This is a genomic window from Microcoleus sp. (assembly GCF_041354475.1).
In the GTDB taxonomy this organism is placed as follows: Bacteria; Cyanobacteriota; Cyanobacteriia; order Cyanobacteriales; family Microcoleaceae; genus Microcoleus.
The window spans coordinates 1-55,166 of record NZ_JBGJZU010000014.1; the positions used below are offsets into that span (position 1 = coordinate 1).

63 protein-coding genes (1 of these 63 running past the window's edge) are annotated in these 55,166 nt (G+C 43.4%); 25 read left to right on the forward strand and 38 right to left on the reverse strand.

The window, feature by feature from the left end:
- Window positions 1-151 precede the first annotated feature (151 nt).
- Window positions 152-736, forward strand: coding sequence for a PAP/fibrillin family protein (locus ACBR23_RS07620; protein ID WP_371114360.1), 585 nt, complete (start codon window positions 152-154; stop codon window positions 734-736).
- Between the two features lie 338 nt (window positions 737-1,074).
- On the opposite strand, the gene ACBR23_RS07625 is transcribed toward ACBR23_RS07620, so the two are convergent.
- Entirely contained in the window at window positions 1,075-1,314 is a 240-nt protein-coding gene (locus tag ACBR23_RS07625) for a helix-turn-helix domain-containing protein (protein ID WP_371114359.1), read from the reverse strand.
- Between the two features lie 163 nt (window positions 1,315-1,477).
- On the opposite strand from ACBR23_RS07625, the gene ACBR23_RS07630 reads away from it, so the two are divergent.
- From ACBR23_RS07630 to ACBR23_RS07675, 10 genes are all read left to right on the forward strand, one after another.
- Window positions 1,478-1,738: a hypothetical protein gene (locus ACBR23_RS07630; RefSeq protein ID WP_371114358.1), complete on the forward strand. Its 261-nt coding sequence runs from the start codon at window positions 1,478-1,480 to the stop codon at window positions 1,736-1,738.
- 147 nt (window positions 1,739-1,885) lie between these two features.
- Complete coding sequence (locus ACBR23_RS07635) at window positions 1,886-2,554, forward strand: Uma2 family endonuclease (RefSeq protein ID WP_371114357.1); 669 nt, start codon at window positions 1,886-1,888, stop codon at window positions 2,552-2,554.
- Window positions 2,555-2,684: 130 nt separating this feature from the next.
- Window positions 2,685-2,867, forward strand: a complete 183-nt coding sequence (locus ACBR23_RS07640) for a type II toxin-antitoxin system RelE/ParE family toxin (protein ID WP_341736589.1) — start codon at window positions 2,685-2,687, stop codon at window positions 2,865-2,867.
- Window positions 2,868-2,971: 104 nt separating this feature from the next.
- Window positions 2,972-3,787 carry a PD-(D/E)XK nuclease family protein gene (locus ACBR23_RS07645; RefSeq protein ID WP_371114356.1) on the forward strand — a complete coding sequence of 272 codons (816 nt, stop codon included), beginning with the start codon at window positions 2,972-2,974 and terminating at the stop codon, window positions 3,785-3,787.
- A gap of 104 nt (window positions 3,788-3,891) precedes the next feature.
- Complete coding sequence (locus ACBR23_RS07650; RefSeq protein ID WP_371114355.1) at window positions 3,892-5,553, forward strand: family 10 glycosylhydrolase; 1,662 nt, start codon at window positions 3,892-3,894, stop codon at window positions 5,551-5,553.
- A 128-nt stretch (window positions 5,554-5,681) separates the two neighbouring features.
- Complete coding sequence (locus ACBR23_RS07655) at window positions 5,682-5,828, forward strand: hypothetical protein (RefSeq protein WP_371114354.1); 147 nt, start codon at window positions 5,682-5,684, stop codon at window positions 5,826-5,828.
- 126 nt (window positions 5,829-5,954) lie between these two features.
- Window positions 5,955-7,109, forward strand: a complete 1,155-nt coding sequence (locus ACBR23_RS07660; RefSeq protein WP_371114353.1) for a DUF262 domain-containing protein — start codon at window positions 5,955-5,957, stop codon at window positions 7,107-7,109.
- On the forward strand, window positions 7,106-8,257 hold the full coding sequence (locus ACBR23_RS07665; protein WP_371114352.1) for a DUF3696 domain-containing protein: 1,152 nt from the start codon (window positions 7,106-7,108) through the stop codon (window positions 8,255-8,257). Before ACBR23_RS07660 ends, ACBR23_RS07665 begins: the two co-directional genes overlap by 4 nt.
- Window positions 8,258-8,260: 3 nt before the next feature.
- On the forward strand, window positions 8,261-9,202 hold the full coding sequence (locus ACBR23_RS07670) for a hypothetical protein (RefSeq protein ID WP_371119103.1): 942 nt from the start codon (window positions 8,261-8,263) through the stop codon (window positions 9,200-9,202).
- Window positions 9,203-9,394: 192 nt separating this feature from the next.
- Window positions 9,395-10,672, forward strand: a complete 1,278-nt coding sequence (locus ACBR23_RS07675) for a bifunctional sterol desaturase/short chain dehydrogenase (protein ID WP_371114350.1) — start codon at window positions 9,395-9,397, stop codon at window positions 10,670-10,672.
- A gap of 53 nt (window positions 10,673-10,725) precedes the next feature.
- On the opposite strand, the gene ACBR23_RS07680 is transcribed toward ACBR23_RS07675, so the two are convergent.
- Entirely contained in the window at window positions 10,726-11,325 is a 600-nt protein-coding gene (locus tag ACBR23_RS07680) for a glyoxalase-like domain protein (protein ID WP_371114349.1), read from the reverse strand.
- Between the two features lie 279 nt (window positions 11,326-11,604).
- Here ACBR23_RS07680 and ACBR23_RS07685 point away from each other — a divergent pair, with 279 nt between their 5' ends.
- The gene (locus ACBR23_RS07685; RefSeq protein ID WP_340526030.1) at window positions 11,605-12,006 is read left to right on the forward strand and encodes a gamma-glutamylcyclotransferase; all 402 of its coding nucleotides are present in this window, start codon (window positions 11,605-11,607) and stop codon (window positions 12,004-12,006) included.
- A gap of 272 nt (window positions 12,007-12,278) precedes the next feature.
- Here ACBR23_RS07685 and ACBR23_RS07690 read toward each other — a convergent pair whose 3' ends face one another.
- The gene (locus tag ACBR23_RS07690) at window positions 12,279-12,563 is read right to left on the reverse strand and encodes a hypothetical protein (RefSeq protein ID WP_371114348.1); all 285 of its coding nucleotides are present in this window, start codon (window positions 12,561-12,563) and stop codon (window positions 12,279-12,281) included.
- Window positions 12,564-12,680: 117 nt separating this feature from the next.
- On the opposite strand from ACBR23_RS07690, the gene ACBR23_RS07695 reads away from it, so the two are divergent.
- Complete coding sequence (locus ACBR23_RS07695; protein ID WP_371114347.1) at window positions 12,681-12,809, forward strand: hypothetical protein; 129 nt, start codon at window positions 12,681-12,683, stop codon at window positions 12,807-12,809.
- Window positions 12,810-12,856: 47 nt separating this feature from the next.
- On the opposite strand, the gene ACBR23_RS07700 is transcribed toward ACBR23_RS07695, so the two are convergent.
- Window positions 12,857-13,489 carry a type II toxin-antitoxin system antitoxin SocA domain-containing protein gene (locus tag ACBR23_RS07700; RefSeq protein WP_341736527.1) on the reverse strand — a complete coding sequence of 211 codons (633 nt, stop codon included), beginning with the start codon at window positions 13,487-13,489 and terminating at the stop codon, window positions 12,857-12,859.
- Window positions 13,461-13,910 carry a hypothetical protein gene (locus tag ACBR23_RS07705; protein WP_371114346.1) on the reverse strand — a complete coding sequence of 150 codons (450 nt, stop codon included), beginning with the start codon at window positions 13,908-13,910 and terminating at the stop codon, window positions 13,461-13,463. The genes ACBR23_RS07700 and ACBR23_RS07705 overlap by 29 nt, the downstream gene beginning before the upstream one ends.
- Window positions 13,911-14,220: 310 nt before the next feature.
- Here ACBR23_RS07705 and ACBR23_RS07710 point away from each other — a divergent pair, with 310 nt between their 5' ends.
- On the forward strand, window positions 14,221-14,526 hold the full coding sequence (locus ACBR23_RS07710; protein ID WP_371114345.1) for a hypothetical protein: 306 nt from the start codon (window positions 14,221-14,223) through the stop codon (window positions 14,524-14,526).
- 9 nt (window positions 14,527-14,535) lie between these two features.
- Here the strand turns inward: ACBR23_RS07710 and ACBR23_RS07715 are convergent, their stop codons facing one another.
- The 7 genes from ACBR23_RS07715 to cysC all read right to left on the reverse strand — a co-directional run bounded on the left by ACBR23_RS07715 (window position 14,536) and on the right by cysC (window position 24,261).
- Window positions 14,536-14,853, reverse strand: coding sequence for a DNA-binding protein (locus ACBR23_RS07715; RefSeq protein WP_371114344.1), 318 nt, complete (start codon window positions 14,851-14,853; stop codon window positions 14,536-14,538).
- Window positions 14,825-15,169 carry a type II toxin-antitoxin system RelE/ParE family toxin gene (locus ACBR23_RS07720; RefSeq protein WP_371114343.1) on the reverse strand — a complete coding sequence of 115 codons (345 nt, stop codon included), beginning with the start codon at window positions 15,167-15,169 and terminating at the stop codon, window positions 14,825-14,827. The genes ACBR23_RS07715 and ACBR23_RS07720 overlap by 29 nt, the downstream gene beginning before the upstream one ends.
- A 908-nt stretch (window positions 15,170-16,077) precedes the next feature.
- Complete coding sequence (locus ACBR23_RS07725; protein WP_371119112.1) at window positions 16,078-17,715, reverse strand: acetolactate synthase large subunit; 1,638 nt, start codon at window positions 17,713-17,715, stop codon at window positions 16,078-16,080.
- Window positions 17,716-17,895: 180 nt separating this feature from the next.
- Window positions 17,896-19,263 carry an NAD-dependent succinate-semialdehyde dehydrogenase gene (locus ACBR23_RS07730; protein WP_371119102.1) on the reverse strand — a complete coding sequence of 456 codons (1,368 nt, stop codon included), beginning with the start codon at window positions 19,261-19,263 and terminating at the stop codon, window positions 17,896-17,898.
- Between the two features lie 466 nt (window positions 19,264-19,729).
- Entirely contained in the window at window positions 19,730-22,060 is a 2,331-nt protein-coding gene (locus ACBR23_RS07735; protein ID WP_371119101.1) for a GumC family protein, read from the reverse strand.
- Between the two features lie 38 nt (window positions 22,061-22,098).
- Window positions 22,099-23,700 (reverse strand): polysaccharide biosynthesis/export family protein, encoded by a 1,602-nt coding sequence (locus ACBR23_RS07740; RefSeq protein WP_371119100.1) that lies wholly within the window; start codon window positions 23,698-23,700, stop codon window positions 22,099-22,101.
- 36 nt (window positions 23,701-23,736) lie between these two features.
- A complete protein-coding gene (cysC, locus tag ACBR23_RS07745; RefSeq protein WP_371119099.1) occupies window positions 23,737-24,261 on the reverse strand; it encodes an adenylyl-sulfate kinase in 525 nt (174 codons plus the stop codon).
- 135 nt (window positions 24,262-24,396) lie between these two features.
- On the opposite strand from cysC, the gene ACBR23_RS07750 reads away from it, so the two are divergent.
- The 3 genes from ACBR23_RS07750 to ACBR23_RS07760 all read left to right on the forward strand — a co-directional run bounded on the left by ACBR23_RS07750 (window position 24,397) and on the right by ACBR23_RS07760 (window position 27,341).
- Window positions 24,397-26,499 carry an FAD-dependent oxidoreductase gene (locus ACBR23_RS07750; protein ID WP_371119098.1) on the forward strand — a complete coding sequence of 701 codons (2,103 nt, stop codon included), beginning with the start codon at window positions 24,397-24,399 and terminating at the stop codon, window positions 26,497-26,499.
- 77 nt (window positions 26,500-26,576) lie between these two features.
- Entirely contained in the window at window positions 26,577-26,771 is a 195-nt protein-coding gene (locus ACBR23_RS07755; RefSeq protein ID WP_371114337.1) for a hypothetical protein, read from the forward strand.
- Window positions 26,772-27,119: 348 nt separating this feature from the next.
- Window positions 27,120-27,341: a hypothetical protein gene (locus tag ACBR23_RS07760; protein ID WP_371114336.1), complete on the forward strand. Its 222-nt coding sequence runs from the start codon at window positions 27,120-27,122 to the stop codon at window positions 27,339-27,341.
- Window positions 27,342-27,648: 307 nt separating this feature from the next.
- On the opposite strand, the gene ACBR23_RS07765 is transcribed toward ACBR23_RS07760, so the two are convergent.
- Window positions 27,649-28,299 carry an IS607 family transposase gene (locus ACBR23_RS07765; protein ID WP_341736540.1) on the reverse strand — a complete coding sequence of 217 codons (651 nt, stop codon included), beginning with the start codon at window positions 28,297-28,299 and terminating at the stop codon, window positions 27,649-27,651.
- 446 nt (window positions 28,300-28,745) lie between these two features.
- Here ACBR23_RS07765 and hetR point away from each other — a divergent pair, with 446 nt between their 5' ends.
- The gene (gene hetR, locus ACBR23_RS07770; RefSeq protein ID WP_371114335.1) at window positions 28,746-29,648 is read left to right on the forward strand and encodes a heterocyst differentiation master regulator HetR; all 903 of its coding nucleotides are present in this window, start codon (window positions 28,746-28,748) and stop codon (window positions 29,646-29,648) included.
- Window positions 29,649-29,843: 195 nt separating this feature from the next.
- On the opposite strand, the gene ACBR23_RS07775 is transcribed toward hetR, so the two are convergent.
- On the reverse strand, window positions 29,844-30,656 hold the full coding sequence (locus tag ACBR23_RS07775) for a TIGR00297 family protein (protein ID WP_371119111.1): 813 nt from the start codon (window positions 30,654-30,656) through the stop codon (window positions 29,844-29,846).
- A gap of 18 nt (window positions 30,657-30,674) precedes the next feature.
- On the opposite strand from ACBR23_RS07775, the gene ACBR23_RS07780 reads away from it, so the two are divergent.
- Window positions 30,675-31,106, forward strand: a complete 432-nt coding sequence (locus ACBR23_RS07780) for a VOC family protein (protein WP_371119097.1) — start codon at window positions 30,675-30,677, stop codon at window positions 31,104-31,106.
- Between the two features lie 63 nt (window positions 31,107-31,169).
- On the opposite strand, the gene ACBR23_RS07785 is transcribed toward ACBR23_RS07780, so the two are convergent.
- Complete coding sequence (locus tag ACBR23_RS07785) at window positions 31,170-31,781, reverse strand: esterase/lipase family protein (RefSeq protein ID WP_371119096.1); 612 nt, start codon at window positions 31,779-31,781, stop codon at window positions 31,170-31,172.
- Window positions 31,782-31,783: 2 nt separating this feature from the next.
- On the reverse strand, window positions 31,784-32,401 hold the full coding sequence (locus ACBR23_RS07790; RefSeq protein ID WP_371119095.1) for an esterase/lipase family protein: 618 nt from the start codon (window positions 32,399-32,401) through the stop codon (window positions 31,784-31,786).
- A 306-nt stretch (window positions 32,402-32,707) separates the two neighbouring features.
- On the opposite strand from ACBR23_RS07790, the gene ACBR23_RS07795 reads away from it, so the two are divergent.
- The gene (locus ACBR23_RS07795) at window positions 32,708-33,139 is read left to right on the forward strand and encodes a hypothetical protein (protein ID WP_371114331.1); all 432 of its coding nucleotides are present in this window, start codon (window positions 32,708-32,710) and stop codon (window positions 33,137-33,139) included.
- Window positions 33,140-33,356: 217 nt separating this feature from the next.
- Here the strand turns inward: ACBR23_RS07795 and ACBR23_RS07800 are convergent, their stop codons facing one another.
- Window positions 33,357-34,508: a tetratricopeptide repeat protein gene (locus ACBR23_RS07800; protein ID WP_371119094.1), complete on the reverse strand. Its 1,152-nt coding sequence runs from the start codon at window positions 34,506-34,508 to the stop codon at window positions 33,357-33,359.
- Window positions 34,509-34,821: 313 nt separating this feature from the next.
- Between ACBR23_RS07800 and ACBR23_RS07805 the strand changes: the two genes are divergently transcribed.
- Together ACBR23_RS07805 and ACBR23_RS07810 are read left to right on the forward strand one after the other, a co-directional pair.
- Window positions 34,822-35,046 carry a YgiT-type zinc finger protein gene (locus tag ACBR23_RS07805; protein WP_371114329.1) on the forward strand — a complete coding sequence of 75 codons (225 nt, stop codon included), beginning with the start codon at window positions 34,822-34,824 and terminating at the stop codon, window positions 35,044-35,046.
- Window positions 35,047-35,110: 64 nt separating this feature from the next.
- Window positions 35,111-35,728 carry a Uma2 family endonuclease gene (locus ACBR23_RS07810; RefSeq protein ID WP_371119093.1) on the forward strand — a complete coding sequence of 206 codons (618 nt, stop codon included), beginning with the start codon at window positions 35,111-35,113 and terminating at the stop codon, window positions 35,726-35,728.
- 44 nt (window positions 35,729-35,772) lie between these two features.
- Here ACBR23_RS07810 and ACBR23_RS07815 read toward each other — a convergent pair whose 3' ends face one another.
- From ACBR23_RS07815 to ACBR23_RS07885, 15 genes are all read right to left on the reverse strand, one after another.
- The gene (locus ACBR23_RS07815; protein ID WP_371119092.1) at window positions 35,773-36,426 is read right to left on the reverse strand and encodes a hypothetical protein; all 654 of its coding nucleotides are present in this window, start codon (window positions 36,424-36,426) and stop codon (window positions 35,773-35,775) included.
- Complete coding sequence (locus ACBR23_RS07820; protein WP_371119091.1) at window positions 36,371-36,928, reverse strand: hypothetical protein; 558 nt, start codon at window positions 36,926-36,928, stop codon at window positions 36,371-36,373. The genes ACBR23_RS07815 and ACBR23_RS07820 overlap by 56 nt, the downstream gene beginning before the upstream one ends.
- An 18-nt stretch (window positions 36,929-36,946) precedes the next feature.
- Window positions 36,947-37,648 carry a hypothetical protein gene (locus tag ACBR23_RS07825; protein ID WP_371119090.1) on the reverse strand — a complete coding sequence of 234 codons (702 nt, stop codon included), beginning with the start codon at window positions 37,646-37,648 and terminating at the stop codon, window positions 36,947-36,949.
- 76 nt (window positions 37,649-37,724) lie between these two features.
- A complete protein-coding gene (locus ACBR23_RS07830) occupies window positions 37,725-39,956 on the reverse strand; it encodes a hypothetical protein (protein WP_371119089.1) in 2,232 nt (743 codons plus the stop codon).
- A gap of 46 nt (window positions 39,957-40,002) precedes the next feature.
- Entirely contained in the window at window positions 40,003-40,641 is a 639-nt protein-coding gene (locus ACBR23_RS07835; protein WP_371119088.1) for a hypothetical protein, read from the reverse strand.
- Window positions 40,642-40,668: 27 nt separating this feature from the next.
- Window positions 40,669-41,502: a hypothetical protein gene (locus ACBR23_RS07840; protein WP_371119087.1), complete on the reverse strand. Its 834-nt coding sequence runs from the start codon at window positions 41,500-41,502 to the stop codon at window positions 40,669-40,671.
- A gap of 24 nt (window positions 41,503-41,526) precedes the next feature.
- On the reverse strand, window positions 41,527-42,219 hold the full coding sequence (locus ACBR23_RS07845; RefSeq protein WP_371119086.1) for a hypothetical protein: 693 nt from the start codon (window positions 42,217-42,219) through the stop codon (window positions 41,527-41,529).
- A 51-nt stretch (window positions 42,220-42,270) separates the two neighbouring features.
- On the reverse strand, window positions 42,271-42,843 hold the full coding sequence (locus ACBR23_RS07850; protein WP_371119085.1) for a hypothetical protein: 573 nt from the start codon (window positions 42,841-42,843) through the stop codon (window positions 42,271-42,273).
- Between the two features lie 66 nt (window positions 42,844-42,909).
- On the reverse strand, window positions 42,910-43,485 hold the full coding sequence (locus ACBR23_RS07855) for a hypothetical protein (protein ID WP_371119084.1): 576 nt from the start codon (window positions 43,483-43,485) through the stop codon (window positions 42,910-42,912).
- A 17-nt stretch (window positions 43,486-43,502) separates the two neighbouring features.
- The gene (locus ACBR23_RS07860; RefSeq protein ID WP_371119083.1) at window positions 43,503-44,219 is read right to left on the reverse strand and encodes a hypothetical protein; all 717 of its coding nucleotides are present in this window, start codon (window positions 44,217-44,219) and stop codon (window positions 43,503-43,505) included.
- Window positions 44,220-44,230: 11 nt separating this feature from the next.
- On the reverse strand, window positions 44,231-45,025 hold the full coding sequence (locus ACBR23_RS07865; RefSeq protein WP_371119082.1) for a hypothetical protein: 795 nt from the start codon (window positions 45,023-45,025) through the stop codon (window positions 44,231-44,233).
- A gap of 7 nt (window positions 45,026-45,032) precedes the next feature.
- A complete protein-coding gene (locus ACBR23_RS07870; RefSeq protein ID WP_371119081.1) occupies window positions 45,033-45,599 on the reverse strand; it encodes a hypothetical protein in 567 nt (188 codons plus the stop codon).
- A 189-nt stretch (window positions 45,600-45,788) separates the two neighbouring features.
- Window positions 45,789-46,304 (reverse strand): hypothetical protein, encoded by a 516-nt coding sequence (locus ACBR23_RS07875; RefSeq protein WP_371119080.1) that lies wholly within the window; start codon window positions 46,302-46,304, stop codon window positions 45,789-45,791.
- 113 nt (window positions 46,305-46,417) lie between these two features.
- The gene (locus ACBR23_RS07880; RefSeq protein WP_371121453.1) at window positions 46,418-47,053 is read right to left on the reverse strand and encodes a hypothetical protein; all 636 of its coding nucleotides are present in this window, start codon (window positions 47,051-47,053) and stop codon (window positions 46,418-46,420) included.
- 331 nt (window positions 47,054-47,384) lie between these two features.
- Window positions 47,385-47,699, reverse strand: a complete 315-nt coding sequence (locus ACBR23_RS07885; RefSeq protein WP_371119078.1) for a lysozyme inhibitor LprI family protein — start codon at window positions 47,697-47,699, stop codon at window positions 47,385-47,387.
- Here ACBR23_RS07885 and ACBR23_RS07890 point away from each other — a divergent pair.
- Window positions 47,698-47,895 carry a hypothetical protein gene (locus ACBR23_RS07890; RefSeq protein WP_371119077.1) on the forward strand — a complete coding sequence of 66 codons (198 nt, stop codon included), beginning with the start codon at window positions 47,698-47,700 and terminating at the stop codon, window positions 47,893-47,895. The genes ACBR23_RS07885 and ACBR23_RS07890 overlap by 2 nt on opposite strands.
- A 198-nt stretch (window positions 47,896-48,093) precedes the next feature.
- On the opposite strand, the gene ACBR23_RS07895 is transcribed toward ACBR23_RS07890, so the two are convergent.
- From ACBR23_RS07895 to sir, 4 genes are all read right to left on the reverse strand, one after another.
- Entirely contained in the window at window positions 48,094-48,444 is a 351-nt protein-coding gene (locus ACBR23_RS07895; protein ID WP_371114325.1) for a type II toxin-antitoxin system PemK/MazF family toxin, read from the reverse strand.
- The gene (locus ACBR23_RS07900; RefSeq protein ID WP_371121452.1) at window positions 48,422-48,661 is read right to left on the reverse strand and encodes a hypothetical protein; all 240 of its coding nucleotides are present in this window, start codon (window positions 48,659-48,661) and stop codon (window positions 48,422-48,424) included. Before ACBR23_RS07900 ends, ACBR23_RS07895 begins: the two co-directional genes overlap by 23 nt.
- A gap of 80 nt (window positions 48,662-48,741) precedes the next feature.
- Window positions 48,742-49,848, reverse strand: coding sequence for an RsmE family RNA methyltransferase (locus ACBR23_RS07905; RefSeq protein ID WP_371119076.1), 1,107 nt, complete (start codon window positions 49,846-49,848; stop codon window positions 48,742-48,744).
- Window positions 49,849-50,048: 200 nt separating this feature from the next.
- Window positions 50,049-52,037: a sulfite reductase, ferredoxin dependent gene (gene sir / locus ACBR23_RS07910; protein ID WP_371119075.1), complete on the reverse strand. Its 1,989-nt coding sequence runs from the start codon at window positions 52,035-52,037 to the stop codon at window positions 50,049-50,051.
- Window positions 52,038-52,312: 275 nt separating this feature from the next.
- Here sir and ACBR23_RS07915 point away from each other — a divergent pair, with 275 nt between their 5' ends.
- Window positions 52,313-52,561, forward strand: a complete 249-nt coding sequence (locus ACBR23_RS07915; RefSeq protein WP_371119074.1) for a chlororespiratory reduction protein 7 — start codon at window positions 52,313-52,315, stop codon at window positions 52,559-52,561.
- A 15-nt stretch (window positions 52,562-52,576) separates the two neighbouring features.
- On the opposite strand, the gene ACBR23_RS07920 is transcribed toward ACBR23_RS07915, so the two are convergent.
- Together ACBR23_RS07920 and ACBR23_RS07925 are read right to left on the reverse strand one after the other, a co-directional pair.
- Entirely contained in the window at window positions 52,577-52,957 is a 381-nt protein-coding gene (locus tag ACBR23_RS07920; RefSeq protein WP_340525762.1) for a DUF2614 family zinc ribbon-containing protein, read from the reverse strand.
- Window positions 52,958-53,126: 169 nt separating this feature from the next.
- Entirely contained in the window at window positions 53,127-54,266 is a 1,140-nt protein-coding gene (locus ACBR23_RS07925; protein WP_371119073.1) for a glycosyltransferase, read from the reverse strand.
- A gap of 405 nt (window positions 54,267-54,671) precedes the next feature.
- On the opposite strand from ACBR23_RS07925, the gene serS reads away from it, so the two are divergent.
- Window positions 54,672-55,166, forward strand: the 5' portion of a protein-coding gene (serS, locus tag ACBR23_RS07930) for a serine--tRNA ligase (RefSeq protein WP_341736559.1). Its footprint extends 786 nt past the window's final position; 495 of the gene's 1,281 nt are visible here — the first part of the coding sequence; it begins with the start codon at window positions 54,672-54,674; its stop codon lies beyond the right edge, outside the window.

Consider the following 55,166-nt stretch of genomic DNA (forward strand, 5'->3'; position numbering starts at 1 on the left):
GGGGGTGACTTCTTCCTTCTTCCTGAATTTCCCCCCTTGGGGGGGGCAGGGGGGGGTTCTTCTTCCTTCTTCCTGAATTTCCCCCCTTGGGGGGGGCAGGGGGGGGTGACTTCTTCCTTCTTCCTTCTTCCTTCTTCCTTCTTAAAAAATCATGATTGGAAAATCTGGACTATTAGAAATAATTGCGGGTAAGAATCGCGGCTTGCTGGCGACGGCTAGCGACAAACAGGCGATTTTAAGTGCGATCGCCTCTTTGGAAGATTTCAACCCCACACCTCGCCCCGTGGAAGCCACAGAGCTCTTAAATGGGGATTGGCGGTTATTATACACCACCAGCCGCGCACTGCTGAATCTCGACGGTTTTCCCTTGTTAAAACTCGGTCAAATTTATCAATGTATCCGAGTTAAAGAATCTAAAATCTATAACATTGCTGAACTTTACGGATTGCCTTATTTAGAGGGAATAGTCAGCGTAGCGGCAAAATTTGAAGCAACTTCAGAATGTCGAGTACAAGTAAAATTTGAGCGGTCAATTTTAGGTTTACGCAGCTTGATTGGCTATGAATCTCCGGTTAAGTTTATCAATGAGATTGAGTCGGGTAAAAAGTTCACTGCTGTAGATTTCGGGCTGGATGCACGGGAACAACAGGGATGGCTGGATATTACTTATTTGGATAGCGATTTGCGGATTGGGCGCGGCAATGAAGGAAGTGTTTTTGTATTGACAAAAGAGTGATTTATTATTGGCTGTAGGGGCGGGTTTTACCAACCATCATCGCCTCAAACTAACAATCTCAAAAACCCGCCCCGGCCCCATTGCTGTAGGGGCGGGTTTTACCAACCATCATCGCCTCAAAATAACAATCTCAAAAACCCGCCCCGGCCCAATTGGTTCATAAACAGACTCCTACAGGTAGATGAGGATTTGCCCTTGGGTGGGGGCGGGTTTAAAAGATGATCGATTTTAGACAATTATTGTCGGTAAAACCCGCCCCTACTTATATAATAAATTTGAGCCGTTGGGTGGGGGCGGGTTTAAAAGACGATCGATCTGCGCGGACTAAGAGATTATTGTTACTCCGTCGGTTTTGTCTGTTCTTTCTGTTCCGTCGGCATTGACTTTCTGACAGCTAGCACTAACTCCGCTTCGGTACATCGATACAAGTCCCGCATTCGGAATACTTGCCAAACTTCCATCTTTGGCAATGTTCGGCCCTTTTCCCAGTTGCGAATTGAAGATTCAGCACATTCTAGTATATGTGCTACGTCTATAATTTTCAGCCCCGCACGTTCTCTTAAGGCTCTCAGATCCATAGCTGACCGAACCTTTTGACAGAATAAGCGTTAATATTTAGCGCTAAATATTGACATAGAAAGTGAGTTTGGTGTTTAATCATAGTAGTAGAGGCGTTAGTCGATTTCCGGCAAGAGACTTGCTAACGCCCTTTCCTGTACTCCTTACGAATACCAGACGATTATGACACAAAACGGTTATCAACAGGGATTCACCGGGAATCCTGGTGCGATCGCGTACCAAAAATGGCTTTACCCTTGGGCGATCGCGAAACTCATGCCAAATATGCAGCGCGCGATTGTGGGGCGATTTCGGAGGCGATCGGATGCTGACGGCCATTTGCTGTGTCTGCGTCAACTAATGCCTCAAGTAAGGTTTGTCGTAGTCTTTGACTTGCAACCAGACTTAGAAGTAGCAATTCCCGCGCCGACAGTAATTCGATAAACACCGCATCAAAATCAAACAAACCGGGTTTTTTGCGGTTTTTGCGGGCTGTAACGAGTATTTTCGCAAAAACCCGGTTTCTGGGCCCCCAGCAGATAAATATCAACTTCAGTTAGGATTAAATTATCCTTAATTCACTTTTGAATCATGACTTATACAACTCCAAAATTCATCGTGTCTCAAGTAGGTGAAATTCCCCAATGGCAAGTCGCGACGTGGGAAGATTATGTAGCAGCCTGCGAAGATCCGTCTTTGGAGGAAGCCAGAATATTTTTTTATGAAGGATATCTTTGGATAGACATGGGTAATGAAGGAATTAATCACGCCAGATTTAACAACCTCTTGACTCTGGTGTTTGGATTTTGGTTTGTCAACAAAGGAGGACAAGCTTTCGATGACTTGGGTGGATGTGTAATTGAGAAGCCAAAGGTGGGAGGAGGTGCGCCCGATCGCATTTTATACGTCGGTGGAGATTTCATCCAGTGGAAAAAAGGGGAACCGCGCCGAGTCAATCTGAATAAATCGCGAATCCCCGATTTAGTGATAGAAACTTCCGATACTACTTTAACGAGCGATTTGGATCAAAAGAAGCGATTGTATGCTGCTTTGGGAATTCCTGAATATTGGGTGGTAGATATTCAAGGCGAGAGAGTTTTGGCATTTCGATTGAACGAGAATGGCAACTATCAGGAGTGTGAAATTTCTGGTGCGCTTCAGGGTTTACCAATTGCGTTGCTATCGGAGACTTTGAAACTTTTGACTCAGGGAAATGGGACGGCGGCGATGTGGTTTGCTCAACAAATTGGGAATTTGTAAATGGGGGTGGGGAAAAGTGCGATCGATCATGGCTCACGACATTGAGCAAATTGCAGACTACATCGCTAGTCAATCGGGACTCGATAAAGCCGATCGCTTTTTAAGCAAACTCGACGCAAAATAGGCCAAAATTGCTCAGTTTCCCAACATTGGACGACAACGAGACGAGATTTTGCCATGTCTACGCAGTATCCCGATGGATAACTATCTTATACTCTATATGGCGATCGGACAGGATGTAGAAATATTTCGAGTTGTCAGTGGTTATCGAGATTTGTCAGACCTGTTCACGGATGTTGATGATTCAATTTAATTCATCTCAGAATAACAGATAGTTTGGGCGCATAAACTGTCACATAAATTTCATAATGGGCATAAAAAAGCTTACCAAAAACAAAAAAAATAACAGACACAAAAATGTTCCGACTCTCCCAAAGCCAACTCAAAATTATCCAAGAATGCCCGCGCAAATTCCAACATAGCTACCTAGAACTCCTCGCCACTCACACATCCCCAGAACAACAAGAAAAACTCGCATGGGGTAGCCGATTTCACCTCTTGATGCAGCAGCGCGAACTAGGATTGCCCCTGGCATTTATCACCGAAAAAGAAACTGAAATGGAACGCTGTATTACAGCATTTATCCATAGCGCCCCCGAACTTTTTACCCAGTATCAAAAGGATGAAAAAACCTTCCGCCAAGCCGAACATCCCCGTACCTTAATTTTTCAAGATTACCTATTTACCGTCATCTACGATTTGCTAATAGCAGAACCCAACCAAGCTCAAATTCTCGACTGGAAAACCTATCCCCGTCCTCAAGAATTCCACTGGATTTCCCAAACTTGGCAAACTCGCCTCTATTTATATGTATTAGTAGAAACCAGCGATTATTCGCCGGAACAAGTTTCTATGACATATTGGTTTGTCCAATTGCAAGGAGAGGAACCGCCACAAAGCCTCACATTTTCTTACAGTCAAATAGAACACGATCGCACAAAACAAGATTTAACCAACCAGTTGCACCAGCTTAGCCAGTGGCGAGAGGAATATGCCCGATCCGGTGAATTTTTACCCCAAGTACACATTAATTCCCATGTCTGTAATTCCTGTCAATTCGCCCCTCGTTGCAACCGGACCAAAGACACCAAAGCTTCCTTAGCCAATTTTGTTGTAGAACCTCCGACGGATTGGCTACCAAATATTGCTATAATCGATGAAATAAGTATTTAACAGGACTGACGCATTTCCACGTAATTTTGTAGTGGTGCATCAACGCGATCGCACTTAGGCGATCGCACCGAAAATTAGACGCTTAAACCCAATTTAATGTTCCCATGAAATTTGCACCAAATCCCATCGCCATTCCGCAACGCCAGCGACGCTTTTTAAGTGCAGTAACTGCCGTTTTAACCTGTAGCTTCATCTGCCCAATCCTGGGAGAAATCATTGAAAATAAACCAGCAGTTGCCCAATTCTCAGCCTATTGCCAATTTTCCAAAGAACAAGTAAATGAAAAAGAAGATTTGCGTCGGGCGGCCCTCTCAGGAAAACCGGAATCTCAGCAGGCATATTTTAGTGCATTAAACAAACACGCGCGGGAAATAGCCGAATGTCGCCAAAAAAATTGGCCCCAAACTCAAGCAGTTTGGCTGCGCTTGTATCCCTGCGATGTCCGGGCGGGAGAACTCGATCGCGTATTAGACAAAGTTGTGAATAAAGGCTACAATCAAGTCTATATCGAAGTATTTTACGATGGTCAAGTGCTACTTCCAGTCGCGGATAATCCTACGACTTGGCCTTCTGTTTTGAGAAATCGTGGCTACGAGAAATCCGATTTATTAGAAAATGCGATCGCCAAGGGAAAACAGCGAGGTTTAAAAGTGTATGCTTGGCTATTTACCATGAACTTTGGCTATACCTACGCCCAGCGTGAAGACAGACAGCAAGCACTGGCAAAAAACGGTCAAAATCAGACAACTTTAACCGTAGTTCAAGACGGAGGAATTAACGATGACTTCGCAGAAGTTCCGGGAAATCAAGCCTTTGTCGATCCCTACAGCCCCCAAGCACGGCAAGACTATTCCTTGTTAGTAAATCAAGTGCTCAAACGTCGCCCCCAAGGAATGTTATTTGACTACATTCGTTATTTACGAGGCGTTGGCCCAGCTTCCGTTGTCACTAAAGTCAAAGATTTGTGGATTTATGGCCCAGCATCCCAGCAAGTTTTATTGCAGCGTGCTAACAATCAACAAGGGCGAGATTTAATCCAGCGATACTTGACAAAAGGATTTATTAATGTTAGTGATGTTCAAGCAGTAGTCAAACAATATCCAACCGAAAAAGAACCTCTTTGGCAGGGGCGAATTCCGCAACCGATAGCAACACCAACTCCCACACCAACTCCCCCTCCTAAAAAAGCCAACTCTAGGGGACTGACTGCTGCAAAAGTTCCCGATAATGGTAAACCAAACGTTCCGAATCCCACACCAAAACCAACCCCAACACCAAAACTGCCTGACACTGGTACTCTGCAAAAAGACCTCTGGAAACTGAGTGTTGCTCACGCAGTCCAAGGAGTTTTAGAATTTTTGGGGATGGCAATTCAACCAGCCCAAAGGATGGGAATACCTGTAGGAGCAGTATTTTTTCCGAATGGGAATCAAACTATAAATCTAGGAGGATTTGATTCGAGATTGCAGCCTTGGGACAGGTTTGCGGCTTCTGTGGAATTTCACGCGATGTCCTATGGCAATTGTGGGGATGTAAGCTGTATTGTACCCCAGGTGCAGCGAACTGTGAGTTTAGCACCTCCGGGAGCAAAAATTATTCCGGCGATCGCCGGTGATTGGGGAAAATCCCTGAAAAATCGGCCTTCTTTGGAAGTTCAAATGCAGGCAATTCGCTCTGCTACACCGCAAATTAATGCAGTGAGTCATTTCTCTTTTGGGTGGCAAGAACCGGAAGATGAAAGAGCACGACAAACTTGTCGGTTGTAGGGGGATGATATCAAATGCGGTAGAAAATTCGGTAGCATTGTCTATAGTTCTCGGCGGTTGAAACCGCTACTAAACTAACGAAGTCTGCCTCCGCAGACTAACAGATTGAGGGGATATTTAAGCGGGATTTGGAAAGCTGGCTAACTGTTGGACAAACTCTTGATGTGCGTCACTGTTTAATCCGGCTTGAAGAGTTGCGATCGCCCTTGGCATATCCCCCTCTAAGAGTGCTGCAACCGCCAACCACAACCCCGGAAAAACTCGGCTGCGAATAATTCCTGCTGCATCGGGAAGCTAATTTTAGACAAAGCTGTAAGCCACGAAATTTGTGAGATAATATTTGAGAAGACTATTATTTGCTAAAATACTCACATCAAGGTTAACACAGAGGAGTATTTCCTATGGTAGGTCAGCCAGAACTAGAACAGCAAGTATCCAACCAAGATTCAATGATTGATGACTTAAATTTGAATCAAGAAGAAGATAACGGTGATGAACTTTATGAAACAGACAAATTGATATACGATCCTGATGAAATTAATATTTTTACCAGAGAACCAACCATCGAGCAACTCCTAAGAAGAATCAATGAGGAAGCTCTTGACTTAGCACCAGATTTTCAGCGTCATGCAAACATTTGGAAAGATGACGCTAAAAGCAGACTGATCGAGTCGATCCTGATTCGGATTCCATTACCAGCTTTTTATATAGATGCAACTGATGAAGATAAATGGTTAGTTGTGGATGGATTGCAGCGGCTATCTGCTCTCAAGCAATTTATGAGCGATAAAAAACTGAAGTTATGCGGACTAGAATACTTGCTCAATTTAGAAGGCAAAAATTATGATGAAATCGGGCGGAGATACCAGCGTCGAATAGAGGAGACTCAGGTGACAGTTTATTTGATTGAAAAAGGTACGCCTCCTGAAGTTAAATATAATATTTTCAAACGGATTAATACAGGTGGACTGCCGATGTCTCCTCAAGAACTGCGCCATGCTCTCAACCCCGGTAAGGCAACAAAATTCTTAGCTAAACTTGCTCTTTTACAAGAATTTAAGCAAGTTACTAAGCTAAGTAAGTTGCGTAAAATGCGGATGGACGATCGGGAATTTATACTGGGTTTTTTAGCATTTACACTTACATCTTATAAAAATTATCAATCTGAAAAAAGAAATTTATTTTTAAGTAAAGCATTATCTAAAATTAACCATATGTCGGAACCGGAATTAAAAGTAATTGAAGATAATTTCAAAAAAGCTATGGTTGCTGCATGGAACATCTTTGGGAAAAATGCCTTTCGTAAAATCTCCCAGCACCAAACAAAAATGTTTCCGATTAATAAAGCATTGTTTGAAGTTTGGTCTGTTAATCTCAGTTTGCTTAGCGACGCACAACTTGATGTATTGAAGCAGAAAAAGGAGCAGTTGAGTGAAAAATTTAGAAATTATGTAGACAGCGATCGAGATTTTTTGACTTCTATCTCTCAGGCAGCGGAAAAAATCGAGTATAGATTTATGATAATTGAACAAATAATTCAGGAGGTTTTGATATGATTACTTCGGTGCACTTGCTCAACTTCAAACCTTTTGCAAATCAGTTATTGGAATTTAAAAACCTTACTTTATTTTCAGGTTTGAACAGCACGGGTAAATCTTCTGTTATGCAATCGCTCCTACTGCTAAGACAATCTTACCAACAGGGTTTATTGCCAGAAAAAGGGTTGGCGCTTAATGGCTATTTTGTGAATATCGGTACTGCTAGAGACGCACTTTTTGAGGGAGCAAAAGAGGACTTAATTGGTTTTGGCATTGTTTGGGAAAATAATAAAAAAGCGACATGGAGTTTCAAATATGACAGAGAAGTAGATGTGTTAAACATTGACTCGGAAACAGTTAGTTCTGAAGTCTATAAATCGAATATTTTTGGCAATAATTTTCACTATCTTCAGGCAGAAAGGCTTGGACCACGCCCATTTAATGAAATGTCTGATTACCAAGTACGACAGCTCGGTCAACTGGGGATAAAAGGCGAGTATGCTGCACATTTTCTTGCTATTAATGGGCGTGCGGCTATCCCTAATAGTAATCTCAGCCATCCCGATGTAAAGTTAAAAAGGCAAAATTTGACACAGACTCCTAATAAATCAATGGATTTAATCGACCAAGTTGAGGCGTGGATGGGAGAAATTAGTCCTGGTACGCGCCTTAAAATTGATGCCAAATCCGATGTCGATTTGATGAGTTTTCAATATTCCTATGGAGATAGCAATCCTTACCGTGCAACCAATGTGGGATTTGGAATTAGCTACACTTTACCGATTATTGTAGCGGCACTTGCATCAACACCGGGTACAATCATTTTAATTGAAAATCCTGAAGCACATCTTCATCCCAAAGGACAAGTTAAAATGGGTCAATTATTAGCTTGGGCCGCTAGCGGTGGCGTTCAAGTGGTGATAGAAACTCACAGCGATCATGTTTTAAATGGCATTCGCCTTGCGGTTCACGGGGGCAAACTTGACCCGAAAGATGTTCAGTTGCATTACTTCCAGCGTCAAAATAAAGAAGGACAAGCTGTGACTGAGGTAATATCGCCAAAAATCGATCGCAACGGACGAATAGATCGGTGGCCGGATGGTTTTTTTGATGAGTGGGACAACAGCTTGGAAATTTTGTTAGAACCTGCGGTAAAAGGAGAATAAGGGATGGATTTGGAGATGGTGTTTAATGAACTATCCGCGCGAACTCTTGCTCCTGATATTTCTATAGCACGACAATGGATGTCAGAATTGATTAGGACGATGGTTGCAGCTAAAGGCTGTGGATTGAAAGGTATCCGCACTCAAGCAGATTTTCATACTATGGTACTTGCAGAAAACTATCCTCTTTCTCGTTGGCGTAATGATAATGAAGTTAATAGAGAAGAGCGGACTTTTCTGAGAACTCTCGCAACTAAAGCTCCTTTATCCGTTGATATTCCCAATCTAGAAATTAAAATAAAAGTTGAAAATCCCGATTGTGAGTTTAGTTTAGAGGGTAGCCAAGCAGAAGGCTTCAAAGTTGCTTATTACCTTGAAACATTGGCAATTAGTCTAAATTCAGAATCGCTGTGGAATCGCAGTCGCCTCAATTTAGAACTAATACAAATAGACGACAATGAGGATCTGATAGAAGAAAGTGTAGAGGTTCTTCATGCTAGTCATAAAAACCACGTTCTCGAACACGCTGATTGGATTAAAAAGCGTCAGCAAACAGGAGTTGCTGATGGTTTGGAGCTTTGGAACCGTCGATCTGAGTTATTCTCCAGCCTGGAATTTTGCGATCGCACTAGCGACCAAATACAAAGCCTTATCGATCCAAAAATGTTACGACAAGTTGTCAGAAAGTTATTGGAGCTTGATGCCTTATCCAAAAATTGGACAGACGGAGCGGTGGATTTGGAGAAGCTTCCTAGCAAGGTATCTCCAGAGAGCGAGTCAAGGCTTAAGCAGTTTAGAGAGCAACTAAATATTAAATGTCTTGACGGAAAAAAGCGTATTTTCAGTTTGCACATCCGTATGACACCGGGAGCTTGGCGACTCCATTTCTGCACGGAATTAGGGCCGGGAAAGATAATCATTGGGTATATCGGTCCCAAAATAGAATGATTTACAAAAAATTTCCCATCGTAAATCCTAATCAACCGACATCTCAACAAAATTAACTTGTTCTGTATTTCATCCGCGTTTGGCAGATTTTAAAACACCTGAGTAAACTTCCAGACTAGCTAAAAAAACCATTTTAAGTTATCTTTCAAAACAGACAATATCTAATATCTCAAATTTCCAACTGGTGCGAGTATGATCAATTACTGGATAGTCGGCGCTTTGGCAATAGCTTCTGTCTGTTGGGCAGAAATCATCCGAGACTTTTATCATGTCGCATCCCACTATTGGCCGCCACTGTACAAGCTACACGCTTGGCACCACCGCGTTTTTCGCCCGAATTTGACTCCCGTCAGCGAGACAATCTACAAGCAAGCCCACTGGCGCCACGATGTGCCGGAAGCTGCGTCTATGATGGTTTTGGGCTTGTTGCTGTGGGTGGCGGCTTTTTTCTGGATGCCGGAATATCACTGGGGCGCAGCAGCGGGTTGTGTTTATACTTTAGGCTTTTTGTTGAGTGCGATCGCCCGTGGTTGCGGCATCAAGGGTGCTGATGAATTAACCGACATCACCCATCAACCCGGAGACTTCCTCACTCCACCGGGAAATTGGTTGGTGAATAAACCTTACCATTGGCGGCATCATTTCGATAATCAAAATGCTTACTATTGTGGTACTTTCACGTTAATCGATAAACTTATGGGGACTGCACTTTCTCTTAAAGGTAAAACTGTAGCCGTCACCGGGGCATCGGGAACTTTAGGAAATTTGCTGTTAAAATATCTCCACCAAACTGGTGCAAAAGTTATCGCCCTCACATCGGGAAATCAAACAATTACTGTGAATATTGATGGCAAAGATTTGCCTGTAAAAACCATAAGTTGGCAAATAGGTCAAGAGGCAGACTTAGCAGAATTGTTGGAAAAAGTCGATATTCTGGTGATTAATCACGGCATTAATGTGCAGGGTTCGAGAAGCCCAGAGGCGATCGCCAATTCCTACGAAATCAACACTTTTTCCGCGTGGCGGCTGATGGAACTTTTTCTGCTAACGGTGCGCACTAACGAAAATATAGCCAACAAAGAAGTTTGGGTCAACACCTCGGAAGCCGAAGTCATTCCGGCTGTCAGTCCCCTCTACGAGCTCAGCAAGCGGGCTTTGGGAGACTTGGTAACTCTGCGGCGACTGGATGCGCCTTGTATTGTTCGCAAACTAATTTTAGGGCCGTTTAAAAGTAAGTTAAATCCGATCGGCATTATGTCGCCAGATTGGGTAGCCCAGCAAATTGTCAAACAAGCTAAAGCCGATGCCCGCAATATCATCGTGACAATTAATCCTTTGACATTGATACTCTTTCCGGTTAAAGAGTTTTTGGTTTCTTTGTATTTCCAAATTTTCAGCCGTCAGGTAATTTCCGAGAGCAAAGAAGCGATGACACCGGAAAAATCTACTGTGGGTACAAAGATTAATTGACCAATAAAAAACCCGGATTTTTAGCAAAACCGGGTTTTTCAAGCTGAATCAAACTAATTACTTACTTCAGACATTTCAATGACGCGGCCATCATAATCTTTTACCAAAAAGTTTAGTGGTTTTTCCCGGCGAATTTTATATTTAATGCCACGAGTTTGGACTCTCATTAATAGCTGATCCAAACATTCGCGATCGAAACAAACGTGACGCTGGCGATTTTTTTCCCCCGCCAGAGCACCGCTAATTACGTGCAATTGGGTGTTTTTCATTAACTGATACCACAAACCCTCGGAAGTCGCCATGGTTTGACTGTTAGTCCCCCTGCCGACATTGGGCGACAAATATAGTGGATCGATACCCGTTGTGCCCAAGGTTTGCTCGTAATTGTAGTAGTAGTGCAGTGGCACCTCTGCTACTGGCAGATCTAACATTCCCTCGTAGAATTGTCGAGCTTGCCCCATATCTGATACCATCACGGTGTGTACCTTGGGTGCACTGGTGAGAAACATCCACATCGCCCCTGCATAGGCTGCTAGCAGCATCACCATAATGCCTTGAGTCGAAAACAGGCTGTCTAGGGGCAGCGATGGCAAGAAAGAACTTAAGTGCAAAGGGTGAAGTGCCGGGGTAATAATACTAACTGCTAGAGTCATGAATTATAAGAAAGGGTAAACAACGAAATTTATCAGAAAATTGGGTTTAAAACCCCGTCCTGATAGCAGGACGGCTTTTTCCCCGAAAGTGCATAGTCCCAAATCCTATTGTTGGTAACAACACTCGCAGTCGCCCGCGAGGATTAAACTATTTAGAGAGATCCCAAACAGCCTGTTAAGAACAGGTCTGATGACCTGACGGGTTCGACAATAATTATGGGAGAAGTTTATTAGGTTAGCCATATATGTTAGCAAAAACTAGCCGTTAGGGTCTGCGTGATGAAAGTCTTTGTCTACGGTACTCTCAAACCCGGTGAATGCAACTACCTCCGCTATTGCGAAGGAAAGGTTGTGTCTGCTTGTCCGGCGATCGCCCGCGGTCAGCTTTTTGCCTTGCCCGCAGGCTATCCGGCCATGATTTCTGGGGAAGGAAGAGTGTACGGTTTCCTCCTGTGTTTCGGCGACTCCGCTATTTTGCCAGATTTAGACGGACTTGAAGAATACGATCCTGAACGCCAACCCGCACAAAACGAATATCAGCGACAGGAAATCGAAATATTCGATCTCAATTGCCAATCTTTAGGTACTGCTTGGGCTTACTTGATGTTACCCGATCGCCTTCGTTCTCTCAGAGGCATCTTCCTGCCTGATGGGACGTGGAAAAATAGGCTGTATCTCTGATTTGGTATTTTGAGGCTCTGGGGGCGTTGAAAGCCTTATTTTTGGTTTTTTGAGTGTTGACTGTTATGGCTAGGGCTTACGCAAAAAACCCGGTTTCTTCCAAAAATAGTCGATTTTTTCGACAGATATTCACGCAGAAACCGGGTTTTTGACCTTTAGCTGTATTTTATAATTCTGATGGTAGCAGATTTGATCTAATATCAATTCCGGTTGCACCGTCAGGTGATGTTGACAGTTGACAGTTGAGAATGAACCGGTTTCTGCCGATTTGACTAATCTGGATAAGTCGATCGCTTTTTGATGCTGGTTTTGTTGATTATATATTCTCTGATTACTGGCCAGATTGTGAAGTGCGATCGCCCGTTTTGCTTTACTGTTTCAATTAATGACCTGCGCCCTAAAGATTGCATGACTTTCAAGAGTTCTGGCGGTGATAGTTGCAGATTTTCTGGTATTTTTGATATGACTGAAGTCGCTAGAAAATCAACATTTTCTAGTAAAGAAAAAGGATTTGTCGCGCACCACGTTATACCAATTAACGTATGGGAACATAGCAATTTGACACTTCGTGCAAACGACCACCATGCAATGTTGATGAAAACAATCCAATTAACCGTTTGCTAGTGCCTGTTTACTTTCATAAAGGTAATCATCCAACATACTCAGATGATGTAATGTATATTCTTGAAAAAGAATGGTCTTACCTTGTTATAGATGGCGAAGAAAATGATTGTGAAGCTATAATGCAGGTTTTGAATCAAGTAATTGACTATCTTAAAGATACAATGTTTGCAGGTACTTGAAGGAAAATCCCAAGCCTTCGGGCGATTTCGGTTGAGAAGGGACAATTTTAGACAGAGGTTTCTTCTTTGACACGGCCCGAATAATATTTTTTCATCGATTCTTGAGAAATAATGGCATGACAAGATTCGTCTTTCGGCAAATCCCCTCTCGCTTCCCGCCAAGGCATTTCACTGCAAATCATTCGTTCCAAAGTTTCATCATCATACTCAAAATATGCCTCGGCAACTTCTTCGATAAATTCCCCGATTTTTTGGGGAAGTTTCGGTTGTTCGATTTTCTCTGCAATCGGTTCCCAGCTAAATTGGCATTGATACTTCTCCAATAAATCAGGAATCACCGGCCCGTGAATCCATGCTTGAAAATCTGCATCAAATAGTGACGTGCCGTAAACTCCTAAATACCAAGCTTGAGCGTAATACAGGAGTTTTTGTAGCTTGTAGACATTGATTGCTACATCAGTTTGCGCGGCTAACCAAAGGAAAGCATTTGCAATATCTCGATCGCTCAATTTGTCCGAATTACTTGGAACCGCAACAACTTTCAGTTGACCTTCGCCTATCTGTTCCAATAGTTCAGAAACTGACAAGTTAAATTCTCCGGCTATTTGCTCAACTTTTTGCCAGACAGGAGAACTTATAGTTATTTGATATTCAGTTGTTATTGAGGAAGCTTGGGTCATGGCAGTTCTGAGAGCTGATTTGAATAATTGTAGCAAGCTGAGACACTACATTCAGGACTTCAGATAATGATACCTCGTTTTTCTCATCAAATTTTCTCTCGCTTCCTTCTCCCTTAATTAGTAGATAGCTGAAACTCATATCAGGTTTAATTTCCACTTCTAGATTGCCCTGTGGACTCCGCCATTCCAGTTGTAGGCTACCATTAGCAATTGGTGCTGCATCATAGGGTAAAATCCGATCGCCAACTAAAGATGAAAGAGAATATTTAACATGAATTAGCAACTGACAGGCTTTTACAAAAGCAACGGGAGAAACTGCTAATGCACCATAAGAATCCCAGTCATGTTCTAGTTGGGCAAGTTGCGTTAAGCGCTCTAATATTGGATCTAAGGAAACATCGGTTAATGTTGCTTGAGACATGGCTTTTACAAAGATCGTATTTTATATAGCAATCCTAAATCATTTGTGAATTTCTTACTCCCTCCCCTTAATAAGGGGAGGGTTGGGGTGGGGTAAAAAACTTTACGACTCATTTAGGACTGCTATATTATATCATAGTTATTGCTGACGATAAGTTAATAGAGTGAGGCATGAGAGCAAAAGCCCGATCGCCCTTACATCCCAAATTGTCAAAAAGTGCGATCGCCCTTTCCCCTGTGCTTGTAAAACTTTTCCATCTGAGATAAACTAGGAAATAAAAACCAAGCAACCTCTGAAAGAGGATAAAACAATGTCCGAAAGAGAACTATTGATTCGTGAGATTGCTCAAACACCTGATACTTTAGTGAGAGAAGTTTTGAATTTCTTGCTATTCATTAAATCCAGAACAACTCAAAATGATTTTCAAAACCCTAATTCAGAAAAATCTGATTTTCCATCTTTTTTGAATTTCATAGATCGAGTTAATTCAGAAACACCAGCGGAAGAGAATGCACAGCTACCCATAGACTTATCAAAAAATCTCGATAGCTACTTGTATGGCTCACCCAAGGAATATCGCCCCTCACTTATATTATTTATCGCCCTAAATACTTGATTAATTAACCTACTTTACTGCGACAGCTAACTGGAGCCCCAGTTTATCTAGTAAAACTATCAAAGCATAAATTTCCTCGCCCCCACTCTCAGACAACATCCGATCGAGTTTCTCATATATAAATTTAGCTTCCGTCGATAACTTATTCATCTGCAAATAAGCATCCACCACATCTTTAAGTCCTGCTCGCAGCAATTCTGGCTCTGGTGTTTCAGACTCTAATTCCAACATAACCTCGATATAGCTAGCAGCACTTTCGGGATTTTTCAGAGAAGAAATCAAGTATTCATGGTAGCTTCTACTTGTTGGCACTTTGAGTTCTTTCATAATCTCTCCAATATTTTTTAGCTTGGCTAATATCTTGCTCTTGAGTGCTTTTATCACCGCCACATAGCAGCAACACAACTGTTAACCCGATTTGTCCAAAATAGATGCGATAGCCAGGGCCATAATCAATCTTAAGTTCATAAACTCCGGCTCCTACTGAGCGATAATCTCCCAGATTGCCTAGCTCAACTCGCCTGAGTCGTTTCTTAATTTTAGATACAGTTTTCGTATCTTGAAAGGAATCAAGCCATCCTTCAAAGGGACTTGTCCCGTCGGCTTTCAGGTAGTTCTGTACTTCTCGTGGTTGAGCTTCCATAATTTTAACACAGGCGATCGGGCTTTTAAGGGGAGTGCTAGCGTGTCGCCACTTTTTTAAGCCTTCTGACTCAAGTGCAAGTCACCCACAATCGGTAATTCAAATACATTACTATCTCGCAACCGCTTTGAGAAAAACATAACTTGAGGACTCAAGAACTCATCATATCAATTCTGGTAACACCGGAATGATATAGAGGACACGGCAGTGCCCATTAGTGTCAACTTAAGGTATAACCCATAGTCCGGCAGGGGTTGAAACCCCTGCCTAAAAGCGAAAGTCCTCTCAAAGAGGACTGAAGAGTTAGTTAATGTGTATTGGTTTCAGGTAAATCGACCGTCGGTTTCAACCGACTTTAGCTATGAGACAGGGGTTTCAACCCCTGTCGGACTCGCGGGATGACTAACGGACACGGGGCGGGCTTTCCGGCTTAAGTTGACACCAATGGGCAGTGCCGTTTCCCTACAAGATTATTTTGGGTAGGGACACGGTACTACCCATTGGTGTCAACTTAAGGTAAAAGTTATAGTCCGACAGGGGTTGAAACCCCTGTCTCATAGCGCAAGTCCTCTCAAAGAGGACTGAAGAATTAGTTGAGTTGATAGGTATTGGTTTGGGGCAAATCGACCGTCAGTTTCAACTGACTTTGGCTATGAGACAGGGGTTTTAACCCCTGTCGGAGTCGCGGGATGACTAACAGACACGGGGCGGGCTGACAGCTTAAGTTGACACCTATGGGTACTACCGTGTCCTAATTTCGGCTAATAATTCCGATGCAACCGGAAACGATATCAGTCCTCTTTTAGAGGACTTGCGCTTTGAGGCAGGGGTTTCAACCCCTGCCGGACTATTGGTTGTACCTTAAGTTGACACTAATGAGCACTGCCGTTTCCCCATCTAGACTACTCTTACAAATGGCAACTCATATCGCCAGATTGTTGACTGAAACGCGCGTTTTCCCGGTAGTCAACCGGACAGTCTATCACACAAGGCACATCTTGAGCCAGGGCTTCTTTCAAAATCGGAATTAAATCCGTTGCAGCCTCCACTCGATAGCCTTTCAAACCCATACTTTCGGCAAACTTCACAAAGTCGGGATTGCCAAATTTGATGAAATCGGAATGACCAAAATGATCTTCCTGCTTCCATTCAATCAAACCATAACCGCCATCATTAAAGATGAGCGTCACAAAATTAGTACCGACACGCAAAGCAGTTTCTAACTCCTGACAATTCATCATGAAACCGCCGTCTCCCGTGGCTGCTACCACCTTGCGATCGGGATAAACCAGTTTGGCGGCCAACGCGCCCGGAATCGCAATTCCCATCGCCGCAAAGCCGTTGGAAATTAAACAGGTATTTGGGCGATCGCAATGATAATTCCGCGCGATCCACATTTTATGAGCACCCACATCAGATATTACAATATCATCAGGTCCCATCACCTGCCGCAAATCATAAATCAATTTTTGGGGTTTAATTGGGAAACCATCATCCGCTGCATATTGTTCATAGCCCGCCCGAATATCTGCCCGCAACTGCTTAGCAAAAGGATCGGCTTTTCCGGTTCTATCCGCACGCTGTAAAATTTCATTCAGCGAATCGGAAATATCTCCCACAACTTCTACAAGGGGAATATAACTGCTATCGATTTCTGATGGCAAAGCTCCTATGTGAATAATCGGAATTTTGCCATCAGGATTCCACTTTTTTGGGGAATATTCAATTAAATCATACCCAACTGCAATCACTAAATCGGTTTCTTCAAAAGCACAACTAATGTAATCCCGTTTTTGCAAACCCGTTGTCCAAAGTGCCAAAGGATGAGTGTAAGGAATTACACCTTTGCCCATGAAAGTATTCGCTGCTGGAATATTCAATCGAGTAGCAAATTCGGTAACGGCTTCACTAGCATTCGCTCGAATCGCGCCATTTCCGATTAACAACAGAGGACTTTTTGCCTTGGAAATCGCCACAGCAGCTTTATTCAAACTTTGGTAAGCACCAAAAGTTTTTTCCCGGTTGTCTTTGGTGAGAGGTTTTCCTTCCACAGGCATGGCTGCGATGTTTTCTGGCAAATCAATGTGAACTGCTCCCGGCTTTTCACTCTGAGCTACTTTAAAGGCTTTGCGGACAATTTCTGGGGTTGTACCGGGGCGGACAATTTGAGCTCCCCACTTAGTAACTGGGGCAAACATAGCCACCAAATCTAAATATTGGTGCGATTCTATGTGCATTCTATCAGTGCCGACTTGTCCAGTAATTGCTACTAGAGGAGCGCCGTCTAAGTTAGCATCAGCCACACCGGTCATTAAGTTAGTTGCGCCTGGTCCCAAGGTGGATAAACAAACGCCGGCTTTGCCTGTCAGGCGGCCGTAAACGTCGGCCATGAAAGCAGCGCCTTGTTCGTGGCGAGTAGTAATAAATTTAATTGAGGAGTTTCTTAGGGCTTCTAAAACTTCTAGATTTTCTTCGCCTGGGAGTCCAAAAACATATTCGACTCCTTCATTCTCTAGACATTGTACCAGTAATTGAGCTGTGTTCATTTCCATTTTAGTCCTCTGTAAGTGGGGATATCTTCTCCTGGTCAACTTCTGGCAACAATCCTAATTAAGAGTTAGGCAAAATCTCTCTGTGTTGCAGAATTTATATCACAGGCAGGATGCCCGTGGCACAATCAACACAGATTAATTTAGATTTTTGCCAGAAGTTGATTGAGTGCGCGCTTATTTTACCCACACTGTTTTAATGTTAACAAATTCATGAATTCCTTGGATGCTCAATTCGCGTCCGTAACCGGAGCGTTTGATGCCACCGAAGGGCAATCTGGGGTCTGATTTGACTAAACCGTTGATGAATACTGCCCCAGCTTCTAGTTCGGAAATAAACCGATCGCACTCTGAGCTTACTGTAGTCCAAGCTGTCGCGGCTAAACCAAAGGACGTACTGTTGGCTAATTCGATCGCCTCATCGATGTTAGCTACTCGGAATACTAAAGCTACTGGCCCGAAAAATTCTTGTTGACGGGCGGCGGCATCCAGGGGAATATCTGTCAAAATAGTTGGCAAGTAGAAATTGCCGGCTTTCTCTGACAAAGCACGGCCGCCTGTTAGCAGTTTAGCTCCCGATGCGATGCAAGCTTGCACTTGATTGTCTAATTCTTTGAGGATTGCGGGAGTCGCTAAAGGGCCGATATCAGTTTCTGGTAACATCGGATCGCCTACTTTTAGTTGCTCGAATTTTTCCACAAATCCTTTGATGAATTCCTCGGCAATCTCTTCTGCTAAAATAAACCGTTTAGCAGCGACGCAAGTTTGGCCGCTATTAAGCATTCGCGATGTGACAGCAGTGGATAAAGCTGCTGGTAAATCGGCGCTAGACATGACAATAAAGGGGTCGCTTCCTCCCAATTCCAGCACTACTTTTTTCAAATTTTTGCCAGCCTGGGCTGCTAAACTTTCACCCGCCGGTTCGCTACCCGTGAGAGTGGCTGCTTTGATGCGATCGTCCGCAACTATCTTACCTACTTTGTCGGCTCCCACTAACAATGTTTGAAAAACGCCTTCGGGAAATCCCGCTTCGGTGAAAATTTCCTCTATTTTCAAAGCACATTGTGGCACGTTGGAAGCGTGTTTGAGCAACCCTACGTTGCCCGCCATCAGTGCCGGCGCTGCAAACCGAAAAACTTGCCAAAATGGGAAATTCCAGGGCATGACGGCTAAAATAACGCCCAAGGGTTGGTAGCGGACAAAGCTGCTGCTAGCGTCAGTGCTGGCTGGTACATCGGCCATAAATTGAGCAGCGTTTTTGGCGTAGTAGCGACAAACTAGGGCGCATTTTTCGACTTCGGCGATCGCGGATTTGAGAGTTTTCCCCATTTCTAGGGTCATCATTTTAGCGTAAATTTCGCGATCGCGCTCCAGGATATCCGCAGCTTTTTGCATCCAGATAGAGCGCTGCTCGAAGGGCAGTCGCTGATATTGTTTAAAAGCTGTTTGTGCTAATCCTAGCTTGGTTTCGATTGCCGCATCTGTGAGGGGATCAAAAGTTTTGACAGTTTCTCCCGTTGTCGGGTTGATAGTAGCAATAGCCATTGTTTTATCTCCTGTGTGAAAAACACAAAACTCCCTTCTAGTTTTCCAGCTAGGCGGGGAGTTGTATCAATTTATTACAAAATGGAAATTTATCGGCCACGTTTTCAGGTTTTGTTAATTTGCAGGTTTTGCAATTTGTTTAAAACTCTCAACTTTTAATTATAGTGCAAAATTTCGATCGCAAATCTTAAGATAATTTGCTTTTCAAGTTTAATGTTGAGCCGGAAATGCGATCGTTTCCGGTTGTATTGGAATGATTTAACCGCGAAGGCGCGTTCGACGAAGCCGTTCCCGTAGGGTAGGACGCGAAGGCAGAAAAGAGAGAGTGGGGCAGGGCGAAGCATTCTGGCCTATAAATTTGGGTGTTTCCCATCGGCTATTAGCCCGAATGCTTCGCCCCTACAGGGATTGGGGTAGATATAAATTGGGGGATTTCCGATTTTATTTTCACCCCAATGTTGCGCGCCTACACCGATTTTTCCTCGATGTAATTCTGGACGTAAGACTGATAGTAATACCTGCTTCCTTTATCGTTATTTGCCACCATTCCCAACAGCGGAATATCAGCCATTCTCAAATCTTCCAAAGCCAATAATAGCGCCTGCCGCTCAGTTTGATTCAGCCCCACCACCAGCATCAAGCCATTAGTGTGAGCCGCCAATAAATTGGCATCGGCTAAACCCAAAAGTGGCGCAGTATCGTAAATCACTAAGTCAAAATTATTTGACAAAGCTGCCATTAAATGCTGCATTTTTCGGGAAGAAAGCACCTTGGTGGGATCGAGAGGAACAGGACCTGATGTTAACACAAACAGGTTTTCATCGTGGGGCGATCGCAAAATCAACTTTTCCACATCTACATCATCCGCGATCGCATTGTGTAACCCTTGCCAATTCGGCAAACCCAGCATTTCGTGCACCTGGGGGCGTCGCAAATCCGCATCCACCAACAACACCTGCTGGCCCATGGCCGCCGCCGCCCGTGCTAGATTTACAGCTACAGTAGACTTGCCATCTGCTACTTGACAAGAAGTAATTACACAAGAGGCGATCGGACTATCAACTTTTAGCAAGCGAATATTAGCATTGAGCGATCGAAAAGCCTCCTGAAAAGCATCCGTCGGCATTTGCGAAATGCCCACATCCAAAGTAACTGTCTCCGCAGGAGGAAGCCTCAAAATTTTATCGCTAGCAGGAATTACCCCCAACAAAGGCAGTCGAATTGAATGTTTGACATCCTCTGGAGTCTGGAACACCTTATCATTATTAAACCGTTGGGCCAACTGCGCCACCACGGCACCAAACACCAAACCAAGCAATCCACCAAAAGCCAAATTTAAAGGCATAATTGGAGCAACAGCCATCAACTCCCCATTGCGGTAGCGCGGAATTTCCGGCTTAGCAATCACCTCCCAAGCCACCTCTTTTTTACCCACAGCTTCAAGCTGCAAAGCTTGTTGTTTTGCCAACAAATTTTTCAGGGTACTATTGGTTAAATCCGCCTCCCGCTGCAAATCCGAATAGCGCCGCAAAATCACCGGGAATCCTTGAGAATATTGATTCAACTGCTTAGCAGCTTGTTCCAAAACTTGATTTCGCACTCCCAAAACCTGAATAGTATTAGCAGTACCAATAAACTGCTCGATCAACTTAATCCGCACCGGATCTTGAAAAGCCAGCACTTGAGAATTTACTTTACCTAAATCAGTTCCCAAAACCTGTGTAGCCTCTTTTTTCAACAAAGGAATCAGATTTTTTTGCTGTTCTCGCAACAACTGCATTTGGGGAGTTTGGTCAGTATAAGTCGCGGAATTAATCGCAATTTGTCCTTCTAATTGCTGCAATTGAGTCAGCATTGCTTGGTAGCGAGGTGCTTGACTCAGAGAAGAAGCCATCAGGGCTTGTTGCTGATTCAGTCCTAGCTGATTTTGCAAATTAGCATAGAGCAATTTTTGCTGATTTAGTTGGGTTTGAGCATCCAATCTTTGCGCTTGAAGTTGACTAATTTGTTCCGCTAGTTGTTGGGTTTGAATTTGCGGATCGATGAAATTGTACTGCTGACGCAGTTTTTGAATTTCTGTTTGAATTGCTTGTTGGCGCTTTTGCTGATTGGGAATTTGCGATTTCACAAAATCCAGACTCTGACTAATTTGAGTTCTGGTATCTTGGACGCTGTAGTTGCGGTAGCCTAACGCAACTTTTTCTAAAACAAACTGAATTTTTTTCGGATCGAAATCCCGATACTTAACTTCGATAATCTTGGTATTTTTAAACCGATTAATTGACAACCTCGTTTGCCGATCGAATGCCAAATTATCTGTTTTTTCGTTAAAAAGGTAGTTGTAATTAATTTCAGGATACTTCGCCCGCAACTGTTTGATAATTGGCGACATTACTTGCGGACTTTGCAAAACCTGAATTTGGGATTCGTAGTCAAAACCAGCATTTTCTGGTGTTTCGGGAGCCGCTGGTTTCAGTTTCAATTCACCGGAGTAGATTTTTGCTAAAGTGTTTTGGGTAACAGTGGGTTCTACTAATAATTGAAATCGTCCTTCGTACTCACTTTTTTGATTCAAAGTCCAAGCAAAAACACCCGTGGTTACTGCCGCAGCTACGCCAAGGACTAAAAACGAGCGACTGCGGCATACTTCCCAAAAATTCAACGGCTCTGACTCTGTTTGTTCCAGTTCTAAAAAATCATTTTCTCCATTGTAAAGCACCGAAGATATTTGTCGCGTTCCTGGGGATTTTTGGTTTTTTTTAAGCAGTGATATCTGAGAGTTTTTCCCTGGTTTCATTTGTTTATGCAGCTTATTAGTTTCAACGTCTGTACGAGCTATCGAAAAATATTGAACAATCTGAATATTCCCAATAAAGGATTAAGAGGAGCGAGGGTACCACCTACATTATCCGAGAATGCAGCGCGACCCGATCGCCTGACCATGATTACATCATTATTTTGCAGTTTAGGATTGGCTTCATCATTAGCAGTGGCGGAAAAATTCACCTTAATCGCGATGCGGGAAACAGTACCATTAGCATTGATGCGGATTAAATCCACCGAATCCATTTCTGCCCGCGCTTTATTAAAACCTCCCGCTGCTACCAGCGCTTGATTTAAAGAAGTATTTGGCCGCAGGGCAATCGCCCCTGGTTTGATGACTTCTCCCACCACTGTCACCTTAATTGTATCCGGTGAAAAACTAGAATTAGCTACCTGGGCACCCTGAGTTTCATCAATATTTTCGGCTTTGGGAATAATCACCGTATCTCCCTGTTGCAGCACTAAATCTTGAGATACATCTCCTGTTTGCAAAAGTTGCCACAAATCGACATTAATAATTTGTTCAGTACCAGCCCGCGTCTGACGACGAACTTGTATTTGCCGAATATCAGCTACGGGGGTAATGCCGCCAGCTACTTTAATCGCCCTAGTGACTGTTTGCTGCACAACGGTTTCACTAGCCGCCGTCTCCGTAGCACCAAACAAACCCGAATTTGCACCCATGTCATTCTCTTGTAACCTACTTTGAGAATCTTTTGCCAGAGTATAAGTACCGGGACGAGCTACTTCTCCCACCACAGCAATATTAATGGGCTGAGTGCTTTGTCCGGTAATATTGGCAACTGCTAAAGTAGGTGCTTCTTGGCGATTGAGGCTAGTGACAGTGGGAATAAATATAGTATCGCCGTCGCGCAAAGTCATATCGGCGCGCAAATCACCGTTTTGCAACAATTCCCATAAATCAACACTAATAATTTGTTCCGCTGCATTGCGTTGGGGGCGGCGGATTTTGATTTGTCGCACGTCTGCTGACTGTGTAATACCACCAGCCAGTCGCAAAGCCCGCGATATCGTGGGCATTTGAGTTCCCATTTGCTCTGCTGTGCCTCCGGGGCCCGCCGCTGAGGATATTGTATAGGCTCCTGGGCGGTTGATTTCCCCTGCGATCGCAATTTGTAAAGGACGCGGGGCCAGCAGTTTCAGTGTAATCCAAGGACGCTTTAAGTATTGACCATATCGCCCTTTGACACTATTGGCTGCTTGTTCTAAAGTCATCCCGTACACTGAAACGCTACCAATTAAGGGCAAACTTAGGGAACCGTCAGCCTGTACCTGATGTTGACCGTTGGGGCCGCTATATTCCGGGACATTAAAAATATCCAGTTGAATGCGATCGCCCGCTCCTAAAGTGTAAACTTCCGATCGTACACTCGAAGGTGTCGGTGGTGCATTGACTGGCGTAGTTCCCGGAACCAGCGGCAATCCCGGCGCGGAGGGTACGGGTACGGGTACGGGCGCGGGCGTGGGTATGGCTAGGGGAGGAGGGGGCGGAGGTAACTGAGCCCAACTAGGAGCAGAAACTAGAATCGCCATCAGCACTGATCCAGTGAAACCGTTGACAATATTGATTCCCAAATCACTTTTGAGCACCATCGTTTTTTGCCCGATCCTTTTGCTAACCCATCACCATCAAATGTAACCCAACTCCTCTAATTTACTCAGAATTTTTTCGACACACTCTGTCACACTTTCCTTTTCTGTGCAACAAATAATCTCAGGATTAAGGGGTGCTTCATAGGGATCGTCAATTCCTGTAAACCCCTTAATTTCACCTTTTCTGGCTTTGGCGTACATCCCTTTGACATCCCGCGCTTCACAGGCTTCTAGGGACGCTTTCACATATACCTCCACAAAGTTAGGTTCTATGGCTCTAACTTCGTCGCGAATTGCTTGGTAGGGGCTAATGGCCGCGGTAATGGCGACAACTCCATTGCGGCTAAGTAGGTGAGCGACAAATCCAATCCGCCGAATATTGGTATCTCGGTCTTCTTTGCTAAATCCCAAACCTTTTGATAGGTTGGTACGCACCACATCTCCATCCAAAATTTCGACTTTGCAGCCTCTGGCTTTCAACTCTGGTTCCAGAGCTAGGCTAATAGTTGTTTTGCCTGAACCGCTCAGTCCGGTGAACCACAAAATAAAACCTTTGTTCATGTTGAATTGCTTTGTAACTAATGAATGGTGACATTTACCCGACGCCTGACTTTACTATCGGGGTTCCCCATTTTCAGATTGTTTTCGATCGGAATTGCTATCTTACTCTAATATTTTCAAATCTCAAATGTGCTTATGTTTTCTGTCTTAACAGCCGATGTTTTAGTAGTTGGTGGCGGTACTGGTGGCACAGCAGCCGCCATACAAGCAGCCCGCTGTGGTGCCAAAACTATTTTGGTGAGTGAGTTTCCTTGGTTGGGCGGTATGCTTACTTCGGCTGGGGTGTCCGCTCCCGATGGTAACGAATTAGCCGCTTTTGGGACTGGTTTGTGGGGTGCTTTTCTCCGCGAACTTCAGCAGCGACATGGGGAAGGTTTAGATTGGGGCTGGGTCAGTTTTTTTACTTACGATCCGCGCATTGGTGCGTCCATTTTTGCTGATTGGGTTAAGTGTTTACCAAATCTGCGCTGGATTTCTGGACAAAAAGTTCAAGGTGTGCTAAGGGAAGGCGATCGCATTGTTGGCGTTCAATTCCCCGATTTTATGGTGTCAGCCACAGTCACTTTGGATGCCACGGAATTGGGAGATTTATTGGCTGTGGCTGAGGTTCCTCACCGTTGGGGTTGGGAGTTTCAAGCAGAATTTGGAGAACCTAGCGCACCGATCGCACCTAACGATCTGACACAAACATATCCCATACAAGCTCCCACTTGGGTAGTAATGATGCAGGATTTTGGGGAAGGTGCTGTAGCGCCAGAAATTCCCGCGCCACCGATTCACGATCCCGATCGCTTTACCGGAGCTTGGGATAATTATACTCCTGAAGAATTTCTAAATTATGGCCGACTTCCGGGTGGGTTGCTAATGATTAATTGGCCGATTCGGGGTAATGATTATGGCTTTAAGGTCGATCGACTAATTGGATCTGAAACATCGCAAACAGAATTCCTCCAAGAAAGTCTGTGGCATAGCCAAAGTTTCGCCCGCTACATTCAAACCCAACTAGGCCGCCGCTATGGTTTAGCAGAGAACATTTTCCCCACTTCTAAAAGTTCTGCCTTATTTGCTTCCCCCCTAACCGAAAGTTCTCTCTTATTTCCTTCCCCCCAAGGAGAGAATTCTGCCTTATTTCCTTCCCCCCAAGGAGAGAATTCTGCCTTATTTCCTTCCCCCCAAGGAGAGAATTCTGCCTTATTTCCTTCCCCCCTTGGGGGGGGTTTTCATTCCCCCCTTGGGGGGGGTTTTCATTCCCCCCTTGGGGGGGGTAGGGGGGGGTTGACTGGGGGTAGGGAGGGGTTGACTGGGGGTAGGGAGGGGTTGACTGGGGAGGGCTTGACTGGGCCTAGGGAAGGCTTGACTTCAGCCTTCGCCCTCCACCCCTACTACCGAGAAAGTCGCCGCTTGCAAGGAGTAAAAACAATCCGAGAACAAGATATTTTGCCCGTTGCCGGCGGCAGAGTCGCGAAGTTGCCCATAAATGCTGAGGGAATTTGTGAAACAATTGCGATCGGCAACTACGCCAACGATCACCACTATCCTAGTGGCGACATTCCCTTGCAGCCAAAATCGATCCGCTGGGGCGGGCGATGGACGGGAACTCCTTTTACCATTCCTTACAGTGCGCTGATTCCGGCGAATACCGATGGTTTGCTAGTTTGCGAAAAAAATATTTCTGTTTCTCACATCGCTAATGGTGCCACTCGTTTGCAACCTACGGTAATGAATATTGGACAGGCGGCGGGGATGGCGGCAGCTTTGTGTGTGCGGCGGGGATGTCAGCCGCGGGATTTGCCAGTCAGAGTTTTGCAGGAGGCTTTGCTGCAAGATGTGGAGGCTAGGGCGGCAGTTATTCCTTTATTTAATTTGACACCGAGTCGATCGGATTGGCTATACTGGCAACGCTATTATCTCGATCGACCCTCTTCATATCCCGCCAGTGGCAATTGTCCTTTGTCCGTAGATAAACCGATCGCTGACAGCAGAAATACTCAAAGTCCCTGGCATGGGATTTTCCACCGCCGAGGCGAACAAGATTACGCCCTGACGCTGACTGATGCGCCTTCCCATGGCGATCGAATTTGGAAACTGGTGACTTTAGATCCTCAAATCGACGAGTTTTTACACAGTTGCGAAACTCAGAAGCTTCTGAAAGTGTGGGGGAGGCTGAATTTAGCTGGTTTGTGGCTGCTGGTGGAGGCAGTTGAGTTGCCAAAATCAGGTTTTTTGCATAAGTCCTGAAATTTCCCAGAATTTTATCCTGATAGATGGGGGAGAGTCTGTATCAGTTAATAGACACTGACACGGATATTAACCTCATGCAAAATTACACATTTCTTCCTTTACTTGGTGTTTTGAGCGCTAAGGTCGATCGAGTTTTTTCATCTCTAGTCGAACTGCTCGAAATTGCCACCGCGAACTACATTTTCTCTGCCCAAACTCAACAAAAGGGCGATCGTTCTCCTGAAAGAGGCAGCGGACGCCGAGAGTTTCATCTCCTACAAGCATTTTAATGACGTTGCATGAAAGCGAGTTCCGTTATTGAGTTTGTTTTGACCGTCTGTGTCGATCGCTCAATCTGATTTTCTGGGCTGCTAGTTTTTCAGATTTGCCTGGTAACTTCACTTCTTGTTTATTGTCATTCGGATATCCTTTTATGTGATGAGAAAGTCTAAACCTTCAACCGCCATTTATGGAGACAGTGAGTCTCCTATTTGGCGGTTTTGTATATTATAGCAATCTAATTAGCAGTGCATCAAGGCTGTTTTTCATTACTAAAACAATAGATTTTATATAAATTCATCCCGATCTGCCTGAGTAGTGTCCGTATCTATAAATATACACCGATACGGATACTACCCATGAAAAACTACACCGCAATTGCTTTATTGAGCCTGTCTGGCATCTTCTTGAGTGCTACCGCTGGTCTATCTATTGAATCTCCTATCGCACAGTTAGAAACTTCCACTGCTCAATATATGTTGTCAGCGCAAACTCAACAAAGAGGCGATCGTCCTCCCAGCAGAAATACTCAACGCCGTGATTTCAGCTCCGCCAGCACTGAAACTAACTCGCTACAATAACTTTAATGGCCTTGGATGAAATCAAATTATTCCACAAAGTTGGTTAGAGGTTGGTTTCGAGCTGTTCAGCCGATAGCTCGGATTTTCGATAATTCTAGTTTTTCAGATTCGGGAGACAAATCTACTTTTTGTTACCAGTGACAAGAATATAATTTTTGGTGTAGCAAAACACTATCAAATCAACCTTTAACCGCCATTTATCTAGAGTTAGACTGCTAGACAAATCCAAGACTTGTCTAGACATTATTGTTGCTTGATTCTTATTTAGCTTTAACTTTGTTTTGATGGACAAAAGCATTGTTCGGCCTCAACACTGTATGTCTTTTTTATCTGATTCTGATAGCTCTTGTATAGGTTTGTCAATAGCATTTTTCAAGTTTTCTTTGATTTGTTTAGAGTAAATTCGTAGACCATAAAGGCGACAAGAGAAGCAATGAATTATCGCCATCAAATCTTCCACTAATTCCTGTTGAGGAGACAACGACTCCTGATTTGCTACTACAATTTCACATCCGACTGAGATTGCAAGTTCTTGAATAAATTCAAAGGCAAAACGGCACATTCTATCTTTGTGTGCAACTACTATGGTTGATATTTCACCTTTAAGCATTGACAGCATAATTGCTAGAAACTTTTTTCGCTTAAAGTTTAGTCCGCCCCCAATTTCTGATACCCACTCATCGACGGCAAACCCTCTACCTAGACAAAAAGCTTCCATTGCCAGTACCTGATTTTTTAATTCTGGCTTTTGACTGCTAGAAGAAACTCGGCAGTAGACAATTGTTTTTCTCTTGGCTTCTATGGGCTTGAGTCCGTTGGCTATCAAAAGGTCATCTTCTGTGTAGAATCGATGACCTGACAAGGTACGCTTGGCTGGCAACTTTCCGCTGGCATCCCAGCGCTGAAGGGTCTTTACAGAAAGTCCAAGTTTTTCAGCAAATTGGTGAGGTTTAAACATAAATACACTTAGAGGTTTGTCAATAAGTGTACCATTTTGTCTATTTAATTACTAGCCAAGGACTTGCTCAGCCTGTGGCCAATCGGCAGTAGTTGGTAGATTTTTTATTCTAGCGAGTCGCGGGAGCATTTTGCCCAATTAAATTGGTAAATAGGGGGATTGGTAGCAACCTTTCTGACGACAGTCAGTTATGCTGGATTCCAAAGGGGTTTAGATCCCCAAGGTCTTTACCCCTAGAAGGCTCTACCCTGGTCAGTCACGGTATCGAGAGCTTCTCATCTGTTGTGGTAATAGATGGTGCCTTTATTTTGTCTGGCCTGGAATTAAAACCGCTTTCTTCAGCTAAAGCTTGACTTAACTGATATGTTGTTGTTACCCTACCCTCCTTTTCCTCCCCAACCAGTGCTGAGTCTAGCTATGGTGGGGGTTTGCCAGAGAGAATAAAAATGAAAAATGACTCCTTGGATCTGGTCAAAAGCCTCAGCCCTAGCGCAATGGATCAGATCATGCTTTATTTGGCGTTTAGCGCCATGCGAACCAGTGGGCACAGGCACGGTGCGTTTCTAGACGCGGCTGCAACGGCGGCTAAGTGTGCGATTTACATGACTTATATGGAGCAGGAGCATAACCTGCGGATGACTGGACACTTGCATCACATTGAGCCTAAACGGGTGAAGGTGATTGTCGAGGAAGTTCGGGAAGCCCTGACAACGGGGAAATTGCTGAAAATGCTGGGCTCCCAAGAACCTAGATATTTAATTCAGTTTCCTTATGTCTGGCTGGAACAGTATCCTTGGGTTCCGGGACGCCCTCGCATTCCTGCTACTAGCTTGACGGCGGATGAAAAAAAATATCTGGAAGGAAAGATTCCTCCTAATCCGCCAGATGCTCAATTAATCAATTCTTTTCAGTTTATGGAGTTGATCGAGTTTCTGCACCGGCGATCGCAAGAAGAAATGCCTCCAGAAAGACGGATGCCTTTGAGTGAAGCTCTAGCAGAACACATCAAACGCCGTTTGATCTATTCGGGAACCGTGACTCGTATTGATTCTCCTTGGGGAATGCCGTTTTATGCCCTCACTCGCGCTACTTACTCTCCCGCAGAGCAGGAAGAACGGACTTTCACTATGGTGGAAGATACTGCTAGATATTTCCGCCTGATGCAAGATTGGGCCGAAAAGCAACCTAAAGTGATGCGGGTTATGGAAACCTTGGATATCCCGCCGGAACGGCTTGACCAAGCTGTTGAGGAATTAGATGAAATTATTCGCAATTGGGCCGATCGCTATCACCAGCGGGGCGAACCGACAATGATTTTACAAATGGTTTTTGGACCCCAAGAAGATTAGTTATTCGTGATTGGTCATTGGTCATGGGTCATTGGTCATTAGTCATTAGTCATTAGTCATTAGCGGTGCCCTGCCCTTCGACCCTTCGACTCCGCTCAGGGCACCGCTCCGCTCAGGAACCGCGTAGTCGAAGGGTCATTAGTCATTAGTCATTCATGAATTGACCGCTTGAGACTAATGACTGGTGATTTATAACTAAGCGAAAAAAGCTGTCCAGGCTGAGGCTAACACGATCGCTGCGATCGCTCCGATCAGAGTATTGATAAAATTCACCACTTCATTGGTGAGCCACTCAAACTTTGATTGGAGGGTTGCCCCAATCACGCTCTCGATGTTAGTAGCAATAAAAGCTGCAATAACACAAAAAACAATTCCTGTCAAGTCTATTAAACCCACAGCCCAACTCAAAAGTGCGATCGGAATAGAGGCGAAAATACCAGCGAGAGTTCCTTCTAAACTGACAGCCCCTTCCGTCCCCCTAGGTACTGGCTTGAAAGTAGTAATCAAAAACGTCCGCTTGCCATAAGCTTTACCAATTTCACTAGCACTGGTGTCGGCAAGTTTAGTACAAAAACTAGCCGCATAGCCCAGCAATAACCAGGAAATTAGCTCTTGTGAAACAGGCATCTTGCCTGTCTCTCCTAAAATAGATAATACTAAAACTCCCAAGGCACAAAGAGTAGCGGTTAAAGCAGAACCCCACACATTTTCCGGGCCTCGCGCGCCGGAACGCTTTTCGGCTATGCCTTCTGCCTCTTTTTGGGCTTGGCCAATCCGAGTAACTCCCGATCCGACGAGAAAGTAGAACATCACCACAGCATAGCCTTGCCATCCCAAACAACCCCAGATGATGACACCTAACAGCCAGCCGTGAAATTGCCCAGCCGGAGTGAGTAATTTTTTGGGAGTAATCGTGGCGATCGCCAGTAAAATTGTATTAAGGGCGATCGCCACCAACCAAGGATTAGACCAAGATAAATAATTAAACCACAACTCAGAATTCTGCACAGTCATCTTTTTACCTCCATGAACAAAGTCTTATTTCATCTTGCCTTCCCCGTGAGCGATATTGCTCAAACAAAAGCCTTCTATGTGGACGGGCTCGGCTGCGAATTAGGTCGCGAATCCCCGAATTCGGTGATTATGGGTTTGTGTGGCAATCAAATTGTCGCCCACCTTAGCCACGAACCTTTGACACCTCAAAGAGGTATCTATCCCCGACATTTTGGATTAGTTTTTACCTCCGAGGCCGACTGGGAAAGCTTGTTAGAAAAAGCACAACAAAACAACTTGAACTTCTATCAAGAACCGAGAAGACGGTTTGTGGGTTTGCCTACAGAGCACCGCACTTTCTTCTTAGAAGACCCTGCTCACAATATACTGGAATTCAAGTATTACTGTGAAGCTGAGGCAATTTTTGGGCTGAGCGAATATGCCGAAGTAGGCGATGCTGTTTGATGGCAGGGGGCAATAATCACCATTTGCAATAGAAAAGACAATTTTAGGTTTTATTAAGTTAACCTACTGGTGAACTTCCAATGGTGCTGAAAGTGCTTCAGCAACTGCTTTTAAGCTCCGAGAATTTCTCGCCATCATAGCATGAGCAAATACTGACAACTTCACATCTTTAGCTGCGGATATTTGGGAACTAGAAGCAGGCACAATGATGAAATCCCAAGGTGTCCAAATAGAAGTAAAATTGACCTTTTTCAACAGATTAGCATCTCGATTCAAATCTTCTAAAAAAACACTGCCAGGACGCATTTGAACACAGCCTTTTCCCCACAAAGTGTAAGCAGTCCAAGTGCCACTATGAGGAGAAGATAGGGCAATAAATCGCTGCACTCGGTTAATTCCACCTAGCCTTTGCAGATAGTAGCGAGCGACCAAACCTCCCATGCTCAATCCTACTAAATCTAAAGGCTGTTGTGGGTCGAAGTTTGTGTCTATATAATCGGCCAGTTGTTGGGCTAATTCTTCCAGGCTGGTGTTGCCCCAATTGGGTGCGAGGTCAAGGCTATATACTGACCATCCTAGTTTGGTAAGATAGCCGGACATTTTATTAAAAATCCCCGATTTTCTGAAGATGCCGTGAATCAGTAACACTGGGTTATAGCTAGAATTGCTATTCATGATTAGCTGGAAATTTTATTTTTAATAGGTGCTGTTAGTTCTGTAACTAAGGCGTTGATACTTTGGGGTTCTGTTACCATTTGGCGGTGCAGCAAAACATTGAGTTTCACTTCTTTACCTACTGGCATTTGGGAGCTTTTTGCAGGTACTATCATCATGTCAAAGGGTGTCCACATAGATGTGAAATTGATGCGTTTGAGCATGGTGACATCTTGATTTAAATCTCGCAGTAAGTCACTATCGGGACGCATATGCAAGTATCCTGGTAAGGGGAGAGAATAGGCGGTGAGAGTGCCGCTGTGGGGGGAAGATATGGTGATGAAACGCTGGACGCGATTAATTCCTCCCAGTCGCTGAACGTAGTAGCGGCTGACTATGCCGCCCATGCTGTAGCCTACTATGTCGATCGCCTGTTCTGGATCGAAAGCCTCAGAAATGTAGTCTGCTAGTTGCTTCGCTAGTGAGTCGAGGCCGATGCTACCGTCGTTGGGGGTGAGGTTGAGGCTATGTACAGGCCATCCGAGTTGGCTGAGGTGGGCTGACAAAGTGTTGAAAATTGTTTTTGTATCCCAGATACCGTGTACCAGGATGACTGGATTGCGATCGAGCGAACTGTTCATTTGGAGAGGAAATTTCTGATCGACTACAGCATAAATCACTCACCTAGGGAGTTTGACCCCTAGTAGGACAGATGGCGAATCGGATCGAGTTAAGTCGGAAATCTGTCATCTATTCTGAGATAATCGTAAATAAGTGCAAAGCTCAGACTACTATTACTGAGTAAAAATTACTAAGCTATGGGTGTTTTTACTCACGAAATGTAAACTTTGATGAATAAATATAGACAAAGGTTTCTTTACCTCGTAGTCTAACTTTGTTGACAAGCTGGGACAAATTTCTCTAAAAAAACAAAAGGAGTAAATCTAATGTTTGGTTTTATCAAAAATTTCTTCGGCGCTATTTTCGGGTTTATCGGCGGATTATTGGGCTTCAAAAAGTCTGAATATTTTCTAGATTTGGGAAACTCTGATGGGAAGGAGTCACCGAAAGTTGAGCTTGCTGCTGCTAAACAGCCTGAACCAGTAGTCGCATTCCCAGCATTAGCAAAAGCGAGTGATCCCAAATCGGAACCCGCTAAGAAACCCAAGACAGAAACAGCCAAAAAGCCTCAGCCAGAAAAAGAACCTGTGAAAGTAGCCACAGCAGCAGCAACTAACGGAAAAGTATCGAGTTCTAGCGAACCGACTCTGACCTTTGCTCCTAATAATTTAATGCCAACACCAAATACCAGCCGTAGGACTCCTGGACCCAGCATGAATAATTTCCGGGAAATGGCTCGTCAGGTAAAAACCAAGTAGGTAATATAGCAGTCCTAAATGAGTCGTAAAGTTTTTTACCCCACCCCAACCCTCCCCTTATGAAGGGGAGGGAGTAAGAAATTCACAAATGATTTAGGATTGCTATAGGTAATAGGTAATAGGTAATAGGTAATAGGTAATAGGAAAATTGCAAATACTAATATTAAAAATTTAACACTGGTGTTTGTGATTTTTAATATTTAACTTTTTATTACTATTACCTATTTCCTAGGTTTTTCAGGAAGGCTAATCCGCTGTATAGCTGGAAAGCAGGGTCCCAAGGGGTTTCGGATTTGCGATCGACCTCTACATAAGATTCGATGTTGCTTAACATATGAGTGTAATCCAGAACTGTCTCGGCAAAGGGAGTAAATTCTGACCACACTGTCACATCAAGCTGTTGGTCAAGTATTTCTAGTAAGTGATTCCAGTTGATTCTGGTGGTACTTTGAGGGATTTGTCGAGGTTTTTGGGAACCAGATTTGGGTTTTTTGGGGGCTGAAGCGGGAATATCTGCTGAAATTTGGGTAAAGTCAATTCCTTGTTGAAATTCGTAACTTTGGTCGCAAATTCGGAGAATACAGTGGCGACTAGGGATGTGTAAATCGCAGATTTGAGCGTAATCTTGGGTGATTTCTTTGTGGCGAAATTGCTCGGTTCTGCGATGGGGTGAGTAGTCCATGATTTCCATAAACATGGGTAATAATCCTTCTACTCTTTGGCTGATTTCTGACCAGTTAAATTCGATCGCACCTAGTCTATCCAGTGTATCTTTACAAACCACGACGGGGGGAGACAGGGATTGGAAGTGTTGAACTCGAAAGATTTGGATTTTTTGAATATCGGCTAGGGTTCCCCAGAATACGGGGATTCCGGCGTTGAGGAGTTCTTCGCCGTAGATTTGGAGTTCGGCGATGGGGCCGGTTTTATACAGTCTCCAGCCGCGGCTTTGAACTTGCATCCGAGTTGTATAGGTGTCGGTTTGAAAGATTCTGCTGATATTTTGGATGGCTGCGGGTTTGTCTTCGGGGGTGACGGCTTCCAGGATCAGGAGTGCTGGTTCGAGGTTGCTGGGGTCGTTTTTGGCGGTTTCTATGGCTTCTTGGAGTCTATCTTGTGCTGCGGTTTCAATCCGTTGAATCCCTTGACGGGCTTGGGAGATGATTTTGGGATTGGTGATGTCGCGGAGTATTTGTTTGTAGGTGGTTTCGGCTTTTTTGGGGTTATTGGTGAGTTCGTAGTAACGGGCGATGTAGTATTTCACCCAGGGATTTTCGGGGGATTCTGTTTGAAGTTGTTTGATGAGTTGGGCGGCTTGTTTGTATTCTTTGTCTTCTAGGGCGGTGACGATTTGGTGGATGTCTGTCATGGCGGTTGGGGGAATGGCGTTTTTTATATTTTGGCTGATGTTTGGTTGGTTCCGCCACAGGTTAACAATTTTTGCTTTGATATGTTAAATTATGGATATTATATGAAACTATTAGACCTCTCCCATAATTATTGTGTAACAAGCATCCTGCCTGTTCTTGACGGGTGCATCTGTGTTTGGCAAATATATTCGTATACCAATAGACCTTTGCACGTTCAGTGCAGTTATCCATCTCGTCCTTTGGTAAAAATCATTACTTTATACGAGCCAGATCCGAAAATTTGGATTGATTTTAAGTTAAGGATAAATCAAAATGAACAATGACATCTGGAAAGAAACAATGGTGGAACAAAAGGTAACTTACACGCTTGAACTCAATGGTAAATTTATTATTATTGAAAATGTTCCTGCTAGAGTGTGTTTGGAAACGGGAGAGCGATTTTTTTTACCTGAAACTGTGGAACAGTTGCAGAAGATGATTTGGGAAGATAGAAAGCCTATTAGGGTGATTGAAACACCTGTTTTTGAGTTTGCGTAGCGGTTGGTTTAAGTTTAGTTAAAAATGATTAGAATTAACACACAAGTATAAAAAAAAATTAGTTATGGTGCAAACAGCAGTTAAACTTTCTTTTGAGGATTTTCTCGAACAGTATCCTGATGGTTATGGCATCTACGAACTTGTAAACGGAGAAATGGTCGAGGTGGACGCAACAAGAGCTCATAAAAATGTGGCGCGCTATCTGGTCAAGTGTTTTGATGGAGAAAACGAACGTTTAGGACTTGATTATATCGTTGATAAGGACATCCGAATTAGAACTGTAATGGCTGGGGGACAAGAACAAGGTAGAAATCCTGATGTTGGGGTGGTAAGCGCTTCTTTGTGGAATAGCAATGTATTAGCTTATGGTGCTTTAAGGGAACCGATTCAGTTAGCGGTTGAGGTGGTTTCAACAAACTGGGAAGATGATTACGTTGATAAGTTCGATGAATATCAACGGCTGGGTATTTGTGAATATTGGATTGTGGATTTTTTGGCGATCGCATCTAGATATTATCTGGGTAATCCAAAAGTTCCTAACGTTTTTGTTTACCATTTAGTAGATGGGAGTTATCAGGTTCAAGGGTTTACAGACTGCGATCGCATTATTTCTCCAACTTTCCCAGAATTAGACGTGACTGTCGATCGGGTTATCAAAAGCAGTCGAATTCAAAAACTGTAATATAGGGGTTACTGAGGACAATATGCTGCTATTATTTAAGAGTTTTAGGGCAAGTATCGCAGAGATTCCCAAACCCGGACAGCTTCTTGGGGGCTAATGTCCTTACAATTAGATAACTCTGGAGTCGGTGTATCTAAGAAAAGACGAGAACCCGCACCAGTAAATCTGTAAAATGGGCCTTTCCCCATCCAAGATCCTGTTAAAGTAGGGCCAGAAAGTCGATCGTTTTTACGATATTTTAACACTTCACTTTTGCCCAATATTGAATTGTTGACTGGATAACTCTGCTCCAAGTCAGCCGATGGCATATCGCCAATACCGCCACCGGTGGATTCAATAGCAAAGCAAGAGTTATTGGGGTTGCGATAGATGATTGCGTAGTTAGGGCAAAAACGGCGGACTCCTGAAGGACAAGGTTTAACTTGAACGCTCGCCACCTGAAATCCGGCGGGAATATAGCTAGGAACGGCAACTTTAACTCCGAGAGACTTAAGCTGATTTGTTTGTTTGTCAGATAGCTGAGCATTGGCTAGCAATTGCCCTTGATTTGGCGATCGCTGGGCCGTTACACATTGTATACTGGCGGCTAGGATTGCGGTGATGATGGTGATGATTATGGGCGATCGCTTTTTCATATTTACCTCATTTTTTTTGTGGAATCGGTCTTCCTGAACGCAGAATGCGGCTGATTTGCTCATTAGTCATAAAAGGAGCTGTTAAATAGGTACTTCCAAAACGACCAGTTCCTTTCTCTGAGAATCTAACTTGAGTGTCATTTGCATATTTCAAACCAGAGTTACCTAAATTCCAGTAAAACTTAATTGCTTTGCCAGATTTTACATACTTCTCTCCTAGAGCAGCGTCAATTGACTCTATTCCACCATTTAGAGGTGGGTAGCTAGATAAACCGCTATTAAAAATATAGGCTTGAATCGCACTAAGTTTATAATTAAAGTAAACGAAACCATTCCTAAATTCTTCAGGTAAGTCGTAATCAGTACGGATCTCACGTCCCCCACCTTGTTCTACAAATTCTCTCCAAGTTATAAGCTCAGACTTGGGTTGTTGAGCAACATTTTGCGGCCAGCTTATCATCTGAGAATTATCCGTAGCCTGTCTCGACTGTGCAAATACTGCTAAAGACCAAGCACACAAAATTGTCAAACCTATTGTTAAACCCAAAAGCGATCGCACTTTCATAAACTTTATCCTCATTTTTTATCTGACACTTTGAATCGGAGATTCGTTAGCCATAGAACTAGCTAAATTAATCAATGCTGATTTATCGCGTTGTGATACAATATTGCGCTGGCGATCGAATCCGCCTCTTAGACTTACCCGATAATTTAGACCATCTTGCTTCCAAATCACGCTCAAAGAAGGTGGAGTTGAAGCCCCTCCAGAATTTTGAACGACGAAAAGACCCTCAATACCTTGCTTTAAAGTGATAGGTGTCCTTTCTAGGACTGCCATCTCTGAGCGGATCAAGTCTCTTTTATCAGCTTCTGTCCAATTTTCATAACCACGCCTTCTAATTTCGTTAACTCTTTCAAGTTCCTTAAGGGTAAAAATGGATTTGGAACGCAGATTATTATCATAGGTTGAATTTTGCGCTACCGTAATAATTCCAAATTGACAGGATCTACTCGTGCAGTTCGGTTGTGAATTTAGCCAGACAGCAAACTCTCCTGGGATGGTTGTAATGACTTGTGGGTAAAGTTGAATTTCGCTGATATTAACACTTGAAGGTAGGCGCATTACCCATCCTCTAGGAAGCTGAGTTTGAATCTCTCTAAGAATGGGTCTAAACATAGGTGCGGGTTCAGCATTTGCAGTTTGGGGTTTTGTCAGACAGTAAGCTCCAAATACCGTACAAATGCCTAAACTAATTGTAATGGTGATTGGCGATCGCGCTTTCATAAGTAATCTCCTTATTTTCATTATTTCTCATCTACAAGCTTAGAATGCCAGCTTATTAACTATTGAAATAGCAATTTTAATTGCGAAGTTTATCAGCATCTTCTAAGGTAATAGTAGCTTTTTCGCCTGCTGCTGTAGCATAATAAAGGTCTGCCCCTCTTGCAAATGTGTTTAACTTACTGCCAGTTATTCTAGTAGCTTTTACAAATGTACCCAGTCCTGGCAGGATGAATTTATCAAGGGCAATTTCTAGACCAATGTTACCGACATCTTTATATACATCTAGGAAAGCTCCTATAAATGGGTTTTTAGATGGATCGCTTTCCCCTGAGACTGAAAACTCAATTAATTGTTTGAATACTTCAGCAGCTTTATTAGGATCGACCAAATCCATTGTGAACATAGCTTGACTACTAGGTTCACTCTTGAAGAAGTTGATAGTGGTTTTGGATGTCCGGGAAAAATATGCTTCTTCGGCAAATCTTTTGACAAATTGCTTCACTGTCTCGTCTTTAGCAAACCCTGGATCTCCTTGAGTGAGCAATACTAACTCAAGGGATAACATAGCAGCATTATACCTAAATGCTTCGTTACTTGACTTGGTTATTTTTAAATATCCCCCAGGCGGAATAATGAGGCTATTCTTATTGTTATCCGAAAACTCTTGCTCGTTTAAATTTTTCCTGGCATCTGTCAAAGAATATTGATTAAACAAGGAGACAGGAAACCTTGTAAACATATCAATACCGGAATCAATCAATCCTGTGGGAGGTTTATTACCCTCAATGATTTTAATCTTCACTAGCTGTTTCTTGGAATTATATATCTGGACTAAAGCTTCAGCAGAACCTTGATTGAATACTTTCATTTCAACTTTGATGGAACGATCTGCTTGTCTCTCCCATGTGATGCTATTGAATATAAGTCGAGAATCTGCTTCTTTGCTCCTACAAGAAGCCGGAGATTCTTGTCCTAAAAAATTTCTGGTTTTACCACTACACACAATATTATTATAAACTATTGTGTCATCGCCATTGATCTGGGTTTGTCTCTGTGGATTCTGTTGATTTGAAGAGGGCGATCGCCCTGCTGTCGGTGTCTGTTGGCTGGGAGAAAGCGATCGCCTTGCTATCACCTGTTGCCCCGTTCTACAATCTGGGTTCTCCTTTGTAGGAGAAACCCCACTTCGTAGATACGTGTATCTAGAAGATTCACACACCACCACATTTTGATTGGGATTTGCAGCAGCAATGCGGAGGTCTAATAAATAGGTAATAACTGGATAGTTCCAGCCATTTCCATACCTAACAGTGCCGTAAAAAAAGCCATTTTTACTAGAGTCTATTTTCAATTCACTAAGAGAGTTTACTGGAGTAGTAGGACTGCTTGAGCCTCTGTGGGGTTCAGCACCACTTAAAATTACTCTTTTTGAATTGACAAAATTTGGCTGAGAGATTTCCAAGGGGCCGTCGCCAAAAGTTGAAGTAACAAGAGTAACCCAGTAAGTCTGATTCCCGATTTTTAAATCTGCTAGCGTAGCAACTCCCAGACCAGTAAATATCAGCTTTCTGCCATTCCATAAAAAAATCCCGGAGTCTTCTCTTGAAATAAATTGTTTTTGCTCGTCAGATATTGGTCTAAGGGGTTGTCGCATAGCTTCTTTGAATGGACTTTGCAACATTTGTTCGGGGGGAACGCGCAGTATTTTTTCACCTGTACTCAGCTTTCCAATCTCAAAGCGGTTAAACTGGTTGACATTCTGGGCTACCACAGGGCGATCGCCCTGTGGTAGTCTGTTGGTTTGGAGAGGGCGTCCTGCTGTATTTTGTTGATTTGGATCGGATATTCTATTAATAGAGACTCTATAACCTCCAGTATTGTTATTGAAGGAATTAGCTACATCGTTATAGCAAAGAAATAGCCTTCCCGACTGACCCATAGATAGTTGATTATTTGAGCCTATAAAAAAATAATTGCCATTTGTACCAACCTTACCTACAAGCCCACCAATAAAACCTTTATATATAGCATTAGGGTCATCCTTTTTACCGATATTGACTCCATTCACAAACCTGTCGCCATCAGGATTAGTTAGGGGGGTACTATTTACAGGCGAGCCTTCATAACCGTAACTTCCTTGACCACTTGCTGAAAATTGTAAGGAATCTCCTCTAGATACATTGATTCCCGAATCAACGCAGAATTTTATAGCTGGAACTGCGATCGTTGTTTGTGCCAAAACTGATTCAGAACCAGCACCAAAAATTACAAAACCTACCATCAAGCCAAAAAGCGAGATCTCTTTCATAAACTTAATCCTCATTTTTGTGTTGATTGTTTCAGTGTTATAAATACTACCGTCTGTTTGGCAGTGAAGCAGTACAGCCAGCTTCCTTAAACTTTTGAATTATTTCCTGCTTTACCCAATCGGGTAAGTAGTTTATGTTGAACCCAGGAATATGTGTAACGCTTGGAGGTTTTAATGAACCTATCAGATTATAACCGTAAAGCCTTGCTTCGTCTTTTTGAACGTATGTGTCTCCTAAATAATCTCCTTTTTGAATAAATACATGATTGTTAGTGGTGCGGATTGTTCCATTAGATACGGAACCAACCGTAAATAATATACCGTTGGATTCTGCTGTGCTTCCTCCTCTACCCATAAGATAAGTATCGATGATACAAACACGACCTTTGGTATTTGAAGGATAAATAAATTTTCCTTCTTCTAATGCTCTGTACGAACCCAAAAAAGAAACCACACCTGGATCTACTTTTGACCAAGCCGATCGCAAAGTCCTCAACTGGTTAATTTCTGGAGGATCTTTTCTGGTAATTTGTTGTAATAAATTAATCTGTTTCTCAAGATCCAGCCTCAACTTCTTAAGTTCGGCATCGGTCGGATATCGGTCAGAATTTGCAAATACTGCTAAAGAACAAGTACACAAAATTGTCAAACTTATTGTCAAACCCAAAAGCGATCGCCCTTTCATATTTTTTCCTCTCAGCTTGCTAAAAATCTATTTACGTTCGATACGCTGCTTGAGTTGTGCTGTATCTGGCGTTGCACGAAACGACTGACCATCGAATAAAAATGTCAGTCGATGGAAGGTAGGATTTGGAAGGTGAGAAGCAAATCTAGCCTCAAAGCCAAGGGGTTTGGTAGCAGATTTTGCCTCTCTTACTCTAATGCTCAAATCTGGGCGACCATCTTTGTCAATGTCCTGTGCTGTCCAGTCTTCAATCCGCGTTTCATAAAATGGAGGATTGAAAGTTGTTTTAGAAATTAGGTGGATCTGCTGACTTTTTTGGGTTTCAGATGAGCCAATTTGTATAGCATCTAGCCAATCATAAGAGTGGCCCATTTGTGCATAGTAGCCCTGGCATACGAGTAAGTCTCGACCGTTCTTACTAGGAAATTTGAGGCAGTTATTCGAGCGCAACCCCGATTCATATCGCAATGCTGACCACCCTTGACTCGAACGTCGCAGCAATACGCTTCCTCCGTAAAATTGACCGTGTGATTCGCAACCATCAAAATCAGCTAAAGCCTCGCGAGTACCAGCTTGGGTAAAACTGCCATACACAACTTTTTCAAGAGTAAATGGACTCAAAGAACCTCTACTGCCCGCTCCAGTAAATGAGGGACATTTTCTACAAGCTAATTGGCCACCCCGTTCGCGATTAGGAAACACATCATCTCGACCGCAGATAGCTTGAAGGATTGCACTTGCCTCCTGTTGAGATGGGGTAACGCTATCTCTTTTAGATTCTACAGCTATAGATTGTGTGAAAACACTTTGAGATGTTATTGCAAAACTTACTATCAAGCCCAAAATAGATCGCCCTTTCATAATCTTTCCTCTCTTTGTACGCAATTATATCACAAAAGCAAATGATGAAATCACTGTGTTAAATACTTTCTGCTCAACAGAACCAATGTTTTTCCCTCCGAAGTTACGAGTATAAATGGTAACTATATTTCGCTGGTCTGGGGTAAGTAAACTAGCTTTCAAATAAGTATCTGCCTTATCTATTTCTGCTCCATCTAGACTATGCTTAGTACTGTAAACGAAAGCTTTTTGTTTAGCAATTGTTGTCTCTCTAATATTTTCTAATCTCAGAGTAGTTGCACTAAGTTCAGGAAGAAGGCGAGTTTCAGGTGTGGTTGGTTGTACCGTCACCCACACAGGTAAAGTTCCATGACCGGCACCACGGAGCCGATTCTTTTTGCCACATTCTAATAATTTAATATCAGCAGGGTTGTACAAACTTATCGTCAGAGTATTATCCTGCATTTTTTCAGTTTGATAGTTCGTTGGAATATCAAACGAGAAGCCAAATTTTTCCTCTCTAATTTTCCTAGTTTCTTTAGTTGGAGCAACGCTAGGGCCTCTTGGACATGGATCTTGTGATTGAGCTATTTTCAACTCACCGGGTAATCCTGCTGCTAGTAAGCTTTTAGTTTTCGTTGCTAACCCCATGCTGTGCTTTGATTCGACCAAACAGCCAACTCCTAAAATCACCAATGTTGCAACTGCACCGAAAAATACTCTACCTTTTTTCATCATCTTTTTTGTCTCCTTTGTAGTTGATATCACAAACACAAATTACTTGCCAGATTACAAACAGCCTTCTATATACTCAACTTCTGGCAGTTGGCCAGACCTAAATCTTGTTACCCGATTACCGCTTGTCTCAAAAATAATACGGTAGTTTTTGTCAGCCGCGTCTTTAGGAACAAAAGTTAGATATTTCCCATTACGAGGTGGTCTACTTACATAAGGATGAGGAGTTGCTTGAATTTGCCCAGGATATAGAGAAAAAATCTGCTCTTCAGTATCCCCAATTTTTGCACCTTTGATGGTAGTTATGCGCTCATTGTTAATATCCACTCTGGCAATGCGACCTTTTGTTACCATCAAGCTAATTGCTTTTGGCTCGACCTGTGGCTTAAAATAGAAACATCCATATTCTTCACCACCACTTTGGGTTTTGACTAATCTAACTCCAGCAGATTGCGAGGCTTCATCAACTGTCATCCCGACTCTAATCGGCCCTATGCCGTTTAGCGCTAGTTTCGATCGCTCTGTGAGTTGCACTTGAGCGTTGACTGATGTTACCCAAACCACAAAAATGACAATTGTGCCGATTAGTAAGGTAACAAACTTGGGTAAACTGTTTAACTTTCGCATTGAGTGCTATTCCTCCTCTATGTCCGTATTCAATACTTTTCTAATTCATTCACTTTGCTTCTCGTATTAAAAGCAGCCTTCAATCGCCTCAACTTCAGGAAGTTTACCAGAACGAAAGCGCTCTACACGATTTTTGCTAGTCTCAAAAATTATGCGGTAGTTTTTATCAGTCGCATCTTTAGGTACAAATGTTAGGTATTTTCCATTGTAAGGTGAGCGTCCCTGGTAAGGATGTCTAGTTGCTTGAATTTGCCCTGGATATAAAGAGAAAATTCGTTCTTCAGTGTCCCCGATTCTAGCTCCTTTAATCGTAGTAATGCGATCGCTGCTAATATCTATTCTGGAAATACGACCGTTGATTACCATAAAGCTAATTCCTTTTGGCTCTCCTTGCGGTTCAAAATAGGAACAATACTCTTCAGTACGACCCGCACTTAGGGTTTTCACCAACCTCACTCCAGTAGCCCGCGATGCTTCATCAACTGTCATGCCAACTCGGATCGGTCCGATGCCATTAAGTGCTAATTTCGAGTTTTCTGTGAGTTCCGTTTGAGCGTTGACTGATGTTGCCCACATAGAAACAATGACTATTGTGCCGATTAGTAATGCGACCAACTTGGTTGAGTTCTTTAAGTTTAGCATCGATTGGTATTGCTCCTTTATTTTTCTATTAATTTTCTGGTAATAATAGAGTCAAGAATCCTTAAGTTTTCTATTGAACCCAGCTTACTACTAACACAAACAAATGAAGATTGAAACTCTTGTTGTGGCTCAAGCGAACTGCAAGCTGACTCATTTGAGTAATAAGCATTGCGACCATCTGACAATTTAACTTTTATTCCAGACTTTGCCATGCTAGTAAAACGCTCAATGAATCGGAGAGTGCTTAATCTGACAAGAATTACCTTCCCTTGTTGGTAGAGACTTTGAGGAAACTGAGATATCCCTGGATATTTGTCTCGATCCCTAATAGGAATACTTGGGGCAAAACCGGCCACACGAATTGTGCTAAGACCTGGAATCTGAATACCCTCTCGTGCTACAATGTATTCTATACCACCACTTCCATAAACGCTTAAAGCAACCTGACCTTTAGCAAAACCAGGTGGAAAGTAAAAAGAAACCAGACGAGTTAGGCTCGAATTATCTCCTACATAATCTCTTTGTAGCTCCGAAAGAATTTTCTCTAAATTAGCCCACGTCCAATCAGGAAAAGCATTTGTCGTATTTTGTACTACTAATTGTGGTTGTAAGTTCTGTGACCTGACTGGTAGTGGATTAACACTGAATACTAACAGACTTAGCGTTAAATAAAATAGCGATCGCCCTTTCATCAATTCTTTCTCCTGATTGTTAAAACAGTTAACCTTACCCATCAAATCTATTCCTAACGAATGTAGCCAGTCTCTCCCAGAAACTTTCGCAGTTCAGTGAAAAATTGACTGCGATCGCTCTCTTTGTAAGCTTCCTGCACCCGCCTCCATCCATCCTCACCTTCACCCAACAAATATTTATCAGCTAAATAGGCAGCTAAGGCTGCTTTGCCTCCGTCAAATTGTTTGATTTTAGTGTATTCTTGCCATAGCTGATCAGCATGGTTTTTAACTTGTTGGGAATAGCGACGGGTTACATCTATCATTTTTCCCTGACGGTATTGCCAAATTTGTAAGGGATAACGAGAGCCTGCATAAGATGAAAACTTATAAGCAAAACGGTCATCGCGATCGACAAATTCTAAATTGCCATCTTTATTTACATCCTCAATCCCGTAGCGGCCGCCGTTTCCCCAAGGATGAGTTATTGCTGTGTATTTTTGGGTTTTGGCATCGTAGCGATAAATCAGAGAAAACGTGCAACAATGAGCGCCACCAGAAAATATATCTAATATAATTTCTGGTTCGTTGTCTTTATCCAAGTCCCGAACTTGAAGGTCAGATAACCGACAGTAACCAACTTCTTCTTTCGGTATATTTTGATTGAAAACTGTTTGACCTTTGCGAACTAATTTCAGTTGTGGGTTTTGCGAACAAAGTCCGCTCGTTGACTGAAATGAAACTTCTGCTCTCACATTCCCAGATTCGGCTGTCTTGGTTTCAGCTTTGGCTACTCCTCCTAAGAAACAGGAAGCAGCACCTAAAATTGCAAAACTCATTATCAAGCTAAAAATCGATCGCACTTTCATATTTACCTCAATTTTTTTGTTTTATTTCTCTTTCAGAGCGCAGAATGCGACTGATTTGCTCGTTAGTCATAAAAGGGGCTACCAAACAACTAAGCCTTAAGCATCCTTCGCCTGGTCCATCTAAAAATCTAACTTCAGTATCTTTTCCATAAGTTTGATAAGTACCTGCACCGCCTCCCCAATAAAATCTAATTGCTTTGCCCGAGTTTACATACCTATGTGCCGCAGCAGCATCAATTTCTCCTATTCCACTTTTTATCGGTGGGTAGCTAGATAAACCTTGTTTGAGAATATAAGCTGTAGTATTATCAGCTCCTGGATTGATGTAAACATAGCCATTCCTAAACTCGGGCGGTAGGTCGTAATCGTAATTGACAAAACGCCTGCCACCCCGTTCTACAAATTCCTTCCAAGTGATAAGTTGAGATTTTGGCTGTTGAGCAATTATTTGCGATCGCCCCTCCAATATCTTTTGGTTTGTTGGGGATAATCGCCCTTGTGCCAAAACTGATACCGAAGCAGTACCCAACACTGCCAACCACACCATCAAGTTCAAAATCGATCGCCCTTTCACACTTTTTCCTCTCTGTTTACTAAAATGCCTTGTTCCGCACCCAAGCACCTTACCGCACCGCAACTGCCGCAAGACCCAAAGCCCTCTATTTATCTGTCAGCCTCAACCCGCTACTTTTATGCAAAATACCGATCGACTGTTGCAAAGCTTTACAAACAATAGTTGAATTGGTAGGTAATAGATGCAGCTTCAGTAACAAGGATGCAACGAACTGATAGCCCGCCGGATTTGCAACCACTCCGACGCCAAGGAAGTCTCTATCGGTTGTATTCTCCGGTAGTCCAATTCGGGATGACGGCCGTAGAATACGGCATCTGCTACTTTGTTCAACACAGGACTAGATAAAGGCGACGCATTTCTTCCTTGACCCAGACCCGAACTGTCATACTTGGAAAGTCGCCACTCATAATTATTATTCAGGTTTCTACCACAGTCCCGCTCGTACACCAAGTTATCGTTGCTCACCACTTTTTTGATAGCAGCCCATTCTTTGATGTACTGCGTTTCATCGGAGCGGATTTTGCGACGATTCAGTTGTGGATGCAGATTGTAGAAAATAAAGTCAGTCAAACCATCGATCGCTTTTTCAGGTGCTCTGTTAGCTGCAATTTGCACCGAATCCGCAGCGGGATAGGTGACGGGTTGCGCCATCGTCTTCATGGGAAAACAAGGGACGGCGATTAATCCCAATATCAAATACTTCATTGCATACCTCGATATTTCATGATTTTTACTGTCTGTTTTCTGAGATGTTTGGTTTGTGCGATCGCTCTCTAGCTACTTGTTTTGACAGAGGCGATTGTCTTTTGATCTTTGCCTCACTTTTTTTGAGGAATCCGTCTTTCGGAGCGCAAAATTCGGTTAATTTGCTGCTTCGTCATAAAGGGAGCTTGCAAACAAGTAAATTCCAAGCATTCTTCCCCTGGTTTTTCCACTCTCACTTTACGATTGCGTTCGCCAACAGTACCGCTACCCCAGAAAAATCTAATTGCTTTGCCAGATTTTACATAGCTATCTCCCAAATCGTAATCAATTTGCGTTATTTCCGATTTAATCGGTGGGTAGCTAGGTAAACCTTGCTTCAGAATATAAGCTACATGATAGTTTCCTCCATTAATGTAAAGATATCCATTTCTAAACTCACTAGGCAAGTCATAATCGCGGTCAACAAAACGTCTCCCACCGCGTTCTATAAATTCTCTCCAAGTTATCAGCCCCGACTGTGACTTTTGAGCAACTATTTGCGGCTTATTTATCACGTCAGAATTAGCCGTGACACTATTATCAATCAGAGATGGATTTGCCTTTGCAGCTAGTTGAGGTTTGGTGAATGCTCCAAACCCTACAATTGTCAAGCTAAGCATCAAGCTAAATATCGATCGCCCTTTAATCATTTTTCCTCCCTGTTTGCTAAGATGTCCTATTTGCCGGATTGTCCCCATACACCATTCCATCCCTCCACCGCAACAATCGCCACAGTCTTGAGCTTCTATTTATTTATCAGACTCAATCCCCAAGTTTTATGCAAAACACTCGTTTTTTGTAATAAAACTTTACATAAAATTGTCAAACCTTGGCAGAGCCACAGTCTTGAGCCAAGCCCCGATGGATGAGGCGTAGGCATTTTGGGCTGGGCACTCTTGACACCGCCCCTACAAATTTGTATAAATGACAAGAATTACGCACTCCGACAGAGAAACCGGGTTTTTTCCCGAATCTTCGAGTACGAACGCAGTATTTTCGTAAAAAAACCCGGTTTCTGAACCCCCGTGCGATCGCCCTTTTTCACCTTTCCTTAAAATATTTCTCTAATTCGGCTGTACGCTGTTTAGTCATCCGCTCCAAACACTCATTCAAAAAACCTTGATAACCCGTACCGCCACGATTTCTATACACTTCAAACTCGCAGGTATTGTCTCGCACTTTAATCCATCCTAATTGTGATTCTGAAAGTAGGGCTTTTTCTTCCTTGCTCAACTTAGCAATCAGTTGTTTATAAACATCATTCAGCCGCTTGTCTGCGAGTTCATACCTTAACCGAATACAGGCTCTGACTTCTACATCGCCTTGAGGCCGATCGCAATTAAGCTGTTGAGCCATGACAGAGCGCCCAGATTGTGCCAAAACTAATGTTGTACCGACTATTGCCAAAAGTGCGATCCTCTTCGAGGGCTTTCCTTCGGATCGCTTCGCTAACGCTAACGACCAAAAGCGCGATCGACCTTTATTCAAATCTATTTTCATGGGTTCTCAATTTACCTATTTTATGAATTTTTGGTGGTTTTGCAATGGATAATTCGGAATTATTTAACCACAGAGGACGCAGAGAACGCAGAGAGAGCATAGAGAAATTAATAATTATTATGTTTTTCGACTTTTTTTTTCATGGCTAGTCAACTCACCTATTTGATAATTTGTCTTGACAGCATAAAGGGTAGACCTGATTAATTTAAAATTTGTTTTCATATTTACTGAATTCAATTCGCCCTGTTTGTCAGATTGCTAAAGTATGCTTGAGTGCTGCATCTACTGCTGCCATATCTGACAAGATACCAATTTTGCGATCGATTTCTACTTCCAGAAGCGTCACAAGATTGTCCGTCATAATTACCGAATCAGCTAAAAGTCCTGTTTGTTTTCCTTCCGCTGTTGCTAAGGAAACAAAAACGCGGCTTGGGTGTCCCGATCGCACTAAATTGCTAGTAATCATTGCCGTAATTGTTTGTCCAAAACCATTCCCCAGATTATTAGCTTGAACTATCAAAGCAGGACGACGTTTCGCAGTACGCAAGTCTGCATTGGGAAACAAAACCAGTACGATATCACCGCGATGATAAGGCATCATAAACATCCATTTCTGGTCGTTCCCAATCAGGAGCAAATCTCGTCAGCCGCAACCTTAAATCTGAGGCTTGTTCCCGATCGATGCCGCGAGATGGTAAGTCTATCAACCCTGATTTGGGCAGAAAAGTAACAATAACTTGTGCTTCTTCTATGTCTGCCGGCATTTCCAATAACTCTATTTTGCCATTTCGATATATACCTTCTATTGACTGTAACATATTACTCCTGCGATAGTTACTCATTTACATTTTACCTGCGATTGCCAAACCAAGCAAGTATCTTGATTTTTTTCGATATATTAAGATTTTTCAAATATCGTTCCAACTAAAGATAAAGCGACAATTGGAGCAGTGACTGCTCTGAGAATTCTACTTCCTAAAGAAACAGGCTCAAAACCAAACTCGATCGCCCTTTTCACCTCACCCTCAGTCCATCCACCCTCCGGGCCAATTGCTATAACAATCGATAATTCTCCCCCAGGGGGCGGGCACGGGGGCACCGCCCCTACAAAGGCGGAATCGAATTCTTGCTCCCCCCTTACCAAGGGGGGCTGGGGGGGTTCTAATCCTGGCTCCCCCCTTACCAAGGGGGGCTGGGGGGGTTCTAATCCTGGCTCCCCCCTTACCAAGGGGGGCTGGGGGGGATCGAATCCTGGCTCCCCCCTTACCAAGGGGGGCTGGGGGGGATCGAATCCTGGCTCCCCCCTTACCAAGGGGGGCTGGGGGGGTTCTAATCCTGGCTCCCCCCTCACCAAGGGGGGCTGGGGGGGATCGAATCCTGGCTCCCCCCTTACCAAGGGGGGCTGGGGGGGTTCTAATCCTGGCTCCCCCCTTACCAAGGGGGGCTGGGGGGGTTCTAAACTAATCAAACAATCCCACAAATGCCGATTATCCCCGCGAGCTACGCAAATATATCGATATTTTTGACCGCAATCTTTCACCGCCAAATCAAACGAAATTGGCTCCAAAATAGTCGGTACAAATTGACGTTCCGACTGTTCCGCCGCCTCCGCTGCAATGCGCCTCCAGCGATCGACTTTTTGAGGACTAGGTTTCAGCAAAGTGCGATCGCTCGTCACCGGTACAATACTTGCCACACCTAACTCTGTGGCCTGTCTGACAACCTCGTCAAACCCGTTTCCCTTGGGCAAGGCAGCCATCAAACTAACCTCGACGGCAAGCTCCTTGTCAACCGGGATTTCTTCTATTATCGACGCAATTAACCCTGTTTCCTGGGCTTCTAGGACTGCTAGCCACCAATGCCCTCGTCCGTCCATTGCAATAAATTTTTCGCCTGTTTGTAACCTGAGTACGCGATGTAAATAATGTTGTTGTTCGACGCTTAAGTCTATCGATTTGTTGGAAATTTTGGCGGCATTAATTGCTAATCTTTGTAATTGAGCCATTTAATTTTTGATTGCTCGTTTTTGATTATATTTTTTTTATTTAACCGCAGAGGGCGCAGAGAACGCAGAGGAAGAGAGGAGAAAGGCAAAGCATTTATAAGCACCGGAATTATTGGACAAATTCTAGGTTTTTTTTATGCAAATGCTTTGCCTTTATACTATTTTTTTCAGAGGTCTATTGAAGACCATGGAAAATTGGCTTATGCTTCCTCCTTAATCTTGTTTAAATAATTTGAAATTGCCTCTGTTGCTAGCTGCGTGATTGGCTTACCCTGACGGGCTGCTTCTTCTTTGAGCTCGTTGTAAATTTCATCGCGAACGCTAATTCGGCGACGGACTTTACCAGTAGCCGCGGCTGTCTCGTTCCCATCTTCGTTACTAGACGTAACTTCTAATTCATTAATTTCAGTTGTCATCGAGTCAGCAGATTGGTAGTTGGTTATAAATTGACGGATAGATTCTAACCCGACGCGATCGCAAAAATTGCCAAAACTCTCACTTTGTTGCTGTTTTTGTTTAAAATAAACAAAAATTGGCTCTAGAAAAGCTTCAAAGTCGTTGACGTGCAGCTTTTCCTCAATTGGTTTTGCCAGCCTCGTTTGTTCGGGAGAACCGCCTAGCCAAATCTGGTAAGATTCCGGCGAGCTCCCGACAAATCCCAATTCTGCCATATAAGGGCGGGCGCATCCATTGGGGCAACCAGTCATTCGCACTACAAAATGTTCGTTTTCTAAGCCGACTTTGGTCAACAGCGCCCGAATTCGCTCTAAAATGCTCGGTATCACGCGCTCTGACTCGGTAATCGCTAACCCGCAAGTCGGCATGGCAGGACAAGCCATAGCATAGCGGACTAAGGGGTCGATCGCAGTTTCTCCCTGAATCCCACAGCGTGATAGAATTCCCTGAATTTCCTGTTTGATATCTGGTGAAATATCGTAAATCAGCACGTTTTGGTGCGGTGTCACCAACATCGGCAAGTTGTGTTTCTGCACGATTTCCCGCAAAGCTGTTTTTAGCTGAAATGAACCTTCATCTTTAATCCGGCCATTTTCTACAGAAATGCCCAAAAACAGTTTACCGTCTCCTTGTTCGTGCCACCCCAAGAAATCGAAATACTTCCATTCTGGCAAGGGTTTAAACTGTTCTAGTGGCTTGCCAAAATAGGTGGCTACTTTTTCCTGGAACCACTTTACACCTTTGTCGTGAATCAGGTATTTCAGTCGGGCGTGTCTTCTGTCTGTGCGATCGCCAAAATCTCTTTGAGTTGCTACAATTGCCTTAACCAAATTGTAAACATCATCCTTGGCAACATAGCAAATCTCATCGGCAACCCGCGCAAAAGTCTCTTCTTTATTGTGAGTGCGGCCCAAACCACCACCAGCAAACACGTTAAAACCTTCCAACTCCCCAGCTTCATTGGTAAATACTACTAAGCTCAAATCCTGAGAGTACAAGTCAACGGAATTATCTCCCGGTACTGTCACGGAACATTTGAACTTCCGCGGCATATAGTGCTGGCCGTAAATCGGTTCTTCGCGATCGTCGTGAAATATTGTACCATTGCCATTTGACTGTCTGGCTGCTTTCACCGCGGGGTCTTCTTGAGCACTAACAGCCTTTTCCCCATCCAGCCAAATTTCGTAATAAGCTCCTGTTTGCGGTGTCAGCAAATCGGCCACATTATTAGCGTATTGCAGTGCATACTGGTATTCTGGCCGATTTTTGTACGGTGCTGGCGGTGCCATAACGTTGCGGTTCAAGTCGCCGCAAGCTCCCAAGGTTGACCCCATATTTTTAATAATTGAGGAAAACACTGCTTTAAGATTTTTCTTGAGCACGCCGTGAATTTGGAAGCCTTGGCGTGTGGTGACACGGAGCGTGTGGTTGCCGTATTCTTCCGATAGCTTGTCGAGGGTGAGGTATAGCTGCGGGGGCACGAAACCGCCGGGATTGCGGGTTCGCAGCATGAACTGATAGTCTTTTTCTTGGCCTTTAACTCGATTGTCCCGGTTGTCTTGCTGGTAGGAGCCGTGAAATTTGAGAATCTGAATCCCTTCTTCGGTGAAGTGGGTGGTTTCTTGTAACAATTCTGTCGCAACGGGTTCTCGTAAATAGTTGCTCCGTTCTTTGAGGCCTTCGGATTTAGAGGGTTTGCGCGCCACTGGCGCTGAAGTGGAAGATGTAGTCATGGAATGTATAGTATCCGTTATAATTAGATAAGGATCGATCGAATATTTCTTGACAATTTGACACTTGACAAATTTGCACTTGACAAATTTCCTCAGAAGTGCTGGATCGGCTCTGTTAACAACTAAGTTAATAACGGTAATCCGATAGGAATTCTGACGGTGCTTAATTGTAACACGATCGAACCCTTGGGCCTTGCCGCTCTCAATAAGACTTTATAGTTCGATCGCTTAATTCCACAAAACTTTAGAAATAAGTAACCTCAACCTCTGAAACTATGTCACTGTATGATGAAGATACGTTTGTAGTGCTAGAAACAAATCAGCCAGAGCAGTTTTTGACTGTTGCGGAATTATTAGAAAAGCTCAGAGGTATTTTAGCATCTCCCCAGGAAGAATTGCCCCCTGATGTCCAAAAAATATCTTCTGTGGAAGAGCAAGCCAAGTATTTAATTAATACTTATTGTGAATTAGATGTTGGTCCTGGAAAGTTTTTGCAGTGGTACGCAGTTCGTTTGGAAAAGTAAAATTTGTTGTTTTAACTATTCTTCCAACTGTTGCACGGCTGACACTTCAACTGCGGTAACATCGATCGTACCGGGCGGTGTCAACCTACTAAAATGACCTTGTTCTACCTTCAAAGGTTCACCGCAGTTGGCACACTGACACTGAGTTTGATTTAAAGCTGTAAATTCATTCCCACAGACGGGACATTTACCTTCAACCAAGTTGCGTTTCAGCCACCACTGGAGACCAAAAAAAGCAACCACAGGTGTAAGTAGCAAAAAACCTACTAAAATAAAAATCGATTTAACTACCCAACCCAAACCCAGTGACGCAAACAGCCACGCGATTCCCAAGAGTATCAGCCAATTGCTAATAGCGGGTAGCTTTAAAGAAATTTTGGGGGTGCCTTGGTTCACGATGGTCTCCTTGGGTGTCTTTGCAGGTAGGCATAGTTCTATCCTAACCAATAAATTCTCAGTCGTCTTGGAGTTAATCTTTCCATTGTACATCCCTAAACGACTATTATATTCTGTTAGATCCCGGACTTCTGAAAGTGCTGCGGGGTTCTAGGTATTCTGACGCCACTCAATCTGGCCCAAATATATTAAAAATCTTTGCTATCGATTGACAAAGGGTTCCAAAACTAAACTCTACTATGGTTTGTTCCCTCAACCAGTGGCGATCGCACCTTTTATCCTCCCCCTGAAGCATTTCTATACAAGCAACTGCTACTGCGTCTTGATTGCGGTGAGGAACTCGCCATCCCAGTTTACCATCTTGCAGCGGCTCGGCTGAACCGTCGGCATCTCCCGCCAGTACGGGTATTCCGCAAGCAAGTGCTTCCAAGTAAACTATACCAAATCCTTCCCAAGAAGGCATCACGTAAGCATCAGCAAGTCGGTAATGTGACGCTAAATTTTCCGTGGGTACAAAACCCGCAAATATTACTCTTTCAGCAACTCCCAAATCTGCTGCAATTTTGGCTAATCTCGATTCATCGTCTCCGCGTCCAATCACTAAGTATTTCACATTCGGGAAAGTTAGCGCTATTTGTGGCAAAGCTTTAATTGTGATATCTACACCTTTGTAAGTATCCGTCGATCGCAATCTGGCGACAGTCATCAATACTTTAGCACCACTCAGATTGTATTTTACCAATAAATCCTCCGATTTGGGACCGATCGCAAATAAATTTTCATCGACTATACAAGGGACTAGGTGAAATTTTTCAGGACTTAAGTGATTATTGTAGCAAGTGCGATCGCGCGTGTACCTGCTAATAGTCCAAATACTATCAGCTTTGCTCATCGCTATTTGATATTTAGGCGGCAGTGTTTCCCAAACTTCCTTACCATAAGTTAAAATCGTGTAAGGAATTCCTAAAGGTTCGCACAAAGTTTGAATCAGCGGTGCGAGGTTAATGTGACCGCAGAAAACTCGTTCAGGGCGTTTTTGAACTAAGTTAATCAGTATTTTAGCAGCAAAATTCAGACGGCCAAACCAAAGTGGCTCAGTTTTGAGGTAAGAAAACTTGAGATTTTTTGACTCGAAGGGATTGTGGCAATTTGGGGAATCTCGCAATAAAAAAACTTCCGCTGTTGGCGGACAGTTTGTCCCGGCGCTAACAGATAGGTAAGCTTTCAGGATGTCTTTAACATAGGATTGAATCCCGCCTTCGCTGGAGAATATTTCTAGGAAGCAGAATAGATAATTTGGCGATCGCATCTTCTATGATTATCAGTAGATAACAGTCAACTGCTGCGCCCGCTGGCGAGTTCAGCTTCGTCGAAGAGTCATATAAAATCATCTGCCTTCGCGTACTTCGCGCCTTCGCGGTTAAATCATTCCGATACAACCGGAATTGATATCAACACTTAACAGTCTACGGTCATCTGTCCACAGACACAAAAAACCCGGCCATTGCTGGCTGGGGTAGAAAAATATCAGGGTGCATCTACTAATATGTTTCCAGTATAGCACCCTTTGTGGGGTATAACCCCTCATTGGTGACACCACCAACCAAAAATCAATGAGAATAAGTTATAGTTAACCCGAAAAATCATTGAGAAAACTTGTATTTGCCCTAGTTCTGTTGTTGCTAATTTAGAATTGAAGATTTAGAATAAATCTGTGCTAGACCTAAAATTAATCCGAGAAAATCCCCAAGCTGTCCAAGAAAGCCTCAACACTCGCGGAGGCAACTATGAAATCGAGCCCATTGTGCAACTAGACAAGCAGCAGCGAGAGTTGGAAGGGAAGCGATCGCAACTGCAAGCCCGCAGCAACGAAATTGCCAAACTCATCGGTCAAAAAAGAAAATCGGGTTTAACCCTAGAATCTCCCGAAGTTCAAGCATTGCAAGCAGAAGGCAATGCAGTGGGAACAGAGTCCAACGAACTGCAAGCACAGGAAAAAGACCTAAAAGCTCAAATAGAAGCTCTATTATTGCCGTTGCCGAACTTGCCCAGTTCGTCAACCCCCATCGGCAAAAATGAAGATGAAAACATCGAAATACGGCGCTGGGGAGACGAATACATTCCCCAAAATACGGGGATTTTGCCGCACTGGGAAATCGGCGAAAAATTAGGAATACTCAACTTTGAACGCGCTGTCAAAATCTCTCAA

What these genes read in the sequence shown, in the direction of transcription:
- ACBR23_RS07865 (WP_371119082.1), bottom strand. Translation starts at nt 45,025, where the DNA reads ATGAAAGTGCGATCGATTTTTAGCTTGATAATGAGTTTTGCAATTTTA.
- ACBR23_RS07815 (WP_371119092.1), bottom strand. Translation starts at nt 36,426, where the DNA reads ATGAGCAAATCAGCCGCATTCTGCGTTCAGGAAGACCGATTCCACAAA.
- ACBR23_RS07725 (WP_371119112.1), bottom strand. Translation starts at nt 17,715, where the DNA reads ATGAACACAGCTCAATTACTGGTACAATGTCTAGAGAATGAAGGAGTC.
- ACBR23_RS07795 (WP_371114331.1), top strand. Translation starts at nt 32,708, where the DNA reads ATGTTTGGTTTTATCAAAAATTTCTTCGGCGCTATTTTCGGGTTTATC.
- ACBR23_RS07840 (WP_371119087.1), bottom strand. Translation starts at nt 41,502, where the DNA reads ATGAAAGGGCGATCTATTTTGGGCTTGATAGTAAGTTTTGCAATAACA.
- sir (WP_371119075.1), bottom strand. Translation starts at nt 52,037, where the DNA reads ATGACTACATCTTCCACTTCAGCGCCAGTGGCGCGCAAACCCTCTAAA.
- ACBR23_RS07820 (WP_371119091.1), bottom strand. Translation starts at nt 36,928, where the DNA reads ATGAAAGTGCGATCGCTTTTGGGTTTAACAATAGGTTTGACAATTTTG.
- ACBR23_RS07890 (WP_371119077.1), top strand. Translation starts at nt 47,698, where the DNA reads ATGACAGAGCGCCCAGATTGTGCCAAAACTAATGTTGTACCGACTATT.
- ACBR23_RS07730 (WP_371119102.1), bottom strand. Translation starts at nt 19,263, where the DNA reads ATGGCTATTGCTACTATCAACCCGACAACGGGAGAAACTGTCAAAACT.
- ACBR23_RS07625 (WP_371114359.1), bottom strand. Translation starts at nt 1,314, where the DNA reads ATGGATCTGAGAGCCTTAAGAGAACGTGCGGGGCTGAAAATTATAGAC.
- ACBR23_RS07685 (WP_340526030.1), top strand. Translation starts at nt 11,605, where the DNA reads ATGAAAGTCTTTGTCTACGGTACTCTCAAACCCGGTGAATGCAACTAC.
- ACBR23_RS07850 (WP_371119085.1), bottom strand. Translation starts at nt 42,843, where the DNA reads ATGCGAAAGTTAAACAGTTTACCCAAGTTTGTTACCTTACTAATCGGC.
- ACBR23_RS07675 (WP_371114350.1), top strand. Translation starts at nt 9,395, where the DNA reads ATGATCAATTACTGGATAGTCGGCGCTTTGGCAATAGCTTCTGTCTGT.
- ACBR23_RS07710 (WP_371114345.1), top strand. Translation starts at nt 14,221, where the DNA reads ATGTCCGAAAGAGAACTATTGATTCGTGAGATTGCTCAAACACCTGAT.
- ACBR23_RS07785 (WP_371119096.1), bottom strand. Translation starts at nt 31,781, where the DNA reads ATGAATAGCAATTCTAGCTATAACCCAGTGTTACTGATTCACGGCATC.
- ACBR23_RS07630 (WP_371114358.1), top strand. Translation starts at nt 1,478, where the DNA reads ATGACACAAAACGGTTATCAACAGGGATTCACCGGGAATCCTGGTGCG.
- ACBR23_RS07830 (WP_371119089.1), bottom strand. Translation starts at nt 39,956, where the DNA reads ATGAAAGAGATCTCGCTTTTTGGCTTGATGGTAGGTTTTGTAATTTTT.
- ACBR23_RS07635 (WP_371114357.1), top strand. Translation starts at nt 1,886, where the DNA reads ATGACTTATACAACTCCAAAATTCATCGTGTCTCAAGTAGGTGAAATT.
- ACBR23_RS07660 (WP_371114353.1), top strand. Translation starts at nt 5,955, where the DNA reads ATGGTAGGTCAGCCAGAACTAGAACAGCAAGTATCCAACCAAGATTCA.
- ACBR23_RS07665 (WP_371114352.1), top strand. Translation starts at nt 7,106, where the DNA reads ATGATTACTTCGGTGCACTTGCTCAACTTCAAACCTTTTGCAAATCAG.
- ACBR23_RS07680 (WP_371114349.1), bottom strand. Translation starts at nt 11,325, where the DNA reads ATGACTCTAGCAGTTAGTATTATTACCCCGGCACTTCACCCTTTGCAC.
- ACBR23_RS07800 (WP_371119094.1), bottom strand. Translation starts at nt 34,508, where the DNA reads ATGACAGACATCCACCAAATCGTCACCGCCCTAGAAGACAAAGAATAC.
- ACBR23_RS07845 (WP_371119086.1), bottom strand. Translation starts at nt 42,219, where the DNA reads ATGATGAAAAAAGGTAGAGTATTTTTCGGTGCAGTTGCAACATTGGTG.
- ACBR23_RS07825 (WP_371119090.1), bottom strand. Translation starts at nt 37,648, where the DNA reads ATGAAAGCGCGATCGCCAATCACCATTACAATTAGTTTAGGCATTTGT.
- cysC (WP_371119099.1), bottom strand. Translation starts at nt 24,261, where the DNA reads ATGAACAAAGGTTTTATTTTGTGGTTCACCGGACTGAGCGGTTCAGGC.
- ACBR23_RS07650 (WP_371114355.1), top strand. Translation starts at nt 3,892, where the DNA reads ATGAAATTTGCACCAAATCCCATCGCCATTCCGCAACGCCAGCGACGC.
- ACBR23_RS07925 (WP_371119073.1), bottom strand. Translation starts at nt 54,266, where the DNA reads ATGCGATCGCCAAATTATCTATTCTGCTTCCTAGAAATATTCTCCAGC.
- ACBR23_RS07620 (WP_371114360.1), top strand. Translation starts at nt 152, where the DNA reads ATGATTGGAAAATCTGGACTATTAGAAATAATTGCGGGTAAGAATCGC.
- ACBR23_RS07885 (WP_371119078.1), bottom strand. Translation starts at nt 47,699, where the DNA reads ATGGCTCAACAGCTTAATTGCGATCGGCCTCAAGGCGATGTAGAAGTC.
- ACBR23_RS07875 (WP_371119080.1), bottom strand. Translation starts at nt 46,304, where the DNA reads ATGAAGTATTTGATATTGGGATTAATCGCCGTCCCTTGTTTTCCCATG.
- hetR (WP_371114335.1), top strand. Translation starts at nt 28,746, where the DNA reads ATGAAAAATGACTCCTTGGATCTGGTCAAAAGCCTCAGCCCTAGCGCA.
- ACBR23_RS07805 (WP_371114329.1), top strand. Translation starts at nt 34,822, where the DNA reads ATGAACAATGACATCTGGAAAGAAACAATGGTGGAACAAAAGGTAACT.
- ACBR23_RS07915 (WP_371119074.1), top strand. Translation starts at nt 52,313, where the DNA reads ATGTCACTGTATGATGAAGATACGTTTGTAGTGCTAGAAACAAATCAG.
- ACBR23_RS07750 (WP_371119098.1), top strand. Translation starts at nt 24,397, where the DNA reads ATGTTTTCTGTCTTAACAGCCGATGTTTTAGTAGTTGGTGGCGGTACT.
- ACBR23_RS07880 (WP_371121453.1), bottom strand. Translation starts at nt 47,053, where the DNA reads ATGGAATGGTGTATGGGGACAATCCGGCAAATAGGACATCTTAGCAAA.
- ACBR23_RS07905 (WP_371119076.1), bottom strand. Translation starts at nt 49,848, where the DNA reads ATGGCTCAATTACAAAGATTAGCAATTAATGCCGCCAAAATTTCCAAC.
- ACBR23_RS07720 (WP_371114343.1), bottom strand. Translation starts at nt 15,169, where the DNA reads ATGGAAGCTCAACCACGAGAAGTACAGAACTACCTGAAAGCCGACGGG.
- ACBR23_RS07705 (WP_371114346.1), bottom strand. Translation starts at nt 13,910, where the DNA reads ATGTCTCAAGCAACATTAACCGATGTTTCCTTAGATCCAATATTAGAG.
- ACBR23_RS07755 (WP_371114337.1), top strand. Translation starts at nt 26,577, where the DNA reads ATGCAAAATTACACATTTCTTCCTTTACTTGGTGTTTTGAGCGCTAAG.
- ACBR23_RS07780 (WP_371119097.1), top strand. Translation starts at nt 30,675, where the DNA reads ATGAACAAAGTCTTATTTCATCTTGCCTTCCCCGTGAGCGATATTGCT.
- ACBR23_RS07895 (WP_371114325.1), bottom strand. Translation starts at nt 48,444, where the DNA reads ATGATGCCTTATCATCGCGGTGATATCGTACTGGTTTTGTTTCCCAAT.
- ACBR23_RS07645 (WP_371114356.1), top strand. Translation starts at nt 2,972, where the DNA reads ATGTTCCGACTCTCCCAAAGCCAACTCAAAATTATCCAAGAATGCCCG.
- ACBR23_RS07835 (WP_371119088.1), bottom strand. Translation starts at nt 40,641, where the DNA reads ATGAAAGGGCGATCGCTTTTGGGTTTGACAATAAGTTTGACAATTTTG.
- ACBR23_RS07715 (WP_371114344.1), bottom strand. Translation starts at nt 14,853, where the DNA reads ATGAAAGAACTCAAAGTGCCAACAAGTAGAAGCTACCATGAATACTTG.
- ACBR23_RS07695 (WP_371114347.1), top strand. Translation starts at nt 12,681, where the DNA reads ATGTATATTCTTGAAAAAGAATGGTCTTACCTTGTTATAGATGGCGAA.
- ACBR23_RS07790 (WP_371119095.1), bottom strand. Translation starts at nt 32,401, where the DNA reads ATGAACAGTTCGCTCGATCGCAATCCAGTCATCCTGGTACACGGTATC.
- ACBR23_RS07700 (WP_341736527.1), bottom strand. Translation starts at nt 13,489, where the DNA reads ATGACCCAAGCTTCCTCAATAACAACTGAATATCAAATAACTATAAGT.
- ACBR23_RS07735 (WP_371119101.1), bottom strand. Translation starts at nt 22,060, where the DNA reads ATGAAACCAGGGAAAAACTCTCAGATATCACTGCTTAAAAAAAACCAA.
- ACBR23_RS07900 (WP_371121452.1), bottom strand. Translation starts at nt 48,661, where the DNA reads ATGTTACAGTCAATAGAAGGTATATATCGAAATGGCAAAATAGAGTTA.
- ACBR23_RS07860 (WP_371119083.1), bottom strand. Translation starts at nt 44,219, where the DNA reads ATGGGTAAGGTTAACTGTTTTAACAATCAGGAGAAAGAATTGATGAAA.
- ACBR23_RS07760 (WP_371114336.1), top strand. Translation starts at nt 27,120, where the DNA reads ATGAAAAACTACACCGCAATTGCTTTATTGAGCCTGTCTGGCATCTTC.
- ACBR23_RS07670 (WP_371119103.1), top strand. Translation starts at nt 8,261, where the DNA reads ATGGATTTGGAGATGGTGTTTAATGAACTATCCGCGCGAACTCTTGCT.
- ACBR23_RS07810 (WP_371119093.1), top strand. Translation starts at nt 35,111, where the DNA reads ATGGTGCAAACAGCAGTTAAACTTTCTTTTGAGGATTTTCTCGAACAG.
- ACBR23_RS07765 (WP_341736540.1), bottom strand. Translation starts at nt 28,299, where the DNA reads ATGTTTAAACCTCACCAATTTGCTGAAAAACTTGGACTTTCTGTAAAG.
- ACBR23_RS07855 (WP_371119084.1), bottom strand. Translation starts at nt 43,485, where the DNA reads ATGCTAAACTTAAAGAACTCAACCAAGTTGGTCGCATTACTAATCGGC.
- ACBR23_RS07740 (WP_371119100.1), bottom strand. Translation starts at nt 23,700, where the DNA reads ATGGTGCTCAAAAGTGATTTGGGAATCAATATTGTCAACGGTTTCACT.